47 protein-coding genes, 1 tRNA gene and 1 riboswitch (1 of these 49 running past the window's edge) are annotated in these 57671 nt (G+C 45.6%); of the genes, 27 read left to right on the top strand and 21 right to left on the bottom strand.

What is annotated here, in order from left to right; translation table 11 throughout:
• Positions 1-2857, top strand: a 2857-nt coding sequence (locus tag K9J17_13850) for a PKD domain-containing protein (protein ID MCF8277813.1), incomplete at its 5' end; no start/stop codon positions are given.
• 66 nt (positions 2858-2923) lie between these two features.
• On the opposite strand, the gene K9J17_13855 is transcribed toward K9J17_13850, so the two are convergent.
• Positions 2924-3691, bottom strand: coding sequence for a TIGR00266 family protein (locus K9J17_13855; GenBank protein MCF8277814.1), 768 nt, complete (start codon positions 3689-3691; stop codon positions 2924-2926).
• Between the two features lie 158 nt (positions 3692-3849).
• On the opposite strand from K9J17_13855, the gene K9J17_13860 reads away from it, so the two are divergent.
• A complete protein-coding gene (locus K9J17_13860) occupies positions 3850-4854 on the top strand; it encodes a glycosyltransferase family 9 protein (protein MCF8277815.1) in 1005 nt (334 codons plus the stop codon).
• Between the two features lie 24 nt (positions 4855-4878).
• Complete coding sequence (locus tag K9J17_13865; GenBank protein ID MCF8277816.1) at positions 4879-5283, top strand: DoxX family protein; 405 nt, start codon at positions 4879-4881, stop codon at positions 5281-5283.
• Here K9J17_13865 and K9J17_13870 read toward each other — a convergent pair.
• The 3 genes from K9J17_13870 to K9J17_13880 all read right to left on the bottom strand — a co-directional run bounded on the left by K9J17_13870 (position 5280) and on the right by K9J17_13880 (position 11801).
• Positions 5280-5798, bottom strand: a complete 519-nt coding sequence (locus K9J17_13870; GenBank protein MCF8277817.1) for an acyl-CoA thioesterase — start codon at positions 5796-5798, stop codon at positions 5280-5282. The two genes, K9J17_13865 and K9J17_13870, sit on opposite strands and share 4 nt — an antisense overlap.
• 87 nt (positions 5799-5885) lie before the next feature.
• The gene (locus K9J17_13875) at positions 5886-8939 is read right to left on the bottom strand and encodes a CocE/NonD family hydrolase (protein MCF8277818.1); all 3054 of its coding nucleotides are present in this window, start codon (positions 8937-8939) and stop codon (positions 5886-5888) included.
• Positions 8940-8951: 12 nt separating this feature from the next.
• A complete protein-coding gene (locus tag K9J17_13880; protein ID MCF8277819.1) occupies positions 8952-11801 on the bottom strand; it encodes a TonB-dependent receptor in 2850 nt (949 codons plus the stop codon).
• Between the two features lie 141 nt (positions 11802-11942).
• On the opposite strand from K9J17_13880, the gene K9J17_13885 reads away from it, so the two are divergent.
• From K9J17_13885 to K9J17_13910, 6 genes are all read left to right on the top strand, one after another.
• The gene (locus K9J17_13885) at positions 11943-12779 is read left to right on the top strand and encodes a mechanosensitive ion channel (GenBank protein ID MCF8277820.1); all 837 of its coding nucleotides are present in this window, start codon (positions 11943-11945) and stop codon (positions 12777-12779) included.
• A gap of 47 nt (positions 12780-12826) precedes the next feature.
• Positions 12827-13423, top strand: coding sequence for a hypothetical protein (locus K9J17_13890; protein MCF8277821.1), 597 nt, complete (start codon positions 12827-12829; stop codon positions 13421-13423).
• A gap of 74 nt (positions 13424-13497) precedes the next feature.
• Positions 13498-14376 (top strand): hypothetical protein, encoded by an 879-nt coding sequence (locus K9J17_13895; GenBank protein MCF8277822.1) that lies wholly within the window; start codon positions 13498-13500, stop codon positions 14374-14376.
• Positions 14370-14894, top strand: a complete 525-nt coding sequence (locus tag K9J17_13900; protein MCF8277823.1) for a DinB family protein — start codon at positions 14370-14372, stop codon at positions 14892-14894. The genes K9J17_13895 and K9J17_13900 overlap by 7 nt, the downstream gene beginning before the upstream one ends.
• Before the next feature lie 3 nt (positions 14895-14897).
• Complete coding sequence (locus K9J17_13905; protein MCF8277824.1) at positions 14898-15950, top strand: hypothetical protein; 1053 nt, start codon at positions 14898-14900, stop codon at positions 15948-15950.
• A gap of 17 nt (positions 15951-15967) precedes the next feature.
• On the top strand, positions 15968-16588 hold the full coding sequence (locus K9J17_13910; GenBank protein ID MCF8277825.1) for a CopD family protein: 621 nt from the start codon (positions 15968-15970) through the stop codon (positions 16586-16588).
• On the opposite strand, the gene K9J17_13915 is transcribed toward K9J17_13910, so the two are convergent.
• Entirely contained in the window at positions 16577-17647 is a 1071-nt protein-coding gene (locus K9J17_13915; GenBank protein MCF8277826.1) for an SPOR domain-containing protein, read from the bottom strand. The two genes, K9J17_13910 and K9J17_13915, sit on opposite strands and share 12 nt — an antisense overlap.
• Before the next feature lie 29 nt (positions 17648-17676).
• Positions 17677-18420 (bottom strand): 3-deoxy-manno-octulosonate cytidylyltransferase, encoded by a 744-nt coding sequence (kdsB, locus tag K9J17_13920; protein MCF8277827.1) that lies wholly within the window; start codon positions 18418-18420, stop codon positions 17677-17679.
• A 131-nt stretch (positions 18421-18551) separates the two neighbouring features.
• Between kdsB and K9J17_13925 the strand changes: the two genes are divergently transcribed.
• The 7 genes from K9J17_13925 (at position 18552) to K9J17_13955 (ending at position 22841) form a co-directional block, all read left to right on the top strand.
• On the top strand, positions 18552-19316 hold the full coding sequence (locus K9J17_13925; GenBank protein ID MCF8277828.1) for a TatD family hydrolase: 765 nt from the start codon (positions 18552-18554) through the stop codon (positions 19314-19316).
• The gene (locus K9J17_13930; protein ID MCF8277829.1) at positions 19316-20344 is read left to right on the top strand and encodes an asparaginase; all 1029 of its coding nucleotides are present in this window, start codon (positions 19316-19318) and stop codon (positions 20342-20344) included. The genes K9J17_13925 and K9J17_13930 overlap by 1 nt, the downstream gene beginning before the upstream one ends.
• A 58-nt stretch (positions 20345-20402) precedes the next feature.
• Positions 20403-20490, top strand: a tRNA-Ser gene (locus K9J17_13935).
• 75 nt (positions 20491-20565) lie between these two features.
• A complete protein-coding gene (locus K9J17_13940; GenBank protein ID MCF8277830.1) occupies positions 20566-21387 on the top strand; it encodes a MotA/TolQ/ExbB proton channel family protein in 822 nt (273 codons plus the stop codon).
• Between the two features lie 34 nt (positions 21388-21421).
• On the top strand, positions 21422-21742 hold the full coding sequence (locus tag K9J17_13945) for a hypothetical protein (GenBank protein MCF8277831.1): 321 nt from the start codon (positions 21422-21424) through the stop codon (positions 21740-21742).
• Entirely contained in the window at positions 21742-22365 is a 624-nt protein-coding gene (locus K9J17_13950; GenBank protein MCF8277832.1) for a biopolymer transporter ExbD, read from the top strand. Before K9J17_13945 ends, K9J17_13950 begins: the two co-directional genes overlap by 1 nt.
• The gene (locus tag K9J17_13955) at positions 22365-22841 is read left to right on the top strand and encodes a biopolymer transporter ExbD (protein MCF8277833.1); all 477 of its coding nucleotides are present in this window, start codon (positions 22365-22367) and stop codon (positions 22839-22841) included. The genes K9J17_13950 and K9J17_13955 overlap by 1 nt, the downstream gene beginning before the upstream one ends.
• Before the next feature lie 55 nt (positions 22842-22896).
• On the opposite strand, the gene K9J17_13960 is transcribed toward K9J17_13955, so the two are convergent.
• Positions 22897-23865, bottom strand: a complete 969-nt coding sequence (locus K9J17_13960; protein MCF8277834.1) for a CPBP family intramembrane metalloprotease — start codon at positions 23863-23865, stop codon at positions 22897-22899.
• Here K9J17_13960 and dusB point away from each other — a divergent pair.
• From dusB to K9J17_13980, 4 genes are all read left to right on the top strand, one after another.
• Positions 23865-24863: a tRNA dihydrouridine synthase DusB gene (dusB, locus tag K9J17_13965; protein MCF8277835.1), complete on the top strand. Its 999-nt coding sequence runs from the start codon at positions 23865-23867 to the stop codon at positions 24861-24863. The genes K9J17_13960 and dusB overlap by 1 nt on opposite strands.
• A 77-nt stretch (positions 24864-24940) precedes the next feature.
• Positions 24941-27877 (top strand): TonB-dependent receptor, encoded by a 2937-nt coding sequence (locus K9J17_13970; GenBank protein MCF8277836.1) that lies wholly within the window; start codon positions 24941-24943, stop codon positions 27875-27877.
• A gap of 46 nt (positions 27878-27923) precedes the next feature.
• On the top strand, positions 27924-29519 hold the full coding sequence (locus tag K9J17_13975; GenBank protein ID MCF8277837.1) for a T9SS type A sorting domain-containing protein: 1596 nt from the start codon (positions 27924-27926) through the stop codon (positions 29517-29519).
• Positions 29520-29647: 128 nt separating this feature from the next.
• Positions 29648-31252 carry a glycosyltransferase family 39 protein gene (locus tag K9J17_13980; GenBank protein ID MCF8277838.1) on the top strand — a complete coding sequence of 535 codons (1605 nt, stop codon included), beginning with the start codon at positions 29648-29650 and terminating at the stop codon, positions 31250-31252.
• On the opposite strand, the gene K9J17_13985 is transcribed toward K9J17_13980, so the two are convergent.
• Genes K9J17_13985 through K9J17_13995 form a run of 3 tightly spaced genes read right to left on the bottom strand, consistent with a single transcriptional unit; the run spans position 31246 to position 36234 of the window.
• Positions 31246-32433, bottom strand: coding sequence for an amidohydrolase (locus K9J17_13985; protein MCF8277839.1), 1188 nt, complete (start codon positions 32431-32433; stop codon positions 31246-31248). The two genes, K9J17_13980 and K9J17_13985, sit on opposite strands and share 7 nt — an antisense overlap.
• Positions 32433-32801, bottom strand: coding sequence for a sulfite exporter TauE/SafE family protein (locus K9J17_13990; GenBank protein ID MCF8277840.1), 369 nt, complete (start codon positions 32799-32801; stop codon positions 32433-32435). The genes K9J17_13985 and K9J17_13990 overlap by 1 nt, the downstream gene beginning before the upstream one ends.
• A 28-nt stretch (positions 32802-32829) precedes the next feature.
• Positions 32830-36234 carry a hypothetical protein gene (locus K9J17_13995; protein MCF8277841.1) on the bottom strand — a complete coding sequence of 1135 codons (3405 nt, stop codon included), beginning with the start codon at positions 36232-36234 and terminating at the stop codon, positions 32830-32832.
• 100 nt (positions 36235-36334) lie between these two features.
• On the opposite strand from K9J17_13995, the gene K9J17_14000 reads away from it, so the two are divergent.
• The 6 genes from K9J17_14000 (at position 36335) to metH (ending at position 43226) form a co-directional block, all read left to right on the top strand.
• A complete protein-coding gene (locus tag K9J17_14000) occupies positions 36335-36970 on the top strand; it encodes an MBL fold metallo-hydrolase (GenBank protein MCF8277842.1) in 636 nt (211 codons plus the stop codon).
• Positions 36967-37845, top strand: coding sequence for a sphingomyelin phosphodiesterase (locus tag K9J17_14005; protein ID MCF8277843.1), 879 nt, complete (start codon positions 36967-36969; stop codon positions 37843-37845). The genes K9J17_14000 and K9J17_14005 overlap by 4 nt, the downstream gene beginning before the upstream one ends.
• Before the next feature lie 24 nt (positions 37846-37869).
• On the top strand, positions 37870-38715 hold the full coding sequence (locus K9J17_14010; GenBank protein ID MCF8277844.1) for a DUF1571 domain-containing protein: 846 nt from the start codon (positions 37870-37872) through the stop codon (positions 38713-38715).
• Between the two features lie 94 nt (positions 38716-38809).
• Positions 38810-38912, top strand: a riboswitch (SAM riboswitch).
• Positions 38913-39031: 119 nt separating this feature from the next.
• The gene (locus K9J17_14015) at positions 39032-40063 is read left to right on the top strand and encodes a homocysteine S-methyltransferase family protein (protein MCF8277845.1); all 1032 of its coding nucleotides are present in this window, start codon (positions 39032-39034) and stop codon (positions 40061-40063) included.
• Positions 40064-40143: 80 nt separating this feature from the next.
• Complete coding sequence (locus K9J17_14020) at positions 40144-40506, top strand: four helix bundle protein (protein MCF8277846.1); 363 nt, start codon at positions 40144-40146, stop codon at positions 40504-40506.
• Between the two features lie 20 nt (positions 40507-40526).
• Positions 40527-43226 (top strand): methionine synthase, encoded by a 2700-nt coding sequence (metH, locus tag K9J17_14025; protein MCF8277847.1) that lies wholly within the window; start codon positions 40527-40529, stop codon positions 43224-43226.
• On the opposite strand, the gene K9J17_14030 is transcribed toward metH, so the two are convergent.
• The 9 genes from K9J17_14030 to K9J17_14070 form a co-directional block, all read right to left on the bottom strand.
• On the bottom strand, positions 43207-43755 hold the full coding sequence (locus K9J17_14030) for a hypothetical protein (GenBank protein ID MCF8277848.1): 549 nt from the start codon (positions 43753-43755) through the stop codon (positions 43207-43209). The genes metH and K9J17_14030 overlap by 20 nt on opposite strands.
• Positions 43756-44198: 443 nt before the next feature.
• Positions 44199-45992: a cbb3-type cytochrome c oxidase subunit I gene (locus K9J17_14035; GenBank protein ID MCF8277849.1), complete on the bottom strand. Its 1794-nt coding sequence runs from the start codon at positions 45990-45992 to the stop codon at positions 44199-44201.
• A gap of 25 nt (positions 45993-46017) precedes the next feature.
• A complete protein-coding gene (locus K9J17_14040; GenBank protein ID MCF8277850.1) occupies positions 46018-47106 on the bottom strand; it encodes a cytochrome c oxidase subunit II in 1089 nt (362 codons plus the stop codon).
• Positions 47107-47142: 36 nt separating this feature from the next.
• Positions 47143-48276 carry a quinol:cytochrome C oxidoreductase gene (locus tag K9J17_14045; GenBank protein ID MCF8277851.1) on the bottom strand — a complete coding sequence of 378 codons (1134 nt, stop codon included), beginning with the start codon at positions 48274-48276 and terminating at the stop codon, positions 47143-47145.
• Between the two features lie 86 nt (positions 48277-48362).
• Positions 48363-48965, bottom strand: coding sequence for a cytochrome c (locus tag K9J17_14050; protein ID MCF8277852.1), 603 nt, complete (start codon positions 48963-48965; stop codon positions 48363-48365).
• The gene (locus tag K9J17_14055) at positions 48962-49486 is read right to left on the bottom strand and encodes a DUF3341 domain-containing protein (protein ID MCF8277853.1); all 525 of its coding nucleotides are present in this window, start codon (positions 49484-49486) and stop codon (positions 48962-48964) included. Before K9J17_14055 ends, K9J17_14050 begins: the two co-directional genes overlap by 4 nt.
• 12 nt (positions 49487-49498) lie before the next feature.
• Positions 49499-50875 carry a polysulfide reductase NrfD gene (gene nrfD / locus K9J17_14060; protein MCF8277854.1) on the bottom strand — a complete coding sequence of 459 codons (1377 nt, stop codon included), beginning with the start codon at positions 50873-50875 and terminating at the stop codon, positions 49499-49501.
• Between the two features lie 20 nt (positions 50876-50895).
• Entirely contained in the window at positions 50896-54087 is a 3192-nt protein-coding gene (locus K9J17_14065) for a TAT-variant-translocated molybdopterin oxidoreductase (GenBank protein ID MCF8277855.1), read from the bottom strand.
• Between the two features lie 39 nt (positions 54088-54126).
• Positions 54127-55356: a c-type cytochrome gene (locus K9J17_14070; protein ID MCF8277856.1), complete on the bottom strand. Its 1230-nt coding sequence runs from the start codon at positions 55354-55356 to the stop codon at positions 54127-54129.
• A 222-nt stretch (positions 55357-55578) separates the two neighbouring features.
• Here K9J17_14070 and K9J17_14075 point away from each other — a divergent pair, with 222 nt between their 5' ends.
• A complete protein-coding gene (locus tag K9J17_14075; protein ID MCF8277857.1) occupies positions 55579-56079 on the top strand; it encodes an SPOR domain-containing protein in 501 nt (166 codons plus the stop codon).
• 4 nt (positions 56080-56083) lie between these two features.
• On the opposite strand, the gene K9J17_14080 is transcribed toward K9J17_14075, so the two are convergent.
• Positions 56084-57115, bottom strand: a complete 1032-nt coding sequence (locus tag K9J17_14080) for a hypothetical protein (GenBank protein ID MCF8277858.1) — start codon at positions 57113-57115, stop codon at positions 56084-56086.
• 294 nt (positions 57116-57409) lie between these two features.
• Positions 57410-57671, bottom strand: partial view of a hypothetical protein gene (locus tag K9J17_14085; GenBank protein ID MCF8277859.1) — the 3' end only. It continues 371 nt past the right edge of the window; only the last 262 of its 633 coding nucleotides appear in the window; the start codon falls outside the window, past its right edge; its stop codon occupies positions 57410-57412.

Here is a 57671-nt window from a genome sequence, read left to right on the forward strand (position 1 = left end):
GCCAACCATTTGTGGCGGACAGACCGAGACACTGACTGCGCCAGCAGGTGCGGCCACCTATTCTTGGACAGGACCTGGAATTGTGCCTCCGACTGGTAATCAGCAGATTGTGAGTGTAAATCAGCCAGGCGCTTATACCGTAACGATGACCACCTTCGGGAATCAACCTTGCACCTTCTCGCTCGACACGCTCATCGATCCAAATGCAAGCAATCCGGTAGCCAGTTTCGATTACTTACCTGTGTGTGAAGGCGATCCGATTCAGTTCAATGATCTTTCTACACCAACTGGGCAGATTCTGAACTGGGCTTGGGATTTTAATGCCGATGGTAATCCGGATGCGGTGACGCAAAACCCGACCCACACCTTTGCAACAGCTGGAACATATCCCGTTCGATTGGTGGTGGCTGCCAATCCGTGTTTAGATGATACAACCATCAATGTGGATGTTCTATCCACACCAACATCCACATTTACCGTTACGGGCCCTGTATGTGTGGGCGATAATTCTACCATTACATACACGGGAAATGCACCAGCGAACGCTACTTACAACTGGAATTTCGATGGCGGTACGGTTGTTTCAGGTTCAGGTCAAGGACCGTATCAGATAAGTTGGGTAACGGGTGGAACCAAGAATATCACATTGGATGTGAGCCTTGGTTCGTGCGCAGCGCCAACCACTACACATCAAGTGGTTGTGAACCCCATTCCTCTGGTTGACATGGGGCCTGATGTGGATATTTGCGATGGCGAAAGCGTTACACTTACAGCCACTGGAGCTACCACCTATGCTTGGTCGCCTGCCACAGGTTTGAGTGCAACAACAGGTGCTTCGGTAACGGCCAATCCGGTTACAACTACCACGTATACCGTTACAGGAACATCTAATGGATGTACATCCACTGGCACGATAACCGTGAACGTGAACCTGATTCCGAACGTGACCGTGAACCCGACCACCGCAACGGTTTGCGCTGGTGAGGTTACCACATTCACAGCAGCTGGAGCCACTACCTATGCTTGGTCGCCAGCAACTGGGTTGAGTGCCGTAACAGGCACATCGGTTGATGCAGCTCCGAATACGACCACGACATATACCGTGACAGGAACCACCAACGGTTGCAGCGCCTCTGCCACCTTCGATATCACGGTAAATATTTCTCCGAACCTTACGATAAGTCCTGATGTGGCTATTTGTGGAGGACAGACAACTACGCTGATTGCCAATGGTGCCGATACTTACGATTGGACTCCTGTTGCAGGATTGAGCGCAACAACTGGAAGCACGGTTGATGCCACTCCAGCCACCACGACCACTTATACCGTTACGGGAACTACTCAAGGTTGTACGGCCACCGAAACGGTTACAGTAACCGTGACGCCATACCCGAATGTGACGGTTACTCCGCCTGCAAGTTCTATCTGTGTTGGCGAATCGAAAGGATTCACCGCTGCGGGCGCCACAACTTACACATGGTCTCCAGCAACAGCGTTGAACACGACTACAGGCCCTACTGTTCTGGCCAATCCAATTGCCACCACCACGTATCAAGTGGTTGGGTCGGTAAATGGTTGCAACGATACGGCCACGGCTGTTCTCACCGTAAATCCAATTCCAGTGGTTACCCTTAGCCCAGATATTACCATTTGCAGTGGCGAAACCACTTCGTTGACAGCCGCTGGTGCTACAACCTATGCATGGTCGCCTGCCACTGCTTTAAGTGCTACGTCTGGCCCGACAGTAATTGCCAGTCCGCTGATCACAACGACTTACACAGTGATAGGAACAAGTTTGAGTTGTACGGCTTCGGCCATGGTGACCGTCACCGTAAATCAAACGCCAACGGTAAACGTGACGCCAGTGGCCACTGCTTTTTGCGATGGAAATTCTACAAACCTGACAGCCACAGGAGCCGATACTTACAGTTGGTCTCCGGCCACTGGCCTAAGTGCCACAACTGGAAATGTGGTGATTGCCAGCCCTATCGTCACCACAGTTTACACAGTTACTGGTTCAACGCTCGGTTGCGAGGATGATGCGATATCCACCATCACTGTTCATCCAAACCCTGTGGTCGATTTTGTAGCCGATGTGACCGAAGGTTGCGTTCCCGTGTGTGTGAATTTCGCGAACAACTCTACCATCGCATCCGGAAACATGACATACCAATGGACCTTTGGAGATGGCGCGAATGCAACAGGAACTGCTGCGTTGCATTGCTATCCCGATGTTGGCGTTTATTCCGTTGGCCTCACGGCCACATCCAATTTCAACTGTGTGACCAGCTACGAGCGAACAGATTATATCAATGTTCATCCAAATCCGGTGGCGCGATTCACAGCCGATCCGCGAAGCGCAAGCATCCTCAGCCCGAAATTTGATTTTACCGACAATTCGGATGGAGCTGAAGAGTGGTTTTGGGATTTTGGTGATGGCTCAACCACTCAGAATCTGATCAGCACACCAGCGCACACCTACCCTTCCACGATGGATAGCGGAACGTATACCGTAACGTTGCAGGTAGTGAACGAATTCGGATGCGTGGATGAAACGGAGTTGGATGTGTACATCACGCCTCACATCAGCATTTATATTCCGAATTCGTTTTCTCCGAATGCCGATGGAAAGAACGATTCGTTCAGGGCTTATGGCGAAAACATCGTTGATTTCACCATGCGGATCTTTACCCGTTGGGGACAGGAGATCTATTACTCGGCAGTGATGGAGGATGGATGGGATGGAACCTACTTGGGCCGACAGGTGGAAAACGATGTGTATGTGTATAAGATAACTTACAAAGGCTTGGACGGCACCGAAGGAAGACCTACAGGAAGCGTGACCTTATTTAGGTAAGCAACTTGTTTTGAAGATTCAATGGTAAGAGCCGCCAACATCTTGAATGTTGGCGGCTCTTCTTTTTTAGTCTCCGCTGATAATACTTCCGAGCAGTCCACCGCCCAAACCGGCAACACCTTTACGCTCACCTGTTGAACCACCGAAGCGGGCAGCCGCAGAGATTCGATCGGCCAAACGACTGAAAGGCAAAGTTTGCAGGTAAACGATTCCGGGCCCGGTAAGATTGGCCGTGAACAATCCTTCGCCACCAAAAAGCGAGTTGCGGAAACCGCCAATGAACTGGATGTCGTAATCGACCGTTGGGGCAAATGCCACCAGACAGCCTGTATCAACGCGTAGCGTTTCTCCGGCCACCAAGTTCTTCTTGATGATAGTGCCTCCTGCATGAACGAAGGCCAAACCATCGCCTTCCAAACGTTGAAGAATGAATCCCTCGCCCCCGAAAAGTCCAGCACCCATGCGCTTGGTAAACGCCACTTCTATTTCAATTCCCTGCGCGGCACACAGGAATCCGTCTTTTTGGCAAAGGAATTTCCCGCCCAATTCGCCCAAATGCAAGGGAATGATCTTGCCCGGATAAGGTGCTGCAAAGGCCACATGACTCTTGCCCTGCCCAGTGTGTAGGAAGGTGGTGATGAAAAAACTCTCGCCTGTTATCAGTCGTTTAAATCCTTTGAAGATGCCGCCTCCCGTGTTGGTCTGCATTTGAATGCCGCTTTCCATGTAAAGCATGGCTCCGGCCTCTGCCCTCACCGCTTCGTTCGGGTCGAGCTCAATTTCCACTGCCTGCATGTCATCGCCATAGATCTTGTAATCAATTTCGTGTGCCATTTCTATTGTATTTGGTTCGGGCCAAAGATCAAAACTCTTTTGTTTTCGTGCATTTAAAGAATGTTAATTCCTCTTCGTACTGCCAATTTGGTGCAGACCTACTTCATCTAATTTCAATGAAATTCAGCAGGTGAATCTGTTCGTTTACTTTTGCTTGCATGCAGCGCATCCTCATTATTCGGTTCAGCTCCATTGGCGACATCGTTCTGACCTCTCCGGTGCTGCGCGTGCTTCGGGCAGCATATCCCGATGCGGACATCCGATTTGTGACCAAGCAGCAATATGTCGAAGTGGTCACTTTCAACCCGTATTTGACGGGCGTTTTCCTACTGAAAGATGGCCTGAATGAGTTGGCCCGTCAACTTCGGGCTTTCAATCCTGATCTGGTCGTAGACCTCCACCACAATTTGAGAACACGCATACTGCGCACGTTGGTTGGCGGCAAATGGCTATCGTTCCAAAAACTGAACGTAGAGAAATGGCTGAAGGTGAATTTGAAAGTGGACCGATTGCCCGATGTGCACATCGTGGACCGCTACCTCGAAACGCTCAAACCATTGGGAATTGAAGGAGACGGAAAAGGCCTCGATTTCTTCTTTGATCCCTCTGCCTCCGGCATCTCCCCAAAGGGAAGAGAATCAGCGCTTCCAACGGGCTTCGGTCATTCTTATGTGGCCTTAGTGATCGGAGCAAAATTCAAAACCAAGCAACTTCCCGTAGCCAAGCTAATGGAGTTGTGCAATGGGCTAAAGCGTCCCATTGTTCTTATTGGCGGGAAAGAAGATGCGGCTGTTGCCCGCGAAGTGACTGAAAAATCAAGCGCTACTATTTACAATGCCTGCGGAACACATTCGTTATCAGAATCGGCTTGGCTGCTACAGCAGGCGGGGCTTGTGATTACGCACGATACGGGCATGATGCACATTGCAGCGGCATTCAACAAAAAGATCATCTCCGTTTGGGGAAACACCATTCCGCAATTTGGCATGTATCCTTATCTGCCCCAAGGCGGTGACTCCTTTTTATCGGAAGTTAGCGGACTGAACTGCCGACCGTGCAGCAAGATCGGGTTCGATGCCTGCCCGAAAGGGCATTTTCACTGTATGCAAAAACAAAATGTGAGTGCCATCGTGAAAACGACAAACGCCTACTTTGAACCTTAAACCTCAAACGTTGAACTTTCTACCATGAAAAAACTACTCTTCTCCAACAAACCAATTCAGATCGACCTCGGATTACTCTTGCTCCGTCTTGCTTCTGGCGGATTTATGGCCTACAGCCACGGCTGGGGCAAACTTCAAGGCATGCTGGAGGGCGACTTCAGTTTTGCCGACCCTATCGGTATCGGAGAAACGCCTTCATTGATACTTACCGTATTTGCCGAGTTTGTCTGTGGTATTCTCGTAGCGCTCGGACTCTTCACACGGGCAGCCCTCATTCCGCTTATCATCACCATGGTTGTAGCGGTTTTCATCATTCATGCCGAAGACCCCTTCAGCAAACAGGAGTTCGGATTGCTGTTCCTCGTTCCTTACCTCACGCTGTTCCTTGCCGGACCGGGTAAGTTTTCGTTGGATAAGCAGTTGGGTTAAGCCTCAAACAGCGCCTTCAGCTCTGTAGCATCGCTTGGTTTCATCTTCCCAGCCAAAATGAGGCTGAGTTGGCGTCTGCGCAGCGCACCCTCAAAGCGGGCTTTTTCTTCTTTCGTTTCGGGGCTTACCTGCGGCACATGGATGGGGTTTCCCAATTGATCAACGGCCACAAAGGTGTAGATGGCCTCGTTCACTTTTAGCTGTTCAGAGGTGCTGCGGTCTTCCACATACACATCAATGAAAATCTCCATGCTGCTGCTAAAGGTGCGCGAAACCTTGGAACGCAGCGTAACGATATCGCCCAGTTTGATCGGTTGCGGAAACGTGACATTATTGACTGCTGCGGTTACACACACCCGCTTGCAAAGGCGATGGGCCGATATGGCCGCAATCACGTCCATCCAATGCAAGAGCTTCCCTCCCATCAGGTTTCCGAGTGTGTTGGTATCGTTAGGCAACACAATTTCGGTGTTGATGGCCAAGGTGGATTCGGGTGTTCGGACGCTGTCTCTCATTGCTGCAATTTTGCGCAAAGATAAAGCCCCGTCCTCCAAATGGAGAACGGGGCTTTATCAGTAGTCGCGTTGCTGCGAATAGTGCAATTACATCTTGGTCAGTTTTTGCACGAACCGCTCGTTTGTTTCCGTGTCTGTAAGCTCCACGAAATAGATTCCTTGGCTCAGGTCGCTCACGTCAAGATTAATGTTGTCGCTAAACGCACCCATCTTCTTAACCAGCGAACCATCAATGTTTAACACATTCAGGTTGTAATCACCAGCTTTTCCCATATATACCGTTACAAAATCAGATGCTGGGTTAGGAAAAAGCAGCATGTCTGGACCAGTGGCCTCCACTGCAATATCCTCTATGCCAGTATATTCCTTGGTGTAGACCGGTAGCGAAATCTGAGTTGGATGCTCTTCAGAGAAATGAACACGTTGAATGGCAATTCGCGGGGCATACTCTTCGCCTTCAAAAATATAGGTCTTTCCATCGCCAGGCTTTCTACGGAAGAATTCGTTCGGCATGATAGGCACATTTGGATTAACCTGGTAGCGGTTATAGTTACTGCTGCTTATCAGAATCTTCACCTTGTGTCCATCACCAAAGGTGTAGGCAATAGGAAGCGTTTGAAATACATACTCGTAGGTCTGACCAATTTCGATGTTCGTGAAAGGAATATCATCGCCAGGAAAAGGAATGGTGTAATCTTTCCAAGGCTCTTCAACCAACATTCTCACGTAATCACGAGCACGGGCATTCACTGTGCCGCACTGCACGAAATACTCACGACCGTCAGGGTAAACATCTACAATTCTCACCATGAAATCCGTGTCCGTTGGGCCTTCATTTAAACCACCGATGTTGCTTTTTGCGTAGAGCTTCACACTTGGAAAACCAACAATGCAGAGCGAATCTTTAACTGGTGCGCTTTCGAAGCTGATAACACCCGGACGGTTCATGGTATAATGCTCATAGCGTGGGTCTTTCAAATTGAACTGTCCTTGCGCATCGCGCTCACCGTCAGGTGTTTTCACGATCATGTTGGCCCCACCGACTGTTCTGATCGGGTCGTCTGGATCGTGTACATACATTTTCCAACCTTCGTCTGTGGTTGGCGCTACATTGTCCAATACACCATTCTGGTGCATGTAAAACACTTCGCGCTGAACAGCATCCCACGGACGGCCTTCTGGCAACGGGAACGTATCTGCAGGCAGCCAATAGTTAGACAGGCCAACATTCTGTGGTTCGGTATCGTCATTGGGTCCTATCACATACAATCGAACGTTGGCAATCTCGTTCGGGTCTGCAAAATCGCGATACGGAATTGGATTGATCGTCTCAGCACTCAGGCCAGGAATCACGTTATCCAATGGAATATCTGGAAGGTCAATCGGAATACTTCCAGTGCCAAGAAGTGGCGAATCGTACACGATCTCAGCCTTCAATCCGCTCAATGCACGTGCTCCAGTAAGAACTCCGATAAGTTGATCATAAGGTAGTCTTACTTCCTCCACGGGAACTCGGATAGAGAGCGTGCCAAGCAGGCCAAGGTCAGCTAATGGATATAGGTTATCTGATTCTGGGAGGATAAACTTTGGCTCTCCAATAAATTCATTAGGATGGTAGTTCAAATTGTAACGGAACCAACCGATGACCTCAGAATTAAGGGCTTTGTCAATAGGGATATTGGTTTCGCTGAAATCATCGAAGTTGATACCCAACAGGTCGTTCACATTTTCAGGATAGGTTCTGTCTCCCGTAGTGGTTGAACCAATGGTCTGGTGAGCCCAAGGTCCTAGAACAAGCTTCTGTAACTCTCGATTCGTTACACCTGGTCGGTTGAACTTGTTGTTGCTCAGGTGGCGTCTCATATTCGCCCAACTTTCGGTTTGAGAGTCAACGAAAATGTCCCACCAACCGCAGAGGTGGTAACCCGGAACCTCCATGTTTCGGAAGCGGCTGTACTGTCCATCTAACTGTCCTTCACCGAATTCGTCTGTTACCGCACGGCTGACATCAATTTCAGGTCGGCCAGAAGCATTCGGATAATATCCACAGGTTGGAATTCCAGTGATCGGGTCGGGATACTGAACTGAAGCAAAGTGGTCAATAGCCAAATTGGCTGCATCAAACTTATTCTGCTGAAAGGTTTTCTCCACTCCATTTACCACAATGGTCTGAGGCAATTTATAGTCAGCAGAACTGTGAATATTGTTCTGCATGTCATTGTCAATAGGAATGAGGTCATCATCTGTTCCAGAGAAGATCTGTCCTTTCAACCATCCGGTAACCAAACGATCACGAAGCACACCATTCGGATAACCTACTCCTTTGTAGAAATCGGCTGGCGCTACGATAGGCATGATGCATTTCAGACCAGGTTCGTTCTCATCGATCATGTGCGCTGCCGCTGCCTGATATTGATTATAACCCAAGGCTGATGCCCCAAACATCGCATATCGTCCTGTGTAAAGCAGATCTGTTGTATCTGTAATGCCGTCTCCGTCCAAATCGTAATCGCGCATCAAACGGTGTTTGATGTATTCTTTTGTATCGTATCCATCTTCATGGTGATTGCCATTCTTTGGGTCATTCTCATCTGTGGCATCCAACACGTGCTGAAATCCTGGATGATAGACACCCTTGTCCCATCCATCGCTGGTAAGTGGAAGGTAAACACCTTCAGAAGCATACCTTCCTCGTTGATCCTGCTTTGCAAATGCGTATCCCAAAAGGTTCATGATGGGCGCTTCTCCTGCATTAAGATCTCCCTTGTCGTAGGGAGTTCTCGTTAGCACCATTGGCAATTTGTAAGGGTTCGGATTTGGCTGACCATTCAGCGAATCATAGATCACATACTGGGTTCCTCTCGGAATCAGCTCCAGATTGTACTCGATTGGCGCACTGCCGAAAATACCCTGAAGCTGAGCCGGAAGCTCAATGCTAATAGGAACCATCAAGCAATCGCGCATCACCGGCAGGTAGATGTCGGTCATTAATTTAACGCTGTCGTGCATCACGAACTCTTCCGTATAAGGAGTACTGAATTCGAGAAGGTTGTCAATCTTTCCGTTAAGAATGACATCCTGAGAACTGGCTGAATTGATCAGCGAGCCAATAAGAACGAGTGAAAGGAGAACTCTTTTCATGATCGAGGGTTTTTAGAGTTTTTTAATGTCAAATACAATGGAACCATACACCATGGCTCCGATCTTTGGAGCGCCAAATGCTTCCTGACGTTGGAAGTTATAAACATTAGACGCACCAAGGCGTAATGTGGAATACCATTTAGGGATTTCGTAGCTGAGTTGAAGGTCAAGAAATGAGTAAGAAGGTACTTTTCCTGTTCCAAAAGTGCTCTGCCACAAATAGGAGTCAACCCATTGGAAATTGGCCGCAAAACCAAGGCCTTTCCACACGTTTCGGCCCTTGACACCAACATTCAATTTATGCTCTGGTGTGTTGAAACCCGGAATGATCGGATCATCAAGGTCCTTGTCTACCAGCTTCGCCCAATTGTAATTCATCGATGCGGAATACTTGTCGTTTATATAGTAGACCAATCCGATGGTAGCACCCATTGACCGTACCTGCTGTTTTGCATTTACAGGAATTTGATAACGAATGTATGATTCGTTGCTTGGTGAGTAAGACAGCAACTGATCGACACCACTTTGATCATCCACACTTGCATTTTTAGGTTGAACTACTCGAATCTCTCCAATGAAATCGGTGTACCAGTTGTAATAGAAGTTTGCATCAACATACAATTTCTTGAACAGAACACCTCGGTAACCGACCTCTACCGTTTTCACTTGCTCTGGTCTCAATTTTCTTGCGTTGAAGGTTTTCAACTTTTTCGCAGCATCGTCATATACAGAATCGTACCATACGCCTTGAGTTTGAACGCTGTCGATAAAATCCTCAAAAAGCCCAACCGATTCTAATGTATAGAGGTTGTCCCAACCATTGAGGTTACCAGCAATGGTAAGCGGGCCAATGTCGAGGTTGATGTACTGATTCTGTAGCGTTGGAATCCGGAAAGCGCTTTGTCCAGATACTCGGAAAACATGGCCTTTCAAGTTATACATCAGCGATGCTCGTGGCGAGAACTGAACAGGGAAATTCTTGTTCTTATCTGCTCTCACAGATGCCATCACTTTAAACTTATCGTTAAAGAACTTCTTGCTTAACTGAAGGAAGCCTCCAACCTCCCACAGCGAAAGATCCACGAATTGTGCATTCAGATCTGCTGAGCCATTAGCCAGTGTATCTCCTCTATTAACTAACGTGTCCGAAAAAATGGTACCGAAAGATTGTGGATCGTAACGCCTGAAATTGGCACCTACGAGTACATCAAGCCATGGCCAATCGAAATTGTACTGACCTTCTACGTGCTGCAAATTAGATCTGTCTGTGAATTTCGAACCCGTTTGAAGATCCGCATTGTTAACAATCGCGTTTCGTAGGGAATCAAATTTCGGAGAACCTGCTGCAATCCAACCATTTTGATCGGCTTGAGCACGGGCATAATCCTTAGCTATCTGTACCTCTTCATTGGTGGCATCATCATCAAAGTCATCTGTCATTATTTTCAGCGTATCGAAATACGCGCCCAGATACTCGCCAACATAATCGGCAATTCCTTCTTTGGAGATGTTGATCCCTGTGAATACCACATCGTACGATTTCCCAGCATCTTCAAACGTAGAATAACCTTTGATGCTCCAGTTTCTGCCTGTCACTTCTCCCTTCACCTGCTGGAAAAGTATGTTATTGATGCTATAGCGATTGGATGCCTGATACACTGCAGTTCCCAATCCGAATTTATACGTAAGTGAAGCCTCAATTCCCTGCTTAAATCTGTAGTGCAATTCGGCAGATGCTTTAGCGCTGAATGTGTTGTTGTTTGCCAATTGATGTTCCGTATATCCTGGAGCGCGTACATTGATCGTACCTGGATATGCATTTGGTGAAACAAGTCCCAACCAGTTGTTCAGGGCTATGAAATCATCTCGTTCTTCCTGCGTGTTATCGGGGTCATCTTGTGCCTGCTCTACGATGGCCGATAGGTCAACGTCTGTTTCAATGTCGCCATACCGGTTTGGAGCAACGCTGTCTGATGGATTTCCATAAAGTGGCTGATAAGTGGTGTCATTCGCAATCCAATCGTTAGCCCGTTTGTATTGTCCAGTAAGTTTTAACGCCCATCGTTTCTCCTTTCCATAAACACCTGCGTAACGCGCTTGTACATCCACATAATCGCGCGTGCCTCCTTGCAGTTTCACAGAAAGGCCTTGATAATCGTACGGATTCTTGGTCTTCATACTGACCACACCTTGGAAAGCATTCGGACCATACAATGCAGATGCAGGACCGCTGATAACCTCCACACTCTCAAGATCCAGATCGTTGGCACCAACCATGTTGCCAACAGGGAAATTCAAACCTGGCGCCTGATTGTCCATTCCGTCAACAAATTGAACCACCCGAACAGGAGCAGTGGTGTTGAAACCACGCATGTTGATGACCTGAAAGCCCATACTTGAAGTGGTAACATCCACTCCCTGTAACGTGCTGAGACCAGCATAGAAATCGCCAGAAGCAATTTCATTGATCTCCTTAGTATTCATCTTATGAATGGAAGCAGTAGATTCTAAAATCGTCTCAGAAACTCTTGACCCCGACACAACCACTTCCTGACCAACCATGTTGATGGTTTCCATTTCAATGGTCAGTTTGGTATTCGATTTATCAACCGGAACTTCGAATGTCTGATACCCAAGATATGAGATTTCGAGCGTCTTAGGTTCCGTCAGATCCAATTCAATCGAGAACTTTCCGTTAACGTCAGTTTGCACACCTGTTGTTGTACCTTTAATAATTACAGATGCTGAAATAAGGGTTTCACCTCTCTTCTTGTCTTTAACAACACCAGTTACCGTGGTATTCTGTGCAAAACCATGAATAGAAAAAAGGATAAAAGCGAGTAGGGTAAAGACTCTTCTCATACGCTAGGGGTTGATTAATTTTTGGTTAAGGTTTCCCAAGAATACGAAGTTTTTGAAACTTGTCAATCAAGAGACAAAAAAATCTAATGGTCCAAAGCTAAATGCAAGCCTTAGATTTGCATTTTAATTTCAGAATCTCGAATGAAAGAATTTCTTCAGCGCGAATTGATCACAGTGGGAGCATACCATTTAACAATGCTTCAGATCGTTGTGGTCCTTTTGATCCTGACTTTCACTTGGATTGCCACGTGGGCCATAAAAGCAGTTGTTGTTAAACGGAAGAACATCTCCGAACTTGAACTAGGAAGAAGACTTTCCGTGTACAAACTGATACAATATGTGGTATGGATCGTTGCCATTCTACTAAGCTTAGAATCGGCAGGTTTTCACCTAACGGTGCTAATGGCTGGTTCAGCCGCCCTTTTGGTTGGTATCGGCCTAGGATTACAAGAGGTTTTCAAGGATTTTGTGAGCGGCATCATCCTCCTTTTCGATGGAACGATCCGCGTGTCCGACATCATTGAAGTGGAAGGAAAAGTTGGCCGAGTGCGCGAAATCCGACTTCGTGCTTCGGAAATGGAAACGCGCGAAGGAATTATCATGATCGTGCCTAATTCCAGATTCATCACCGGAAATGTGGTGAATTGGACCCACAACCATAAACTCACTCGGTTTTCGGTGGTGGTTGGTGTGGCCTATGGTTCAGATGTGGAAAAAGTGCGTGACGTGCTAATCGAATGCGCCAGACAGAACGAAGATGTGGTGAAGAATCCCGAACCGTTCGTGTTTTTCTCAGACTTTGCCGATTCGCAGCTCACTTTCACGTTGCAGTTTTTTTCTAGGTCGGTGTTTAGAATAGAATTCGTGAAAAGCGACATCCGTTTTGCCATTGACAAGGCATTCCGTGAAAATGGGATCAGTATTCCTTTCCCTCAGCGAGATGTGCATATCCGCACAGGGCAGAAAGACATTGGGTAACAATTGCCCACACTTTTCGTTAGAAGGTTCGACCAAAAACCTAAATCGTGAATCGATTCATCGTATTACTGGCTGTGCTAATCTTGCCTAGCATCGGGTTTGCTCAGAAAAAATCCGCCCTCAAGGATCGTTGGAGGAACTCGATCGGAGCTTCGGCCCATCTGCTTTTGATAAAGAAAAACGTAAGCCCTGCTTTTGGGGTTTATTACAATCCGCAGGTCAATATCATCAACAGGTATGCTGACTTTTCGTTGGCGGCAACCATGCCTATGACACTTGGCGTTCACATCAAAGACTCATGGATTGAAAAGACTTACTTCTACGGTCATATTCCAGCTGTGGTTGAAGCAAACATCGGACACTATTCTACGCGCGATTTCCGTTCGGATATTGGAATGGGCCTAGGCGTGGGTTATGCTGCGCAGATAAATGGTGCAGACATTTCATCTGGATTTGTGGCAACTCTTGCTGCAAGAACATGGTTTTTCCGTGGAAGTCTGACCATCAGATACATTCTTCATCTGAACATCGTAGGAATTGGAGGCTACAACACGCATGGCATTGCACTAGCCGTAAACATGGGCAACTACTTTAACAAGTTGACCCACATGAACAAGATGAGCAAGTTCCAAAATTTTAAATAGACCCTATTTTGTCGGGGCGAAAGCAAACGCTACAAATGCGTTGGTTACATTTGCTCAAGTTGTAAACTACAGGTATGACAAGAATCGTTACACTATTACTTCTGCTTTTCACGTTGACGCAAGCTGCAATGGCCGGTGGTCCGTGGCCTCGAAAAAAGAACAGTGGTTATGCTCAATTAGGCTTCACCTATGTTGGCTACAACAAGTTCTTTAATCACGAAGGAAAAGTGACCGATCTGAGAAGAAACGTCACTGATTTCACAACTCAGCTTTACCTTGACTTCGGAATCACAGACCGATTGACGATGACCGCCAATTTGCCGTTCAAATATGTGGCATCAAGTCAGCAGATTGTAAATTCAGATACCACGTATTTCAGAGATACGGTACCTGCAGGCAATCTCTTTGGATTGAATAACGTGATGCTTGGATTCAAGTACAACATCATCAACAAAAAGGTTCTTTTTTCTGCTGGTTTAAATGCAGAGGCAAATGTTTCCAAGTACGATTCGCTTACTACACTCAGAACTGGACCAAGTGCGTGGGTTTTTCATCCATACTTGAGTGTTGGCTCATCCTTTGTACAAGGAAAACTTTACACAATGCTTGATGCTGGCTATCGTCTCCGATTGAACAACTACAGCGACCAGATTGATTTCAATTGGGAACTTGGCTATTCGTGGAACTACAAAACCTACTTTATTTTAACCGTTGCTGGTAGATATGCCATTAAAGAAGGCAGCAACGACAATAACGTAACGCCATTAAATCCGAATGGTAGAGACCTTCACACTACGCTTTATCCAAACAACCAACAATATGTTGGTTACGGAATCAAATTCATTCAGAAGATCAAAAAGAAAGTGCATCTGAATGCCGGAGTGTATTTCGGCATGGGAAACATGGTGGCTGCAACTCCCAGCTATAACCTTGGTGTTGCCTACGAATGGTAACGCAGACCAACATTTCCATTTTGAAGCAACTTAACTGCAACACGTTGCTTAGCCTGCGTTCCGTTTTAGAACGAATGGAACAGAAAATGTACACACACGTGAATCCGAAAGGGCGCGCTTCTGTTGGACAACATGTGCGGCACACGCTCGAATTCTATCAGTGTCTGTTCGAAGCCACAGATTCGGTGAATTACGATCTGCGTAAGCGTGACATTCTTCTTGAATCGAGCCCTGATCATGCGATGATTTGCATTGATGAACTGATTGAAAAACTGAATTCGGTTTCATTAGATCGATCGCTGAAACTATTGGCCGAAATGTCTGGTGCCGAAGACAATCTTCTTTCTGTCAGCTCATCCATGTCTCGCGAACTGCTTTACGTTCTTGAACATGCCATTCACCATATGGCTTTGATGCGCGTGCTTATAAAAGATGGCAACACCGAATTTGACCTGCACGATTCCTTCGGAGTAGCCTATTCTACCTTGGCTTACCGAAGCCACGAAGCCAAGGGCTAAACCATGAATCCTGTACCATTTTCAGTTCGTCTGCACATTTGGTTGCAGCGCCTTGTCCGTTGGGAATTCTGGCCTTGGCGAATTGTCTACGTTCCAGTAGCTGTGTATTGGTTTTTTCTGGCGATAAAGGCGCGTGGCTGGGTGTTTTTCAGTGCTGCTAACCCGTGCATGCGTTTCGGTGGTTTGGTGGCATACTCAAAAACCGATGTCACCAAACTCGTTCCTGAAGACTATTTGCCAAAAACGGTTTTTGTTGAATTGAATGATTCTCCGTCACAAGTTCTTACCACAGTGAAAGAGAAGGAAATGTCATATCCGTTGATCATCAAACCGGATATGGGAGAACGCGGAAAAGGCGTGAAAATCCTCCGAACTGAGAAGGAATTGCTTTTGGCTTTGGATTCCGTTCATGAACGGATGTTGCTACAGGTTTACGAAGACCTTCCAATGGAATTGGGCGTGATGTATAGCCGAAATCGTGATGAACAAAACGGAAAAATCACTTCCATTGTCATCAAAGATTTTCCTGCTGTGATCGGAGATGGCAAACGAACGCTGTTGGAATTGATTCTAGCCAATCAACGAACACGTTTCAGTTATAAAATCCACGTAAAACGTTTTGCCGACCGGTTGAAGGAAGTGATTCCTGAAGGTGAGAAGTTGAGAATTGTGAACATCGGCAACCACATGTTGGGAACCACATTTCTGAACGGCAATCACCTTATCTCACCTGAATTGGAGCACGTATTTGATGATCTGGCCAAACAGATCAAAGGATTCCACATTGGTCGATTTGATGTACGGACTGCTTCATTGGATGCCTTGGTAAAAGGCCAGTTCAAAGTAATTGAGGTAAATGGCGTGAACTCCGAACCGTGTCACATTTTTCATCCTGGCCGATCCATTTTTCTTGCTTGGCGCGATCTATTCAAGCATTGGAAACGCATTGCTGATATCAGCATTGCCAATCACGAATGTGGTGTTCCGTACGCTTCCTATTTGGAGATTCAACGCGAAATTCGAAAACATAACCGCGAAGGAGCGAAGCACGATTGAATCTTATTTTTGCGACTATGGAATTTCTATCGAACCTCGAATTCAATATCCTTTATATCAAGGCGCTGCACATCATTTTCGTCACCACATGGTTTGCAGGGTTGTTCTACATCGTCCGATTATTCATCTATCACGCTGAGGCCAGAGGAATAGAAGAACCTGCGAGAAGCATTCTGCAAAAGCAATATAAATTGATGGAGTGGCGATTGTGGTACATCATCACGTGGCCATCAGGCATTCTTACTGTAATTTTTGGAAGTTGGTTGATTTACGGTTTAGGATACTGGAGAGTCTGGCAGATTTCAAGTTGGGAAAACCTAATCTGGTTGGCGGTAAAGTTGGCATTGGTGGCTGGGTTGTTCCTCTATCAGTTTGCATGCCATCGGATTTTCCAGAAATTTCAGAACGATGAGGAAACTTGGGGTTCATTCAAACTCAGAATCTGGAACGAGGTAGCAACGCTATTCCTATTTGCAATTGTATTTGTTGTCGTGCTTAAGGATTCATTGACCTGGATTTGGGGCTTGGTAGGATTGGTGGCGTTAAGTCTTGTGATCATGCTAGCCATCAAACTGTACGGAAAGGCAAGAGGGAAAAAAGAAGAGTTGGGAGGAAATAAGGACGAATCAGTTTCCTGAAACGATACGCGCTTCTTTGTTTGAAAGACTCACAGATGTGAGCATTTTCTGCGCATCTTCAATAGAACTGTACGTTCCGTAAGCAACCAGATGCCGTTTGTTTTCAATGCCAGCATATTCGGCACTGAAACCGCGCTTGATCATTTTAGCTACGTAATCTGCTGCTTCAGCTCTGGAAGCAAACGTAGCTGCAATCACTTTAAAGGTTGAAGCTGTTTCATTAAACGCAGCAACCGGAACTTCCTCATCTAAACTCAATTCAGTGGAAGGAATTGCATCTGTTTTCACAACGATCGGCTTCAGCGAATTTCCAGTAAGATGGAGTGAAAGATATTGCTGTGAGTATTTCTCTGAAAGAACGTCTTCTCGCTCAAAACCCTTGTTTATCCAATTCTCATCAAACTGACGTGCTGAATACGAAGCCTCGTTGGTCAACGCAAACGGATTCAACTGATGAGCCAGCATCTTTCCATTGTTCAACGCGCCATTCTGAATCGGCATCCACATCATGAACCCAACAGCAACGGCTGCAGCAGCATACGTGGCAATGCGCTTGATGGGCAATGTTCGAACCGTTGTTGCAAATGGTCCATCAGCCGCAACCAGTTGGCGAACCTTATCAACATTATCTTTTTCAACCTTACTAAGCGAAACAGGCTTCAGTCCAAAGAATTCGTCCTGAATTTCAGGAAGTGCAACAGCTTCAAACTCAATGGTTCCTTCAACCGATCTTTTCAATCGTCCAAGCCCTTCCCACATAATGGTTTCGCCATTATTCAATCGAAAACGCAATTCAGAAATCGCATCTGTCAGCAATCTGTCAGCATCCGAATAAGAAACCTCATTCTCCAATGCAAATGCTGAAATCAGCAAACCATCGTTGTGAGCCAATCTCGCATTGAAAATCACTGAATTTTTAGGCGGATGAATACGATTTCGTAATTCATCCAATTCAGAACCCAAACGGTCTTTTACGAAACCGCCAAAGCCAGGCAACACAACCAAAGGTTGATCACAAAGCTGCGTGGCAATAATATGTCCGAGTTGATTAGATAACATGTGATTGGAACGCGCCAAAGTACGGCAAATTATAGGTTTCTAGCGCGCAAAAGTCTCGCAAGATCTTCGGGTGTATCTACCGAATTGCTTTCGTGTTCTGTTTCAGCGAGTTGTATTTGAAAACCGTTTTCCAACCAGCGCAATTGCTCCAGACTTTCCTTCTTTTCAAGATCGGACTGCGGCAGTTTCGATACCGTTTTCAACGTTTCTGCCCGATAAGCGTAGATGCCGATGTGTTTATAAAACGCAGTTTCATTCAACCATTGCGTTCTTTCAACTCCTTTTAAATATGGAATGGCTGTTCTACTGAAGTAAATAGCGTTGTTCTTTGGTGTTTTCACCACCTTGATCACCGTATCACTTATAAGGTCTTCTTCGTTTTCAATTCGCTTGATGAGCGTGGCAATCTGCGTTTCATCTGCGCTAAAAAGCATTGCCAACTGATCAATTTGTTCTGGTTCGATAAATGGTTCATCGCCCTGAATATTGATAACCACATCAACGTCTTTTAATCTCGAAAGCACTTCTGCACAACGGTCAGTTCCAGATTGATGCTCAGATGATGTCATCATCACCTTTCCTCCAAAACTTTGAACATGGTCGAAAATGCGTTGATCATCTGTGGCAACAATCACTTCATCCAACAACTTCGCTTTCGAAGCCTGCTCATATACGCGTTCAATCATGCTCTTTCCAGCAATATCCACAAGCGGTTTACCAGGAAACCGAGTGCTCGCATAGCGCGAAGGAATGATGCCAACGATTTTCGTCATGCCACAAAAGTAGCCAACACTCTTTCTTATAATGAGTGAGTTCCCGAATCAGTCTACTAGAGCATTTCTCAATCTTGCACGTTCAGTTGATAAGAAGAGAGCCTGAGGATGCTAATTTTGGCCACATGCAATTGGTAGATACTCACGCACATTTATATTCCAAACAGTTTGATGGCGAACTTAGCGATGTGATGATTCGCGCTAAGGAAAAAGGCGTAACGCGAATGCTTTTACCCAACGTTGATAGCAGTAGCACTCCGCGTCTTTGGGACGTGGTAAATGCTTATCCGCAAAATTGTTTCCCCATGATGGGACTTCACCCATGTTCGGTCAACGAAACGGTTTCTGAAGAATTGAAGCATGTAGAAACTGAACTTTCCTCTGGGAAATACATTGCCGTTGGCGAAATCGGAATTGACCTTTATTGGGACAAGACCTATATAAAGGAGCAGATCCACGCATTTGAGCTACAAATGGAATGGGCCAAAAAATTGGATCTTCCAGTCGCCATCCATTGCAGAAATTCATTTGACGAGATATTTGATTCGCTGTCTAAAGTGCAAGACGGGCGGCTTCGAGGAGTTTTACACTGCTTTACGGGAAATGCAGAGCAGGCGAAACGAACCATCGAACTTGGACTTTCCATTGGGGTTGGCGGGGTGCTTACCTTTAAAAACAGTGGACTGGACTTGGCACTAAAAGAAGTTCCATTGGAAAAGCTCTTGCTGGAAACAGATGCTCCTTACCTCGCTCCCACTCCGTATCGAGGAAAACGTAACGAAAGTTCATACACAAGTCTGGTGGCCGAAAAACTTGCAGAAGTGAAAGGCATTTCCATCGAAGAACTTGCAGCAATTACCACGTTAAATGCAGAAACGCTCTTTAAACTTCCGTAATGCGAGAACCTAAAGTCCTCATTATATATACAGGTGGAACCATCGGAATGATCCACGATGAGAAAACCGGAACTTTAAAGCCATTTCATCTGGAAGGCGTTTTCAAATCCATTCCATCTATATTAAAGTTAGGCATCGAAATCCACGCGCTGGAACTGGACGAGATCATCGATTCATCGAACGTCACTCCTGCTGTTTGGATTCGTTTGGCTGAGATTATCCGTGATTATTATGCTGAGTTTGACGGATTTGTGATCCTTCACGGTTCAGACACAATGGCTTTCAGTGCTTCGGCTTTGAGTTTTCTACTCGAGAACCTTGCAAAACCCGTGATTTTCACTGGCAGTCAGCTACCGATCGGATTGCCGCGAACTGATGCGCGCGAGAACCTGATAACTGCATTGACCATTGCTGGTCTGCGTAAGGCTGATGGCCGGTCGATGATTCCTGAAGTATGCATCTATTTTGAAGACAAACTTTATCGTGGAAATCGAACACACAAATTCAATTCAGAGAATTTTGACGCGTTCGTTTCGCGCAACTATCCAATTTTAGGCGAAGCTGGTGTTCGCATCCGAATATTTGAAGAGCGATTGCTTGAACAATCTTCTGCTAATCTTATCGTTCATACGGCCATGGACACCAATGTGGCAGTGCTGAAGTTATTTCCTGGTTTTGACATTACACCTTACGTGAAGATGTTCTCTGATGCTGGCATAAAGGCGCTCATCATAGAGAGCTACGGTTCGGGAAATGGCCCAACAGAGAAAGGCTTTCTTAATTCAATCGGAGCTATTATCGATGCTGGAACTATTGTGTTGAATATTACGCAGTGCCGCGAAGGAAAGGTGGAAATGGGCAAGTATGAAACCAGCGAACGCCTTTTACAACTAGGAGTTCTGAGCGGAACTGACCTTACTGTGGAGGCGGCCATCACCAAAACGATGTTCGTGCTAGGTTCCGTTTCAGGTTTTAACGAGAGAAAAGCACTATTGCAACAATCTCTTAGAGGTGAAATGTCGCTTTAATTTATTGTTCAGATGACGAATCACATTTTTTGTAATTTGCGCGCCAAATTGGGGAAGAGGAGAGATGGCCGAGTGGCTGAAGGCGCACGCTTGGAAAGCGTGTAAACCCCAAAAGGGTTTCGAGGGTTCGAATCCCTCTCTCTCCGCATTGAAGGAAAAGTATAGATTTGCAATTGTTAACCATTAAATAAATAGTTGAAGAACTAACCACTGTTAAAATCATGAAAAAGTTTTTTGCCCTAATAACCTTCGCTGCAGTTTTGAACTTCAGCTATGTGCCAACAATCAAGGCTCAGGATGAACCAGCTGCGACTGAAGTTGCAACTGAAGAAGTGACCACTGAGGCAGATGCAGCACCAGTTGCTGAAAGTGCCGATGAGTCTTCTTCATTGTCAGTCGATGAGCCTGAAGAACTTGGATTTCATCAAACGTTGAAGAAAAAATTCATTGAAGGTGGTGCCGGATTCATGGGCGTTGTACTTCTTGTACTTATTCTTGGTCTTGCTCTTTGTATCGAAAGAATCATTTACCTAAGCCTTGCTACTGGCAACTCAGAAAAACTTTTGGGCGAAGTAGAAAGCAGCTTGAAATCAGGTGGTGTTGAAGCAGCTAAAGAAGTTTGCCGAAACACAAAAGGACCTGTTGCCAGCATCTTCTACCAAGGTCTTAGCAGAAAAGATGAAGGATTGGACATGGTTGAGAAGTCAATCGTTTCTTATGGATCTGTTCAAATGGGTCTTTTGGAGAAAGGAATTTCTTGGATTTCACTTTGCATCGCTCTTGCTCCAATGCTTGGTTTCATGGGGACTGTAATTGGTATGATCGGTGCATTCGATGCTATCGAGGCTGCTGGAGATATCTCTCCATCATTGGTTGCTGGAGGTATCAAGGTTGCACTTTTGACCACTGTATTCGGTCTTATCGTTGCAATGATTCTTCAAGTGTTTTACAACTATATCATCGCTAAAGTGGATAGCCTTGTAAACGACATGGAAGATTCTTCTATTACATTCATGGATATCCTTGTAAAAAACAGCAAGTAATATCCGTTACAATTAACCGTTAAACCAGATAATTATGGCGGATTTTATGACAAACTATGGCATCATCATCTGCTACATCCTTTTGGCGGTAGCAGTATTGGCCGCGGTTATTTTCCCGATCATACAACTTGCAAAGAATCCTAAGGGCGCTAAAGGTGCACTTATCGGAATCGGAGCATTGGTAGTTGTTCTCGGAGTTTCATACGCGCTTTCTTCGGATGTAAATCCAAGCAAAATTGAGATCACTGCTGAAGGAGCAAAACAAGTTGATACTGGACTTTTTGCATTTTACATTTTGGCCGCAGTTGCCATTGTGTCATTGGTATATGCAGAGGTTTCAAAACTGTTTAAATAATGGCTAGGTCGAAAAGAGAGATTCAAGAAATCAATGCTGGCTCAATGGCCGACATTGCCTTCCTGTTGCTTATTTTCTTTTTGGTTACCACTACCATGGATATCGACACAGGTTTGATGCGTGTGCTTCCTCCACCAATTTTGGAAGATGTTCCACCACCGCCACCTGTTAATAAGCGAAATGTCTTTGTGGTGTTGGCCAATGCGCAAGACAACCTTCTTGTAGAGAATGAGTACATGCAAGTTGAAGAATTGAAAGATGCTGCAAAGGAGTTCATTTTGGGAAAACCAAATGATCCTTCAGATGAGCGCTTTCCTGAATTCAAGATTGCTACTGACCCGACCATCGTGAAGTACTATGGGCCAAACAAGAAGATATCTAAACAGATTGTTTCGTTGCAAAACGACCGTGGAACTTCTTACGAGCTGTATATAGCAATTCAGGATCAACTGGCCTGCGCATATAGCGAAGTTCGTGACGAAGAGGCTAGAACCAAGTTCGGCAAAACCTATAACGAACTGAAAGACAGTAAGAGTAAGGTTGACAATGAGAAAGCCAAGGCAATCAGGATGTTGATTCCACAAAGGATTTCTGAAGCAGAACCTAAAGAAATTGGTAAGTAATGCAGATAAGAAAGAAAGGTAAAAAGGAGGTTCCTCCAGTTTCTACCGCATCCCTTCCGGATATTGTATTCATGCTTTTGTTCTTTTTCATGGTAACAACCGTGATGAGAGAAACATCGCTGAAAGTTATGCACGTCATTCCTAAAGCTAGAGAAGTAGCGAAGTTGGAGCGCAAATCATTGGTGGCGTATATTCACATTGGACCACCATTGAAGCAATTGCAAGGAATTTACGGTACTGAACCACGAATTCAACTGGATGACGCTTTTGCAACTCCTGCTGAAATTCCAACATTCGTTGAGTTAGTGAAAGCAAGTACAGCTGAACCTGAAATCCCGCTACTTACCTATTCGCTGAAGGTTGACTCAAAAACGAAAATGGGTATTGTAGTAGATGTGAAGCAGGAGCTGAGAAAGGCAAACGCGCTGAAGATCAATTATTCTACGGGTAAAATCCTTGACAAAACAACTTTCTAAAGGAAGTTTCAATCTAAAAATTTAACGGAGCCAATTGGCTCCGTTTTTTTTTCATTCAATCCAATTCTCCTTTTGAAACTGCAAATACGGTTTGCTGATGCTGCCTAAAGAGATACAACAGCATCATGCAGAAGATGAGTGAAAAAGTAGCTATCGATAGGTTTCCAATTCCGATATTTTCTAGGCTTCCATCAACGCTACCATGCTGCATTCCGTATGCTAGAATTACCGCAACCGCGTTATTGGTGAAATGCGCAATGATCGGATACCACAGATTATTACTCCAATAATAAAGATATCCCATCGCCACGCCCATCAACAGACGCGGAACGAAACCCAAGAATTGAAAGTGAAATGCGCTGAAAAGTATTGCGGCAAACCAGATTCCGGCATGAACATTTGCCCATTGCTTAATAATGCCGCGTTGAACAATCCCTCGGAATATCAACTCTTCACCTACTGCTGGCACCAACGCAATCATAAATAGATTGAACAGAAGAACTCCAACGTGAGGCATGTTCAGCAACAGTTTGGTCATTTCTCCGGCTTGTTCCTCCTTATCGTGCATCCAATCTCCAACAAACGTGGGGAGAACCAAATTTGCGTTCCAATCTGCTATGTAGTTGATAAACGGGAATGCCACTAAAAAGAATGCGATGCTGATTAGAACCGATTGTCTGATTGGTGAAAGGAACATCTGTCTGAACTCAGCAACGGATGAAGACAACCATAGATAGACCAGCGCGGGCAACAAAAGCGTACCTAAACCCAGCGCCAGTTGCATTAAGCGTGCCGCTGGTAGAAGTTCAGGACTCGCTAGTTTATCTACAAGTGTCGGGTCAGTTAGTAACGGAATTCCCAAAAACAGTTCAGAAATCACAAATCCAAAAAAGCTGAAAACCGCCATTCCTGTAAAAACCAACAACAATAGGAACAACACTCCATTAAGTGGAGATCCCTTTACGTACACTCTAAGAGAATCGATCAAACTGATATTAAGTAATTTTGAGTCTGAATTAGACAATGGCAAAGATAGGAGATATTGATGTTGGGGATTTCCCGTTGCTGCTTGCTCCGATGGAAGATGTGAGCGATCCACCTTTCAGGGCCGTTTGTAAGGCGAATGGAGCTGATGTGATGTTCACGGAGTTCATTTCATCTGAAGGTCTTATCCGCGATGCGGCAAAAAGCGTACAGAAACTTGATATTTTCGAATACGAACGTCCAATTGGCATTCAAATTTTTGGGGGAGATATTGAGGCGATGAAAGAATCAGCTGAAATAGCGACTGGCGCCAATCCGGACATCATCGACATCAATTATGGCTGCCCTGTGAAGAAAGTAACTTGTAAGGGTGCTGGAGCAGGTATCTTGCGGGACATACCGAAAATGGTTGCAATGACAGCTGAAATCGTCAAAAGCACACATCTTCCGGTTACTGTGAAAACTAGATTAGGTTGGGACACAGAAACGATGTATGTAGAAGAAGTTGCAGAACGGCTACAAGACGTGGGTGTGAAGGCCTTGAGCATTCACGGAAGAACCCGAGTTCAGATGTATAAAGGAGAAGCAGATTGGACCTTGATCGGAAACATCAAGAACAATCCTCGCATTCACATTCCCATTTTTGGGAACGGTGATGTAGATAGCCCGGAAAAAGCCAAGTTGATGAAAGACCGATATGGCGTTGATGGCATTATGATCGGTCGAGCAAGCATTGGTTATCCTTGGATCTTTAATGAAATCAAGCTCTTCCTAAATACAGGACAACATCTTCCATTGCCAACAACAGATGAACGTGTTGACACTTGCCTCAAACATTTTGAGTTCTCGCTTCAATGGAAGGGAGAAAAACTAGGGAACGTAGAAATGAGAAGGCATTACGCCAATTATTTCAGAGACTTTCCTGGATTTAAACAGTACAGAACGCTTCTAGTTTCTTCTTCAGAAAACGATGAAATACGCGAGATTCTGGAAAATGCGAGGAATCATTACAATCAAATTGAACCCTCCGCGGCATAGTCCTCTTTGAGCATTTGATGTTTGTTCAACTACACTTTACTTAGGTATATTTGCTTTCCTTGAAAAAAGATGTTCGAATGCAAAAACTGACACTATTGAAGTTCCACTTAGTTTTCTCGTTGATATTCCTTGTAGGAATTCAAAATGTACTGATTGCCCAAGAGATTAGTGGAACTATTACTGACTCAGAAAGCGGTGAACCTCTTTTTGGCGCTAGTGTGGTCGTTACAGGGACAGCTGTAGGAGCTACTACGGATTTTGATGGGAAATTCAAATTCAATGCAGGCAAACAGCCTCCATTCCAAGTTACGGTTTCTTACATCGGTTACCTGAAGCAGGAAATTGACGTAACATCATTGGCAACTCCGCTACAAGTAAAGTTGGGTACGGATGCGGTAATGCTTCAAGGCGTTACTGTAACTGATGTTCGTGTTTCAGAAAAACAAAAGGAATCGGCACTGACGGTGGAGACGATGGACATCATCGCCATAAAAGAAACACCTGCAGCCAACTTCTATGATGGACTTGGGAACTTGAAAGGCGTAGACCTTACTGCCGCAAGTATTGGATTCAAAGTCATCAACACCCGCGGTTTCAATAGTACATCTCCTGTGCGCTCGCTTCAAGTAATTGATGGTGTTGATAATCAATCTCCTGGACTGAATTTCAGTTTGGGAAACTTCCTCGGTTCATCTGAATTGGATGTGATGAAGGTTGATATCGTGCAAGGCGCCAGCTCCGCTTTTTATGGACCAAATGCATTTAACGGGGTGATTGACATGCGAACGAAAAGCCCGTTCATTAAACCAGGGCTTGAGGCACAGATAAAAGTTGGAGAGCGAAACCTGGGAGAGGCAGCGATTCGTTGGGCACAAGTGTTCAAGAATAAAGACGGAGAAGATAAATTCGCCTATAAAGTGAACCTGTATTATCTCCAAGCGTATGACTGGGTGGCGGACAACCTTGACCCAATCTACGACCTTGGAGTTTCAGCCTCTAATCCGGGAGGTTACGATGCCGTAAACCGCTATGGAGATGAAGACCTCGCTGGTGGAAACGATTATTCACAACAGATAGCCAACTATCCAGGACTAGGTACTTTCTTCCGCAGAGGTTACATGGAGAAGGATCTGGTTGATTACAACACCAGGAATTTCAAGGCTAATTTGGCCATGCACTACAGGATTAAACCCGATGTGGAATTGATTTATTCTTTCAATTTTGGTTCTGGAACAACGGTATACCAAGGTCAGAATAGGTTCTCTCTTAAAGACATGCTTTTCTTTCAAAACCGATTGGAGATCGGAAAAAGAGATAAGTGGTTTGTAAGAGCGTATTCCACAAACGAAGATGCTGGGAATTCGTATGATGCAGTTGTCACTGCCTTCAAATTATTGAATAATCAGCGAACCTTAGAAAAATACAACACGGCATATGCAAATTATTGGGTCACAAACATCCGACCAGAAGTTCGGGCACTGCTCGCTGACAACGGAGTGACATTCGGTGGTGCAGGCGTAGGTTGGGATACTGAGGCGATCCAAGCTGTATTGGCACAGCACCCGGAAGAGCTGGCGGCTTGGCACCAACAAACCACCAATGCCTTAGAAGCCGACCCAATTCAAGGATACCCGGCTCCAGGTAGTCAAACCTTCAACGACCTTTTCAATGAAATAAGGTCTACAGTTTATACGGACAATAAATTAGATGGTGGAGGGTCACGATTCTATGATAAATCTGCCCTCTATCACGTACATGGCGAATACAAACTGGACGCTTCCATCAAAGGAGTAGAACTTGGTCAGTTTACATTCGGTGCGAACGGACGTCTGTATGCTCCTAACTCCAGAGGAACGATATTCGATGAGATGCGCATCAGTAAACGAAGCGTTACGATTGATACCATTGCGGGAATCCCTGTAGACTCCGCGATATTCGACACTTCATTTAAAAAAATATTCAATTGGGAGTTTGGTGTTTATGTGGGGTGGGAACGTAAGTTCTTTAATGATAAGCTAAAAATCAGTGCAGCTCTTCGAATGGATAAAAATCAAAACTTCCCATTCGTTTTCTCGCCAGCTGCATCATTGGTCTATCTTCCATCCAAGGACCATACTATAAGGGCCGGATTCTCTTCTGCTATCCGTAATCCAACGTTGGCAGACCAGTATCTCTATTACGATGTAGGGCGGGCTATTCTAATTGGAAACATCAATGGCTTCAATGATCTCATTGATGTCGATTCCTTTGTCGATTACTTAAACAATCCTGGCGCATCTAACGACACTGTACTTCAATATTTCGATGTAGCTCCCATCGTTCCAGAAAAAGTGAAGACCGTAGAACTGGGTTATCGTGGCTTCTTCTTCGGTCATATGTATGTAGACGCATCCTACTACCTGAGTTTCTATGACGATTTCATTGGTTACCAGTTGGGCGTTCAGTCAGACTTCGACACGATAATCGGACTCCCGTCAAACACGCAGGTCTATCGCGTGTCTGCAAATAGCCGCAATCAAGTTATCACTCAAGGAGCCTCTATTGGTCTGAGTTATTTCTTTAAGAATAAATACACCGTAACAGGTAATTATTCTTGGAACAAACTCCAGAAAACTGACCCTAACGACCCAATTATTCCAGCGTTCAATACACCGGAACATAAATTCAATCTCGGTTTTTCAGCACGTGATCTTGGCAAGGCTAAACTTGGCCACTTTGGATTAAGTATGAACTACAAATGGATCCAAGGATTTATTTTCGAAGGCTCTCCTCAGTTCACCGGTCTTGTTCCTACCTATGATATGTTTGATGCCCAGGTCAGTTATCGTATTCCGAGTGACTATATCACATTTAAATTGGGTGTTTCAAACTTGTTTGGAATCAAACCATTCTTCAATGATGGAACTGTAGGAGAACGGTTTGAAAACGCTTTCAACAATCAGAATATTCAGGTCTATGGTGGACCAAAGGTCGGACGTATGGCCTACCTGTCTATTTTGTTTGAGTGGAATTGATCTTTTGCTACCTTTAAACTTTAAACCTTTGTAAACTAAAATTACCATGAAAAAACTATTACTCGCATTATTGGTGACAGGGCTTAGTTCCAGTCTTGCCACAGCACAATGGAACAGGTATCTAGATGAAGTTTTCACCGATGTTGACGTAACCACGGATGTCCAGTTCGGAACGAACTGGAATTTCCTGTTGGGTTCGCCTACTCCTAACTTTACTCTAAACACGGACATCTACTCACCAGCTGGAGATAGTGAAACTGGCCGTGCTGCTGTTATCGTACTACATACAGGAAATTTCCTTCCAAAGTATCTTAACCAAAGTGCTACAGGAAATAACCGTGACAGTTCAGTAGTTGTTTCTGCCGAGCTTTTCGCAAAGAGAGGCTATGTTGCTTTTGCTCCTGCATACAGATTAGGCTGGAATGCTACAACTACGGATCCGGTAACTGGTGCCGATGTTCGAAGAGGAACATTGATCACTGCAGTTTATCGCGCTATCAATGACGTGAAGTCCCTCGTTCGATACATTAAAAAGTCGGTTGCAGAAGATGGAAACCCATACGGAATTGACCCTGACAAGATCATTGTTTATGGTCACGGTTCTGGAGGTTATATTTCGTTGGCCTACGGTTCTTTGGACAGACTTGAAGAATTGGAAAACGAAGCTTCAGGTAAATGGTTGAGCACTGTTGATGTTGCTCAGTACGGTTATGTTGCAAATGAGCTTTACCTAAACACAGCTGCAGTTGGCGGAATTGAAGGTTTTGGTGGTATTTACAATGACTCGAATCACTACGGATACACAAATGATGTAATGGCCTGCGTTAACGTTGGTGGTGCATTGGGTGATTCTGCATGGATGGAAGTTGGTGAGCCGCCTATTATCTCTTTCCATTGCCCTGATGATGGTTTCGCTCCATTCACTGAGGGAATCGTAATCGTTCCGACAACACAGGAAACCGTTGTTGACGTTGTAGGTAGCCGTTGGGCTATTGGACGTGCAAACGACCTAGGAAATAACGATGCGCTGTACCACGGAAAAGTGTTCAATGACCCGTACACGCTAGCTGCAGAGGCAGCACTTGCTTCAAGCCATCCGGATTTAGGACTGGACCCTGCAAACTACAAAGGTCTGTTCCCATTCCTTCGCCCAACAATAGCTTGGCCATTCCAAGAATCATCACCATGGGATTGGTGGGATGAGGCAACTGTTGTGGCTTCTGCAAGCCCATTGGTCGGTGCTACGGCCGCTCAAGCGATTCATGATAATGGTATTGGCGGAAGCCCAACGATGTCTGCAATGCAAGGAAAAGCATACTTGGATTCTATTCAAGGATACCTTGCTCCTCGACTTCGTGAACTTATGATGCAAGATGTAAGTGTTGAGGAAACTGATTTCGTGAATAGCAACATGTTTGTTTACCCGAACCCAGCTAACGATTATTTGGTTGTTAAAACAAACGAAGGAATTCGTATCACTGATGTTGAGATCTATGACGTCACTGGTAAAATCGTAAGAACTGAGAACGGTCTGAACAAATTGAGCCATCAGATCAATGTGAATGAATTCACTTCTGGATTATACTTGGTAAAAGTGACTACCGACCAAGGTATGATCACTCGAAAAGTATTTGTTGACTAATAATTAGTTAGATATTTTGAAGCCCCGTTCCGATATCGGAACGGGGTTTTTTATTTGCGGATATTTCAATGCTGGTTTAACGTTAACGAGCTACCTCAACCCGTGGTTATTCTACATTTGCCATTAGCATGAAACTTCCTTATTACATCGAAAAATGGCTTCCGTACGCAGCAATTGCTTTGGTGTATGCGCTTGGTGCCAACTTAGATATCATGGAAGTAGATGCAGCCCAATACGCCAGCATTTCATTAGAGATGCTGAAGTCTGGCCACTTCCTACAAGTATTTGACCGCTTCGAAGATTACTTAGATAAACCTCCACTGCTGTTTTGGCTATCAGCGGTAAGTTTTAAAATATTCGGAATTGGAAGTTGGCAGTATAAATTGCCCTCCATTCTGTTCAGTTTACTGGGAATTTTCAGTACTTATAAGCTTGGGAAACGGCTGTATTCCGAAGCGATTGGAAGACATGCGTCATGGATCCTTGGCGGTTCCTTCGCCATGGTTATGATCAACAACGACATTAAGACCGATACGATTCTCGTTTCATCCATCGTCTTCTCCATTTGGATGCTTGTGAGCTATTTAGAAACCAAGCAATTGAAATACCTGCTCGGTTCTTCACTCGGAATTGCAGCAGCCATGCTCACAAAAGGCCCTATAGGACTGATGATGCCAGCCCTTGCTGTAGGAGGACATATCATCCTCAAACGACAGTGGCATTTGCTCTTTGATCCAAAGTGGTTTGTTCTACTCATTTTTGTAGGGATTCTTCTTGTTCCAATGTGCATCGGTCTTTATGAGCAATACGGTACGGAAGGACTGAAATTCTATTTCTGGACCCAGAGTTTTGGAAGAATAACGGGTGAGAACGAATGGCGGAACGATACCACGCCACTATTTTTCACGCATGTTTTCCTGTGGTCATTTCTTCCGTGGACATTGCTTGGAGTTGCCGGAATATTCCGTGAGCTGAAGTTTGTGAAAAAAGCCTGCTTGGATAATGGATCTGAGCTTTACTTAATCAGCGGAATCGTATTGGTATGGGCAGCTTTTTCTTTCTCCAAATTCAAACTTCCCCACTACATTTTTGTGGTCTACCCACTCATTGCCATACTGGCCGCTAAGTTTGTCCATTCGCTGCAGCACTTCAGCATTTGGGCATGGATTCAATTGATCTTGAGTTCTTTGTCCAGCATTGTTTTAGCCTTGATCCTTATTTACTGCTTTCCTGCTGCCGGATGGTGGCTACCGATTCTCTTGGTCCTTTTTGTGGCTGCTGCAACTCTTTACTTTTTCAATTCTTATAGAACCAAGCAGGTTATTGTGCCTTCCTTTCTTATAAGCATCGCCATTGGCCTCGGTTTGAACCTCCATTTCTATCCTCAACTTTTACCATTTCAGGCGAATGCGGTGGTTGGAAAATGGTTCATCAAACAAAACATACCTGAAGGTAAGCTGATCGGTTTTGCAACTGGAGGAAGAGCATTGGACTTTTACGCACATCACATAGTTCCATGGATGGATACAGCAGAAGAAGCAATTGAAGCGATTGAACCAGGAACAGTGGTTTACGCCACAGAAGAGCGCTACGAAGACCTTAAGCGGTACGGAGCAATTCCAAAAAGTGAAATGGTATTGCCAAATTTTTCGGTACAGAAACTCAGCGTCAAATTCTTAGATCCTGAAACGCGGGAAAGTGCAATCACAAATAACTACTTGCTGTTTTATTGAACCACCAACTGCTTGTATGCAAGGTAGGCCATTAGCCCAGTTCCAACTTCCAAGCACTTTTCATCCACATTGAAAGTAGGCGTATGAAGCCCAGACGTGAGTCCTTCTGAGCGGTTCTCAACTCCCAAGCGGTAGAAACAACCCGGCATATGTTGAGTATAAAAACTGAAATCTTCGCCCGTCATTCGCATATCCAGCTCAACCACATTCTCTTCTCCTAGATATTCTTTCGCTGCAGCTTGGGCAAACTGAGTAAGCGACTCATCATTGTAAACAAATGGATAACCCACATCAACACGAAAATCGCACGTAGCGCCCATTGAACTGGCCATTTCCTCGGCCATTTTCTTCATGATGATGTGCGCTTCTTTGCGCCATTCCTCATCCATCGTGCGAAACGTACCTTGTACTTGAACTTCGTTTGGAATCACGTTGGTGGCGCCATTGGCGTGAACGCTCCCAAACGAAAGGACACAGGGCACGCCAGGCTTACATCTTCTGCTTACCAATTGCTGCAATCCAACAATGATATGGGACGTGATCAGAACAGGGTCAATTAGCAAGTGCTGCAAAGCTGCGTGACCGCCCTTTCCAGTGACTGTGAAATAAACCTCATCGGCAGATGCCATGTACATTCCTGCACGAAAACCGACCTTTCCCACTTCGAGCCCAGGTAAGACGTGCTGCCCGAGAATGGAGCTTGGTTTCGGGTTTTCCAAAGCACCTTCCTTTATCATCAACGAAGCACCTCCAGGCAATCTTTCTTCGCCTGGTTGGAAGATGATCTTCACAGTTCCTTCAAACTCATCGCGCAGCGAATGAAGCGTTTTTGCCACACCCAGTACGCACGCTGTATGCACGTCATGTCCACAGGCATGCATCACGCCTTCATTTACCGATCGGTACGGCACATCATTGGCTTCCAATATCGGAAGCGCATCCATGTCACCTCTCAGCGCAATCACTTTTGACGTGGGATTTCTGCCTTCAATCAGCGCAACAATACCAGTTTTTACAAAACCATCTTGGTAAGGAATGTTCCATTTATCCAACGTGGCAGCTACAAACTTGCTAGTTTCATATTCCTCGAACGAAAGTTCGGGATGCGCATGTAAATGCCTTCGGATCTGAATGATCGCATCCGCATTTTCGGCCACAAGTTGTTTGATCCTTTCTTTCATTATTTGCTAAAAAGCAGCTTGGCAGCAGCCACCATCATCACAGCTCCGAAAATTTTCTTCACCACACGCTGATCCATCGAAATGGAGATCTTACTACCGAAATAAGCACCAAAGAAAAAAGCCACGGCAATGACCAATGCAGCATACACATTCGTGTTACCGGATTTGTAATAATTGTAAAAACCAAGAATTCCGATCGGAGGCAACATCATGGCCAAACTTGTTCCTTGCGCCATGTGTTGGGTATAGCCCAAAAAGAAAACCAATGCTGGAACAATGATGATTCCTCCTCCAACTCCTACAAAACCACTGGCGAAACCTGCAGCAACGCCAATTAACAACAGTACTAGAACAGCCGTCACACTCATTTTTGGTTTATTTAAATCGGTCATCGTATCAGAAATCCATACTTAGAGAGATGTACCAGAAGCCATCGTTGATCTTACGATTCTCTACACCCCAAGCATAATCTACACGTACAAAATAGCCCAAGAACTTGGTTCTGGCTCCTAGCCCAAAACCACCAACAATCGGTTCTCTCCTGTTCTTAACCGTAATCAGAACTGACCCTTGCTGGATTTCTTCTCTGTTCAATGAATTCTCATCCGAGAACGGCTGAATTCCGGTCCATGCTGTTCCGATATCTCCAAAACCTACAATTTGGAAATTGTAAAGGAAGTTTGATTTGATCGGTCTGTTGACCAAATACCTGAATATCGGCCATCGGAGTTCGCTGTTGATCACGGCAAAACTGTTTCCATTACGGATATTTTGAGGCTGACCGCGCATGTTGGTGGCCAACGCCTGAAACGCATAGTTCTGACTGAAATCAACAGGAATATCATAGTTATACGTTGGCGCAATCCACTGGTCTACGCCACCAAGGAAATAGGCCACTTTCTGTTTTCCAAACGAAGTACTGGCAGCCAATCTATTGGCCCAAATAAGCTCGCGATGGATCTTGATGTAATTACGAACGTCCAATCCAACCACAAACAGGTTTTTCGCCTCCTTGTCAATTTCCTGATAGTATTCGCCAAAGATCTTAAGCCGCGTTCCGCGATAGAGATTCAACCCTAGCGAAAGCGTATTATCGAACACATATTCCAGTTTCAACCCACCGGTCCACTGCATGTCATCCGGGCGCTCTAGATTCCTGTCAGAAGTACTCTTAAACACCGTTCGGTCATTTCTTCCGAGCACGTTTCCGCGCAGCGCAGAAAAATCACTGAAAGGATAGTTCATTTTGTAGGTAAGCGTGTAGGTAAACACTTGAGCAAGTGTGGATGCAGACACCAAAGATTCGATGGACTGGCGCTGAAAAACCAATTGTTTATCTAACCTGCGTTTGAAATCCTGAGCTGAAATGAAGACTTCGTTCGTATTCAGATTTCCTGTGATCCGGAATCCGCCAACCACTTTATAATCGTCCAAAATGTCGGTTATCCCCGTTTTGAAAAAACCATTGAGCCCTGGGTTATTGAATGATCCGCCTCCGGTAAATTTCTGGTAGATGCCGTTTACAAAAGCATTATCTAGCTGAGTTACCACGTACTCGCTTTTGAAAGCAACATCATAGTTGCGCTGTGGTGGAAGCTCAAAGTCTTGCGGAATGCCTTGAATAGCCTCCAGTGCAGCATGCAAACTATCGATGCGTGCCATCACTTTATCGCGCTTCCGGTCTCTTTTTGTTCGAGGCTCATCTGAAAGCAACATCGGTGATTCTTTTGCTGGTTGCGTCTCATCCTTCGGTTTGTCCTGTTTCGGATAACCATCTTCCGTCACATCAAAATTGTAATTGTAGATGTCAATCTCCCCAGGTTTTCCAGGCTGTTGATTCTGTGGCTGAACCGGTTGTACAACTACAGGTGCAGGCTTGTCTTCCACCAGAATTGAGGTCCGTTTTTTCTTCTTCTGGGGAACTTCATTCGCTTTACTCTTGAATCCGGAATGTCCTACTTCAGCCAGAATTTCTGCCTTTTCTGCTTCGCGATCTTTCAGCGTTAATCGGTAATTGCCTTTGGCAAAAATGACCTCAGCAATCTTTCCATGCACGGTATCCACATCGTAGGTACTGATGCTGCGCGGATATTGGCTCAGCGGACGCGACCGTGTGAAATACGTGTAGTGAATGCTTGTATCGATGTAAGCAATGCTGCTGTCCAACTCGGCCATGTAACGGTTGAGCGTTCCTTTTTCATCACTCAAATAAGCAAGGCTTTTGCCATCATATTCCATCGGAGCCATCTCATTGGCTTCTGGCGTATCCGTTATTCGCCTCAATACTTGCGCTTTCGAATCGCGATCGTAAATGAAAATATCGTGATTCAAATTCTGTGGAAGCAGCTTGATATCGAACTGCTTGATGGTGTCGTTATTCCTATCTGAACTGAAAATGACTTTCCTCGAATGGTCAATAAAACGGGCATCTACATCTGTAAAGATGTCGTCCGTTAGTTTTTGGTACACGTTAGAAACGATGTTGTAGATATACACATCCGACCTTCCCATTTGCACTGCCGTGAACACGAATTCGCGGCCATCATCAGAATAATCTACAGAAAGAATCTTTTCAAAATTGAAAAGTTCTCTGCTGGTTCGCTTTTTGGTTTCGAGGTTGTAAAGGATGAGTTTTATCTTGCCTTTGTGTTCCGTAATGATGGAAATGAGCTTGTTGCTCGGATGCCAGGCCAGTATAGGATAACTGTCATCGAGTTTGGTGTAAGACCGATAACCTTGTCGGTAAATGGTCTTCTGTTTCTTAGATGAAAGATCGCGCAACTTGACCTTGATCTTTCCCATATCGTTCCAAACGTAGGTCAATTTGTTTCCATCAGGACTTAGCCTTGGCTCATCAATTACACAAAAAGGTTGTGCACGTTTACGCACACGATTCAAAGGCTTGCCTTCTGGCAAATTGAGCTTTGATTCCTGCTTGTAATACATGTTGTCGTAATAGTGCAGCCATTCTGCAGCCAGATTCTTGAGCGAAACACCAAGCACGAAAAGGAATCCGTTGTCGGCATTTCGGCTTATCCGAGTCATGTAAAGTATGTTGCTGATCACCGATTCGCCATAGCTTTCCACCACGTATTTCCAGATGGAATGTCCTCCGTAACGTGCATCTTTTCCAGTAAGCTGACCGAATTTCTCCCATCGCCCAGACATCACTGCATCTTTCACTTCATTGTTCACTTCCGTGTTCCAATCGGTAGATAGGTAAGACACCAATCCTTCCACGTACCACTCGGGCAAATTGAGAAGCGTGTTGTTGCGGATCACATCTTTGAAGCTTCCGCCATACATCATTTGGTCGAGCATCACGCGCGCCAATCCGGCCCGAAGCTGCTCTTCGTAATTCTTGTAATCTCCATCGAAGTACAGAATCAACTTAGTTCCAACGATGGTGGTAATACCGCCCACGTTGTACTGCTGATCGGTAACCAATCCGATATTGCTCTGTTTCTGTTCAGAAAGCTTGTTGTAAATGATGATCTGAATTCGCTTATCAAGCGTGTAGTCGAAGGTCTTTTCGAGGTCGCGTAATGCACGATCGCTGGCACGCATGGTGTATTCGGCCAACTCGTTGCCTCCCAAATAGAAATACACGTCAAAGCGATCGAAGCGATAGAAGAACCAATCTATTTTCTCGTACTGAACGCGGTTCTTGCCAAAGTCCATCTGCGAACCATTGTAGAACTGCGCCAACGATGCATTGGGCACCAAAAACAAGAAAATCGCCCAAACGGTTATAAACCTGGCGAATCTTATACTTGAACAGACGTTGTAAACGTGCCTCATTTTTGAAGGGACGTAAAGATACGTTTTATAGTTCCTGCGGAACTTGATGTAAGAACAGCCCCGAGGTTGAAATAGTATTTTTGCGACCATTAAAACAGCCATGAACGTAAAAAAGTTTGTTTTCAACCCATTTCAAGAGAACACGTACCTTATTTGGGACGAAGAAAAGAGCTGCGCCATCATCGATCCGGGTTGTTCGGATGAATATGAACGCAATGAGTTGGTGGCATTTATTGAGTCCAATGGACTGAAACCCGTCAAACTACTGAACACGCACTGCCACATTGACCATGTGTTGGGCAACAAGTTCCTTTCGGAGAAATACAAGCTGGGTTTGGAAATGCACAAATTGGACCTTCCAGTGCTCAATGCTGTTCCAAACTACGGTGCCAACTTCGGTTTTGAAACAGGGCCGATGGTACAACCTTCGGTTTTCTTGGAAGCGGGCGAAACCCTAAGCGTTGGTGCTATTGACCTGGAAATTCTTTTCGTTCCTGGTCATTCTCCGGGTAGCATCTGCTTTTATCATGTACCTAGCAAACAGATCATTGTGGGCGATGCGCTTTTCTACGGAAGCATTGGCAGAACCGACCTTCCGGGAGGAAACCATGATCAACTGATAAACTCGATCAAGACACAATTGCTCACGCTTCCTGCTGATGTGCAGGTGCATTCTGGTCACGGACCAAGCACTAATATCGGGTTCGAGAAAGCAAATAATCCATTTCTGCGATGAGATTTTTGTTCATCGCGGCTTTATCGCTGCTTTCATTTTCCACCTCATTTGCACAGCCAAAACCGATCCATGTCCTGACATGGAATATTTACATGCGCCCTCACGCCATACTTTACGATGGCCAATTCAGGCGTGCCAAGAGGATCGGTGAATTACTTAAAACAGAGAATTACGACATCATTCTATTTCAAGAAGCCTTTGGTAAAGTGAGCCGAAAGAAGCTTAGAAAAGCCTTGGGCGATATTTATCCTTTCGAAATTGAACCGAAGAATAACAAGAAGACCGTGAACAGCGGACTTTGGATATTGAGCAAGCACGAAATCAAAGAATCAGACATCATCTTTTTTGATGATTGTCTGGTAAGCGATTGCGCATCGGCAAAAGGTGCGGTTCTGTTTGAGGTAGTTATTCACGGACAGACCTATCAATTCGTCAGTACGCATGTGCAAGCAGAGGATGGCAAGGAATTTGCAAACGTGCGAAGCAATCAGTTCAAGATGATCGATCAACTTTTAGAGCAACACCAAAAACCCAATATTCCGCAGTTCATTCTGGGCGACCTGAACACACCACGCGATTCTGTTGCGGAATACAACAACATGATTTCGGTATTAAACGCCACGGATGGCGTGCCTTCCATTATCGGTGATACAAAACTGAGCGTTGATCAACCTAATACTTGGGGCTGCGCCAATAATGACCTTATCAAGAAAAAATGGAAAGGGAATGTGGCGCTTTTGGACTACGCATTGCAACGCAACACCAACTATCCTTTCAAACTCAGACGCGAACTGAAAACCTACACGAAACAATGGTCGAAAAAACATGAACATCTGTCCGATCATTACGCCATATCCCTCACCATACTTCCTTAGTTTTAACGCTCATTTAAAAAAACCATGACACGAATATTCGCAGCACTTTTTACCATCCTAATTTTCGCTTCCAACGTTTCCGCTCAGGAAATTGACAAGCATGAAATGTTCAAGAAGATGATGACCACCATTGATGGCATCAAAACGCTAAGCTTCCGATTGGATAAGACTGAAAGGATCCACGGAAAAATGATGCCCGGTGCGCAAGACGTCAAGTTGAACGTAACGCCCCACCAATGTTATCTGTTGATTCATGTTCCGAACAAAGGCGCAGAAGTGCTTTATCGCGAAGGCGAGAACAAAGGAAATTGCAAGGTAAACCCGAACGCATTTCCTTACGTGACCTTGAACTTGGATCCAGATGGAGATATTCTTCGAAAAGATCAGCACCACAGCGTAAAACAACTTGGTTTCAAATACACTGGCGATCTTCTCAACTTTGTATACAATAAGTACAAAAGCAAGATCAACGACTACGTGACCATCAATGGCGAGGTGATGTATGACGGACGAAAATGCTGGAACGTGACGCTTACCAATAAGGAGTACAAGATTGAATCGTACACGGTTCTGGCAGGAGAGGACATTATGAAAATTGCCAGAAAACTAAGGCTTGATGAGTACTCTCTTTTGGAGCTGAACGGCATCAAGAATTTTGATGATGTGAAGGCTGGTCAGACCATTAAGGTGCCAAACTCCATGTGCAAGCAGATTGAAATGTACATCGATAAGGAAACCTATTTGCCATTATACCAGAAGTTGTTTGATGAAAAAGGTTTGATGGCAACTTACGAATACACGAAGCTGAAGATCAACCCGACATTCAAACCAGAGGAATTCACCGAGGATTACAGCGGGTATAAATTCTAAAGCCCCTCTGCCTTCAGCATCTCCCCAAAGGAGAGAATTGGAATGGTGATCTTTGGCTTTTCCTCTTTACATTTGTAGCTCGTTCTTTAATTTATTCTTATCAAGAAAGACAGAGGGATAAGGCCCTACGAAGTCTTGGCAACCCCTGAAAAGGAAGGTGCCAAATCCTATCCCGAAGTATCGGGAAGAGATAAGCAGAATGTGAGAACATTTTAAAACTGAACACACTGGGCCTTCAACGAGCAATCGTTGGAGGCTTTTTTATTTAAATCAGTCCATGGTCAATGGATCATCGACCATGGACTAACTATTTGAAATGAACCGAACACAACTATTAGAACAGGCCATCAAGGAACGCATCCTGGTTTTGGATGGCGCGATGGGCACCATGATCCAGCGACATACCTTGGAGGAAGAAGACTTCCGAGGCGAGTATTTCAAGGATGCTAAGAAGCCACTAAAAGGAAACAACGACCTGCTTTCCATCACACGTCCAGAAATCATCAAAGACATCCATCGCCAGTATTACGAAGCAGGTGCAGACATTGCCGAAACCAACACATTCAGTGGAACCACCATCGCGCAAGCGGATTATGGATTGGAAGCAGCTGTGTACGACATCAACTATCAATCGGCCAAGATTGCCCGCGAAGTGGCAGACGAATTCACAGCCAAAGAACCAAACAAACCGCGTTTCGTGGCCGGTTCCATCGGACCTACAAACAGAACGGCATCACTGTCACCAGATGTCAACGACCCTGGTTTCAGAGGAGTAACCTTCGACCAACTCCGCATTGCGTATCGCGAGCAGGCACAAGCGTTGATCGATGGTGGTGTGGACATTCTTTTGGTTGAAACTGTTTTCGATACCCTTAACGCCAAGGCTGCGCTTTTCGCCATTGATGAACTGTTCGAAGAACTCGGCTATCGATTGCCGATCATGGTTTCTGGAACCATCACCGATGCAAGTGGCCGAACCTTATCTGGTCAGACTGCCGAGGCGTTTCTGATCTCTGTTTCGCACATTCCATTATTATCAATCGGCTTCAACTGCGCATTGGGCGCTTCGCAACTGAGACCGCACCTTCAAGTTTTGGCAAAAAATTCACGCTTCGCAGTTAGTGCACACCCTAATGCTGGTTTGCCGAACGAATTTGGAGAATATGACGAAACCCCAAAAATGATGGCAGCACAGATTGAAGAGTTCCTCAAAGAGAACTTGGTAAATGTGATAGGCGGGTGCTGTGGCACGACTCCTCCGCACATTAAGGCGATTGCTGAAGTGGCAGCGAAATATAGTCCACGGTCGATAGACAACAGTCGACAGTCCATGGTCGATAGTCAATAGATACATGGCTAATAAGCTCAAATACAATCCAGTCATTAACTTCTTCATGGTCTGTCGACTATGGACTGAAAGCTGCATACATGGCCTTCAAATTTGAAACCCTGAATGTTTGGCAGAAATCATTGGATTATTCTGCTGCCATACATGAACTCACTTTGACTTTTCCAAAGGACGAATTGTATATTCTTTCATCGCAAATAAAACGTGCGGCAGATAGTATCAATTTGAACATTGCCGAAGGTTCCACAGGACAGTCAGATGCCGAATTCAGCAAGTTCCTTGGTTACGCCATTCGTTCAGCAATTGAAGTTGTCTCGTGTCTTTATCTCGGAAGGAAGCGAGGACTGATTGCTGAGGCAGACTTTCAACGACTTTACAAAGAGGCTGAAGAACTTATTCGAATGACTCAGGCGTTACGTAATTCCATCAAACCAAAGAAATAACCATCCGTGGACTATCGACCATGGACCATCGACTAAATATGTCTACTAAAATTCCCCCATTACAACTCTCCGGCCTCGAACCGCTGACCATATTTCCCGGTTCCAACTTCATCAACGTTGGAGAAAGGACGAATGTCACGGGTTCGCGGATGTTCCTTCGCTTAATCAAAGACAACAAATTTGATGAGGCTTTGGCCGTTGCCCGCGACCAAGTGGAAGGTGGAGCGCAAGTGCTTGATGTGAACATGGATGAAGGCATGATCGATGGCAAGGAGGCCATGGTCAAGTTCCTCAATCTGCTGGCCGCAGAACCCGATATTTCGCGCATTCCGATCATGATCGATAGCTCGAAATGGGAGATAATCGAAGCGGGATTGCAATGCGTTCAGGGTAAATCGGTGGTCAATTCCATCAGCTTGAAAGAAGGCGAAGCGCAGTTCATTGACCACGCTAAGAAGATTAAGCGCTATGGTGCGGCAACGGTTGTCATGGCCTTTGATGAGGACGGACAAGCGGACAGCTACGAGCGCAGGATTGAGATCTGTAAACGCTCCTATGATGTGCTGGTGAACAAGGTCGGTTTCCCGACACAGGACATCATTTTCGACCCGAATATCTTTCCTGTGGCAACTGGGATGGAGGAGCACAACAATAATGCGCTCGATTTCTTCAATGCCACCAAATGGATAAAGGAAAACCTGCCAGGAGCAAAGGTTTCTGGGGGTGTGAGCAACGTATCGTTCTCATTCCGTGGTAATGACCCTGTGCGCGAAGCCATGCATTCGGCCTTCTTGTATCATGCCATTCAGCATGGAATGGACATGGGAATTGTAAACCCGACCATGTTGGAGGTGTATGATGAAATCCCCAAAGAGCTGTTGACGAAAGTGGAAGATGTGCTTCTCAATCGAAATGAGAATGCAACGGAAGCACTGCTCGAATTCGCACAGACCTTCGTTGGAACCACCAAAGAACGAATAGAAGACCTTGCCTGGCGAGAAGCACCTGTCGAAGAACGCTTGTCTCACGCCTTGGTCAAAGGTTTAACGGATTACATCGAAGTGGATGTGGAAGAGGCGCGCCTGAAAGCTGAAAAACCGCTTCACGTGATTGAAGGCCCACTTATGGCTGGAATGAACATCGTGGGCGACCTTTTCGGTGCTGGGAAGATGTTCTTGCCGCAAGTGGTGAAAAGTGCGAGGGTGATGAAGAAAGCCGTTGCTTACCTCCTGCCCTATATGGAACAGGATGCGGACGGTTCGGCATCTAAGTCTGGAAAAGTCTTGTTGGCTACTGTGAAAGGCGATGTGCACGACATCGGCAAGAACATCGTTGGCGTTGTTCTCGCTTGCAACAATTACGAAGTGATCGATCTGGGCGTGATGGTTCCTGCGGAGAAGATTCTTCGCGAAGCAAAAGCTCAGAACGTGGATGTTATCGGCCTCAGCGGATTGATCACACCTTCGTTGGACGAAATGGTTCATCTCGCGAAAGAGATGGAACATGATGGCTTTGATATTCCGCTGTTGATCGGTGGAGCAACCACTTCGCGCGTACACACAGCCGTGAAGATTGAGGAGAAATACAAGCGCGGACAGGCCGTTCACGTGTTGGATGCATCAAGAGCTGTGACCGTGGTCGAGAGTCTCTTAGGAAGTCGAAAAGAAGCCTTCGTAGCCAATATCAAAGAGGAGTACGCCAACATGCGTGAGATGCATGCACGGAAACGTGCCGATAAGGAAGTGGTGACACTCGCGGAAGCACAGGCGAATAAGTTCAAAATTGAATGGAAAGCCGAAGATCTGGCGAAACCGAACAAGCTTGGCATCACCGAATTCAAAGATTTCCCACTGAGCGAATTGATCGACTACATCGACTGGACGCCTTTCTTCCAAACTTGGGAATTGGCCGGTCGTTATCCCAAGATATTGGAAGATGTAGTGGTGGGCGAAGCGGCCACGAAAGTGTTTGCTGATGCCCAATCCATGCTGAAGAAGATCGTCTCCGAGAAATGGCTCACTGCAAGCGGAGTGGTCGGCATTTGGCCCGCAAATGCAGTTGGCGATGACGTTGAACTCTACACGGACGAAAGCCGAAAGGAAGTGCTTTCAACGGTTCATTCATTGCGTCAGCAATCTAAGAAAGCGGCCAACGTAGCGAACCTCGCCTTGGCCGATTTTGTGGCACCAAAGGAAACAGGGCTGCAAGATTTTATGGGTGGATTTGCTGTTACTTCTGGTCTTGGCATTGAAAGCAAGTTGGAGGAATTCGCTAAAGACCATGACGATTACAGCAGCATTATGCTCAAAGCCTTGGCCGATCGTTTGGCGGAAGCATTTGCCGAAAAACTTCATTCCATTGTCCGGAAAGAAACTTGGGGATACGAACCGAATGAGACGCTTTCGAATGAAGACCTCATCCGCGAAAAGTACCGCGGCATCCGGCCAGCTCCTGGCTATCCTGCCTGTCCAGACCACACAGAAAAACCTGAGTTATTCAAGCTATTGAATGCCACTTCCATCACTGGAATCACCTTGACCGAAAGCTTGGCCATGATGCCCACTGCTGCCGTAAGTGGCTGGTATTTCGCCCATCCGCAAAGCAAGTACTTCGGTTTAGGAAAAATTGAAAAAGACCAGGTGGAAGATTACGCTGCGCGAAAAGGAATGGAAGTTCGCGAGGTTGAAAGATGGTTAAGCCCTAATCTGAACTACGATTAGCCTTAGCCTTTTTTTTCTTCTTCAAGCCTCTGAAAATCTCCGAGAAAGCAATATTGAATCGGAACTGATAGTAAGGGGAATTGAAATTCTCCCTCACCTTCTTATTGTTCTTCAGCATTACCCGGTAACCAAGCCCTACTCCAAAGCCCATCCATTTGGTGAATAGATAGTCAACAGCAATTCCTGCTTCCATCGGAACGACCAGCGCATTCCCGAAACGATTCGAATTCTCACTTCGGTAAAAGGTCTCGCCTACTCCAATCTGCACGGGAACGGATAAGGTCCAATCATCTTCTTCATAGAAACTGTAATCGACATATCCGATCACATAACGCATCTTGGGGCAGGCGGTGAGGTCGGTCTGTCCGAAGTCTGATGGCTTGTAGAACCTAGATTCGAGGTTGGTAAGCATCCAGTAATAGCCTATTCCGCAGCGTACAGGGAATTTAAACTCGAAGCCAGCTCTCACGCCCAGAAAGGAGGCGTAGTGCGTCTGAACGAACGAATTCCGCGTCTCTACCTTCGCCATGAACTTCACCTTCGCATTCTCACGCTGCTGCTTCTCCTGCGCAGAAGAGAGAAAAGGAAAAAAGAGAAGGGAGAAAAGGAAAAAGGCTGGTATCACGCAAAGACGCAAAGGCGCAAAGGAAAATAAAATGGGGGCTAAGAAATTAGAGAAAAAGCCCAGCGTCTGCCTGAGGCGAACATATCCACTTTTCAGAGACTGACCCCCTCCCTCCGCCTGAGGCGGAGTACTCCCTACTTCGACAAGCTCAGTACAGGCTCTTTTCAGGGGGAGAGTGGGCACGTTGATCCGAGACTTGCTCGAAGCACAACTCCTCCCCTGAAAAGGGGAGGTGTCGAGGAACGAGACGGAGGGGTTCATTGAGCTAGATATATTAAGACGAAACGTCAAAGCAAAAAAAATGTCCTTAATTGCTTAAGGACATTTCAGGTTTAAATAGTGTATGATCAATGAATATCCTCTTCACCATCCTTAAGAGGAGTGGTCTGTGGGATAAAGTCATCATCAGCTCCTGGCTTGCTGTAATCGTAAGCCCAACGATAAACAGTTGGAATTGGACCTTCCCAGTTTCCATGTCCAGGATTGATCTCGGTTGTCCACTCAAGTGCGTTTGATCTCCAAGGATTCTTGCTTGACTTGCTTCCCCTAAAGATGCTGTAGAAGAAGTTGAACGCGAAGATACACTGAGCCAAACCACCCAAGAACGCGAACATACTGATGCTCACATTGATGTCTTGTAGCGAGTCGAACAATGGGAATGCCTCGTTAGAGTAATACCTTCTTGGAACACCGGCCAAGCCGATGAAGTGCATTGGAAAGAACACACCATAAACAGAAATGATGGTCAACCAGAAGTGAGCATAGCCCAATTTCTTGTTCATAAGTCTTCCATACATTTTAGGGAACCAGTGATAAACACCCGCGAACATCCCGAAGATGGCCGAAGCACCCATTACAATGTGGAAGTGAGCTACTACGAAGTAAGTATCATGAACATTGATGTCCAAGGCAGAGTCTCCAAGGATAATTCCAGTCAAACCACCCGTTACAAACGTTGATACCAGACCAATGGCAAACATCATTGCCGGTGTGTAAACGATATTTCCTTTCCAAAGTGTAGTGAGGTAGTTGAACACTTTAACGGCAGATGGAATAGCAACCAAAAGCGTAGTGAACGTAAACACGGAACCCAAGAATGGATTCATACCCGTTACGAACATATGGTGACCCCATACGATGAACGAAAGGAATGCAATAGCAAGCATTGACCCAACCATCGCTTTGTAACCAAAGATCGGTTTACGTGAGTTGGTTGAAATGATCTCTGAAGAGATACCCAACGCTGGCAACAGGATGATGTATACCTCAGGGTGACCCAAGAACCAGAAAAGATGCTCGTAAAGAATTGGGCTACCACCTGTGTGCTCCAATGCTTCTCCTCCGATGAAAATGTCTGATAGGTAGAAGCTAGTTCCGAAACTTCTATCGAAGATCAACAACAAGGCAGCTGAAAGAAGTACAGGGAAAGAAAGAAGACCAAGGATAGCGGTGATCAAGATCGCCCACATGGTCAATGGCATACGGCCCATTGACATTCCTTTCGTTCTCAAGTTAACAATCGTAACGATGTAGTTGATACCACCAAGCAACGAAGACACAACGAACAAGGCAATACTCACCAACCACATGGTCATACCAAGTCCTGATCCAGGAATAGCCTGAGGCAGTGCACTCAATGGAGGATAAACGGTCCATCCTGCAGACGCTGGTCCTGTCTCAATGAACAATGACGCAACCATCACGACAGAAGAGGCCAAGAAGAACCAGTACGACAACATGTTCAAGAATCCTGAAGCCATATCCCGTGCTCCAACTTGAAGTGGAATAAGTAGGTTGGCGAAAGTTCCGGTCAAACCACCAGTAAGTACCATGAACACAATGATGGTTCCGTGGATGGTAACAAGAGCCAAATACATGTTAGGGTCCAATACGCCACCTTTACCCCAATCGCCAAGAAGCAATTCAAATACTTTGAAAGACTCTCCTGGCCATCCTAGTTGTAAACGGAAAAGCATGGACATGCCCATTCCCAAAAACCCCATGATGATGGCGGTGATCAGGAACTGCTTAGAAATCATCTTATGATCCTGACTGAACACATAGTGCGTCCAAAAATCAGGCTTACCATGATGGTGATGTGCGTGCTCTGCGTGCTCTGCGTGTGCTGCGTGATCTGACATCTCTATTCTTTATAAATACAATTGATCAGCTATGCGCTGCGTTGTTTCCTTCTACTGTTTGCTCTTCAGGAGTTCCTTCTACGCCTCCATCAATTACTTCTTCCACCACTTCTGTTACTTCAACAACAGGAGTTGCTGCGCTTCCCAAGCTTTCTGCCATGGTTTTCTTGTCAGCCAACCAAGCAGCGTAATCTTCTTCAGACTCGACAATAATGGCCATTTGCATATTGTAGTGAGCTCCTCCGCAGATCTTGTTGCATAGTAGAAGGTAATCGAACGCTTCGTTACCTGTTTCCTTCCGCATCTCTGCAGTAGTAGTCTTCGGTACCATGTGGAACTGAGTGGTCATACCCGGTACGCAGTTCATCTGTAATCGGAAGTGAGGCATGTAAGCACTGTGCAACACATCGCGAGAATGGAATTTGAAGATAACAGGCTTACCAACTGGCAAATGAAGTTCTCCTCTTACGATCTTATCATCCGCAGAAGCGGCATCAGCCATGCTAACCCCAAGTGGATTATCGCTGGTGATCAATCGGTAACCTGATTTACCAAGAAGATTATCTGCTCCTGAATAGCGAGCAGTCCAGTCGAATTGCTTTGCATAAAGTTCAATTTCAATAGCGTCATCTGGACCAGGTCCGGTCATGCCGTTCCAAATACTAAGTCCATAAACGATCAACGATGTAAGGACGATTGTAGGAACCGTTGTCCAGATCATCTCCAGTTTAGTGCTATGGGCGAAGAACGTAGCTGTTCTATCTTTTCGGTGGTAGTACTTGTATCCGAAAAACAGTAGAAGCAAATGGGTAATGAAAAACATTGGTCCAATGATCATCCACGTAAGGGACATCAATTGATCCGTTTCATCACCATGAACAGATGCAGAAGGAGGAAGAGTTAATTTACCCCAAACTACAGCGGCATAGACAACAAAGGCCAACCAAAATAGTCCGAATACCACGAACAGTGTTGCCTGAGTTTTATTGTCGCTGGCCGTTACTTCAGCAGGGTTCTCACCTTTCAGATCAGTACTGAGCTCAAAAACCCGTACCACTTTCGCCAACACAAGGATGGCGAGGATAATAACTATTGCAATAAGCAGATTAATCATTTCTCAGTTCTCTTTTGCCGAATCGTAATTGCCAGATTATACGTGGTGGTGGTTTGCCTCGTCCAAGTATGGGTGGTTCTTAGCTACCAAAGGTGCTTTAGCCAATGCGCTGTGTACCACGAACAGGAACAAGCCTATGAACCCGAGGAACATACCAACTTCCAATACTCCAATGCCCCAATCTGCTACCACAGCACCAGGCATTACCATCTGAAACACATCTAACCAGTGACCACAGATGATAATTACACCCGCAATGGTCATAATGTTGAAGCTACGCTTAGCATCTTTATCCATCAACAGCAACATTGGAAGTGCCAAGTTCATGATAGGAAGTGCTCCCCACACAAATGGATAGTTGTTCCATCTATCTTGGAAATAAGTTACCTCTTCTGGAATGTTCGCATACCAGATCAACATGAATTGTGAGAACCACAGGTAACCCCAGAATACGGATGCTCCGAACATGAACTTACCAAGATCCTGAATGTGTTCTTGATTGATGTGCTCCAAATAACCATTTCGCTTAAGGGTAATGGTGATCAAAGCGAACATGGTAATTCCGCTCACAAACATCGTTGAGAAGTTATACCAACCGAAAAGTGTGCTGAACCAATGCGTATCGATAGACATCATCCAATCCCAAGAAGAAGTAGATGAAGTAACTCCGTAGAACACAAGGAATGCCGCAGCATAGCCGTAATTTCTTTTGTGGATAGCCACGCCTCCTTCAGCATCCTCTTTCAAAGAGGCTTTACGGAAATAAGATGTGAAAGCGATCCAGATTCCCAAATAAGCGATAGCTCTAAGGAAGAAGAACGGCTCGTTCAAATAAGCTGACTTTCCAGCAATGATAGAATCATAATGACTGCTTTCTGGATTCATCACCTCTGGATCCATCCAATGATAGATGTGGTGGAATCCTAAAGAGTGGCTTCCTGCTACCAATACAAGCAACAGAATCGGTCCACCTACAAAGAGGAATTGCGAAACCGCTTCTGGCACACGCTTGAAACCTGAAGACCATCCTGCTTCAGACACATACTGGATGGCCATCCACAGCGTTCCCATAAGACCGATACCTACAAAGAAGTAGGAATTGACCAAAAGATTGGCCCAAATACGCTGTCCTGGAACGTGCGTAAGAACCGCGTACACTATTGCTAGCACACCTAAGCCTACAAGGCCAAGTGTCAGTCGTTTAGTGCTTGATTTGAATGTATAATCCATTTCTGGCTACTGTTTCTCTAATTCAATTAAAGCTTTTGAAGCTCTTGGATGTACTGAATGACCTTCCAACGATCTTCTTTGGTAAGCTGCGATGCATGCGAACCCATCAACCCTTTTCCGTACGTAATGGTATGGAACATTTTTCCTTCTGGCAGATCCTTAAGCGCTCCACCGTTGTAAGCTGGTGGAGGTGGGAATTTCCCGGTTCCGATCAATTGACCGTCTCCTTCACCTTTAGGACCATGGCAATGCATGCACATTTTCTCGAAGATGACTTTTCCTTGAGCAGCAGTTTCTGCAGAAGCAGGAAGCGGACTTTTCAATTCAGCACCAGCAGCTTCATATCCTTCCAAGGTGTTTGGGTAAGCATAAGGAAGTGCGTTGATCAAGCTTCCACTTGCGGGCCATTCGCCACGAGACATCGTCCCGGCCACTGGCTTCTGAGCAGTCATGCTGTCTGGAAGCAATGGATTTTCACTGTATGTTTCGTAAGACGGAGAACGGTACATGTCTGGCATATACTCAACTCCCGGACTATTCGGATCTGTGGTACAAGAGCTCATTAGCACTACAATGCAGACCAGTGCACTCGCTACCAGCGAAATATTGTATTTCAATGCCTTGTTCATTTTTGAGTTATTTCCTCTGCTCCGGTTTCCTTCAAAATTCCTTCAATCACTTCTGCACTTACGCTGTTCTCTCCAAGATCGATCTGGATCAAGAATTTATCGTCAGTGGTTCTAAGGTCTGGATTCCAGTTTTTCTTTCCAGGATAGATGGTGTTTCTTAGGAAGTAAGTTACTGCCATTCCATGCGCTGCACAGAAAACGGTCATCTCAAACGTTACTGGAATAAAAGCTGGTAAATTCTCCAAAAGCGAGAAGTTAGGCTTACCTCCGATGTTCATCGGCCAATCCATGATCAAGGTAAACCAGAACATGAACAAGGCCAGCGACAATCCGCATAGACCATAAATGAAACCTGCAATATGCAATCGTGTTGGTGGCACACCGATAATTGGATCGATGCCGTGTATCGGGAATGGAGAGAATACGTCTTTCACATGCACGCCTTTGGCAACAAGTGCCTTGGCAGATGCTTTCAACACCTCCTCATCTCCAAACAGACCGTGTATTTCTTTAGCGCTCATTATCAGTCTGAATTATTTCTTGTACTGAGATCCAGTTGATTTCAAAATAGACTTCACTTCCGCAATCGGTAGCACAGGGAATGTTCTGGCATACAATAGGAAGAAGGTGAAGAAGATTCCAAGCGTTCCAACGAAGATGCCTATATCAACCCAGCTTGGGTAGAACATGCTCCAGCTAGATGGAAGGTAATCTCGGTGCAATGAGGTTACAATGATCACAAATCGCTCAAACCACATACCGATGTTCACGATGATGGAAAGAATGAATGTGAAGGTGATGTTTCTTCTCAATTTCTTAGACCAGAACAACTGTGGGCTGATCACGTTGCAGCTCATCATTGCCCAGTAAGCCCACCAGTATGGTCCAGAAGCTCTGTTCAAGAATGCGTATTGCTCATATTCAACACCTGAGTACCACGACATGAAAAGCTCAGTGATGTAAGCCACACCTACAATAGAACCCGTAAGCATGATGATCTTATTCATCAACTCGATGTGATTGATGGTGATATACTCTTCCAAGTTCACCACTTTTCGCATCACCAACATCAAGGTCAATACCATCGCAAATCCAGAGAAGATCGCTCCAGCAACGAAGTATGGAGGGAAGATGGTCGTGTGCCATCCAGGGATCACCGATGTGGCGAAGTCCATAGATACGATGGTGTGTACAGAAAGTACAAGTGGTGTAGCCAATCCGGCCAAAACCAAAGAGATCTCTTCAAATCGGTGCCAAGCACGTGCGTTACCGCTCCATCCGAATGACATGATCGAATAAACCGTGTGAGAAATCGGTCGTGCAGCACGAGCCATTCTATCTCTAATGGTTGCGAAATCAGGAATAAGTCCGATGTACCAGAACACCAACGATACGCTGAAGTAAGTAGAGATCGCGAAAACGTCCCAAAGCAGCGGTGAGTTGAAGTTTACCCAAAGTGATCCGAACTGGTTTGGCAATGGAAGAACCCAGTAAGCCATCCAAATACGTCCCATGTGAATACCAGGGAACAAGGCCGCACAGACAACCGCGAAGATGGTCATCGCCTCTGCAGAACGGTTGATCGCCATCCGCCATTTCTGACGGAAAAGGAGAAGTACCGCAGAGATCAACGTTCCAGCGTGACCGATACCGACCCACCAAACGAAGTTGGTAATATCCCAAGCCCAACCAACGGTCTTGTTCAATCCCCATGTTCCGATACCTACACCAATGGTGTACAGGATACAGCCTACGCCCCAAAGCATGGCTATTAATGAAATAGTGAATACGATCCACCATTGCTTGTTTGCCTTACCTTCTATTGGTCTGGCAATGTCATTGGAAATGTCGTGATAGGTTTTATCACCTAAAACGAGTGGCTCCCTTATCCAAGCTTCTTGACTCGACATCTATCTTGCTTTAGTCTTAATTAAGCTTCGTTAACTTCTACGTTTCTCACCTTAGTCATGTAGAATACGTTTGGCTGAACACCAACTTCTTCCAATAGGTGATAACTTCTTTCATCCTTAGAGATTCCTGCTACCCAACTTCCTTTGTCGTTCAAATCTCCGAACACAATGGCGTTTGTTGGACAAGCTTCAGCACAGGCACTTTGTACTTCTTCGTCAGCTATTTTTCTTCCAGCTTTCTTAGCCTTCAGTTTCGCTGCTTGAATTCCTTGAACACAGAAGCTACATTTCTCCATAACTCCTCGATCTCTAACCACAACATCTGGGTTCAAGACCATTCGTCCTAGATCATCGTTTGCAGGGTTCGTACTGAAATCCTGGCTTCCGTTGTGATATTGGAACCAATTGAATCTTCTGACCTTGTAAGGGCAGTTGTTAGCGCAGTAACGTGTTCCGATGCAACGGTTGTAGGTCATCATGTTCAGACCTTCGTTGCTATGCGTGGTAGCTGCCACTGGGCAAACTGTTTCGCATGGAGCATGATTACAATGCTGACACATGATAGGTTGGTAAGCAACCGTTGGTTGATCGGCAGCAGCTTCCATTTGACGGAACTTGTCAATAGGGCTTACACCTTCTTCCTCAGCTACTTCTTCCGTCATATCAGAAGAATAGTAACGGTCAATACGCAACCAGTGCATATCGCGTCCTCTTCTTACTTCTGTTTTTCCTACTACAGGAACGTTATTCTCCGATCCGCAAGCGGTAACGCATGCACCGCAACCGATACACTTGTTAAGATCGATCGTCATACCCCAACGGTGTCCGTTAGCAATTGGCTGATCGTTCCAAAGATTCACTTGACTTGGTGGCAAGAACGGATTTGCATGCGATTCTTCTGCGTGAGCAGCTTCTTCATGTCCGTGTCCTTCAGCACCATGAGCATCGCCATGTGCATCGCCTCCATGAGCAGCACTTCCAGCACTGGCTACAAAAAGCTTAGCATCTGGGTTTCCTGACTTAGGATCGTGTTTGTATTCTTCTAACGTGGTCTCCTTAACAATAGCAGACCGACCCATCAAGGTGTTCTGAGATTGAAGTTGAGCAATCTCGTATGTTTCGCCTGTGGCAGTAACAGTTACGTCACCTACGCTGAATGAACCAGCAGACAGTGGGAATGCATTGGCACCAACACCATCACCGCATTTTCCAGCAGCAGTTCTTCCGTATCCAACAGCAATACCGATTGTTCCGTGTTTCTGTCCAGGTGCTGGATAAACAGGAAGTTTAACCGTAACGCCATTCGCAGTTACCTCAGCCACATTGGCCATGAAATCACCACGCTCCAAACGGCTTAGTCCCATTTCGCTCATTTGAGCTGGAGACATGGTAATGTAGTTATCCCAACAAACACGAGAAATTGGATCTGGAAGCTCTTGCAACCATGGGTTGTTCGCTTGCGAACCATCTCCCAGACCTGCTTTCACATACAGTTCCAACTCAAATGCTCCTGCTGGTACTTTCTTAATAGAAGCAGCAGCCGCAGAAACGTCTCCAGCAAATGCAGGAGTTTCTCCTTTTACGCCAGATTCAAATACACCATTGAAAAGGGCTGTATTGAAGAAGTCGCTGAATAGAAGACTTGCATTCGAACTGGCAGTATGAATACCAGACCAATTTGATTTGATGAATGAGTAATAATCAGCATCGTTTCCTGCCCATTTCAACAACGACTCTTGGAATTGTCGTGTTTTGAACAACGGCTGAATAGTAGGTTGCGTCAAGCTGTAGCTTCCTGCCTTTGGCTCAGAATCGTTCCAGCTTTCCAAGTAATGGTTGTCTGGGGTCAGGTAAGTAACACCAGCAGCAGTTTCGTCCACTCTATCAGCAAATGATACGGTCAAACCAACCTTGGCCAATCCTGCATTGAAAGCATCAGCCTTCTTGTAAGAGTAGCTTGGATTCACACCGTGGATAAGCAATGCGCCTACCTTACCGGCATTCATATCAGCAACCAATTGATCCATTTCTGAATCAACACCACCTTTCAAATAAAGTGGGTTGGCAATATCCAATGTAGAGCCGTAGTTGCCCAACAGGTTATTGATGGCATTTACAAGGGTTTGAACACCTGCATCGTTCGAATTCGAAACCACGATGCCTTTTCCTTTTGCATCAACCAATTCCTTGGCTGCTTTAGCAATCGTAGCATCATATTCAGATGTTCCTCCGCTTACGATGTTTCCATCCATTGCAGAGGCAACCTTATTATAAAGACTGATAACAGCAGTTGCACTTTCAGATGGCTTCAACGCCACACGTACGTCTGCATTACTACCTGTCAAAGACATGTTTGTCTCGAACTGGTAATGACGCGACATCTTTCCGCCTTTCGGATCGCGCATCTTACCGTATCCAACTGCATTGGCAGGTCCGTTAGGGAATCCGGCCAAGAAATCGGCACCGAAGCTTACCACAACTTCAGCTTTCGCAAAGTCGTAAGCAGGCAATGCTTTTACACCAAAACAGGCAAGGTTAGCCTCCAACGCACCCGATGCAGAAATGGCATCGTAGGTTACATGCTTAACGCCTGCTCCGTACTTAGCAGCAAATGCAGCCACCGCCTTTTTGGTCGATGGGCTGATGATGGTCTCTGTAAGAATGACAATAGAACCTCCGGCCTCGCCCAATTTAGCCAATGCAGCGCCTATCTCAGCATCCACAGTTGCCCAATCAGATGCTTCTCCACCCTTCAACGGTCCACCAACGCGGGCCGAATCATACAATGAAAGCACCGAAGAGTTCACGCGAGAATTCAAGGCTCCTCCCGTTAGGGTCGATTGCTTGTTTCCCACAACCTTGATCGGACGACCTTCTCTGGTCTTCACAAGAATACTAGCGTAATCTGTTCCATCATAGAACGTAGACGCATAGTAGTTCGGAACTCCAGGAGTGATCTCCTCAGGTTTGTTCAAATAAGGAATAGACTTGGTTACCGGAGTTTCGCAAGCAGCCAGTGTGGCAGCGCCAACACTGAAACCTAGAAACTTCAAGAAGTCTCTACGCTTGGTCTTTCCTTCATCCAAATCCTCGCTTTCCAATAGATGTTCAGCGGTTGTTTCGGGCGCAAATTCATTCGCAGCACGCTCCTGAAACTCAGGTGTGTTGTGAAGCTCGTCCAGCCCTTTCCAGTATATTTTGGTTTTGCTCATGTTAGAGGCTTTTCCAAAAATCTTTGTGATCGTTAATTCTTAATAATGACACTTCGCACACTCCAGACCACCGATCTTCTCAACAGTAACCGGGTTACCATCGTGCCATCCGGGCATTCTTTCGTGCATGTCTTCGTAATATCCGTTGTCGGCAACTTGCACCTGCGTTTCGCGGTGACAGTTGACACACCATCCCATGGTCAATGGAGAGAATTGCTCTGCAACGCCCATCTCTTGAACTTCACCATGACATTGCTGACACTCGATCTTACCTACCACCACGTGTTGTGAGTGATTGAAGTAAGCCAGATCAGGTAGGTTGTGTACACGTACCCATTTTACTGGAGTAGGGTTATCTCCGTAGGTCTTGGTTACTGGGTCGAAATCCAAGGCAGCATAGATCTTCGCGATCTCAGTAGTTCCAGTTGGTCCTTTATCAACATATGTATGGCAATTCATACACACGTTCAATGATGGAATACCAGCAGTCTTTCCTTTCTCTGCACTGGTGTGGCAGTAAACGCAATTGATACCGTTCTGTCCAGCATGGATCTTATGTGAGAAAGCGATCGGCTGCTCTGGTTTGTATCCTTGGTAGATACCTACGTTATCCATCAGATAAATAGTTCCCCAGCGAAGGAATGCCAAGGTCAATACCAAGAAGAATACACCTGTCCAACCACGGTGAGTGTTCAACCAATGTGTGATGCTGCCCCAAGTGCCACGCTCAATCGGTGCCTCAACACCTTCTTTATTACTTACAAGTAGTGTCAGTGATTTGCGAACGCTGCTCAAGATCATGATCAACACCAACAACAGACCGGCAACACCGATAAGCACATTGCGAAGCATGCCTTCATCCAATGTACCACTACCACCACCGCCACCAGTTTCTGGGCCCGTAGATCCAGTTGGACCTTCAACAACAGGCTCTTTATAATCAACCACATAACCGATAATGGCTTTGATCTCGTCATCACTCAGATAACCGAAATCGGTCATCATGGTCGGAGAGAAATCCTTTACAGAATTAGCATACGCATCGCCACTGGCGATCATCGCTGCTGGACTCTTCACCCACTTAACGATCCAATCTTCAGACGGTGCTCTATCTGTAATGCCCTTCAGTCCAGGACCAACAACGGGCTTATCCGTTGGAAGGTGGCACGTAGCACAATTCTGTTTGAAAAGCTTTTCTCCATCCTGGGCAAAGACACCCAATGAGGACAGAAGAATGAGCGAAGAAAATAGGAATGAAGCGAGTCTCATTGAGCTACTTCTATTAATTATCTTTTCGTGTACCAACGCCTTGATTTTGTTGACTTTTTCAGCCTAAAAGAGCTGTTTTTTGGCTGACGCAAAAATAGTACTCAATCAATTGGTGGTATGAAATTTTGTTAAAATGGTTCAATTTAGAAACAGTCTAAATAATAGACCGCCAACAAGCGCGTAAGCTTCTTGTAAAAGCTATTTTTCCGTTCTTTGCCGCGCATGTTTTCCATTCCGAAATTCCCATACATCTTTCTTGCCTTCATGGCCTTGTCGCTGAACAGTTTAGCGCAGCGTTCCTTCCATGATCTGGTCAGTCCAACAGTCGTTATTGATAGAGATGTAAGGCTCGATTCCTTGGTGATGCGCCACACGCGTGTGAATAAACTGAGTGATGGCTTTGAAGGCTACCGTGTGCAACTCTTCTCTGGTTCGGGCACCGAAGCGCGCCAACAGGCCAACAATCTCAGGGCCGAATTCATGAATCAGAACCCGGATATTCCTGCTTACCTCATCTATCAGGCGCCTAACTTCAAGGTACGCGTGGGCGATTTCCGCACCGAACTGGAAGCCATTCATCTCCAACGCGAGATATCGTACCAATATCCAGGTGGCTTTGTGGCCCGAGACCTCATCAAGTTCCCAAAACTCACCATTGAGAAGGAACGAGAGGCCAACGAAGACCTCGACACCAACTTAGAAGAGGGATTACCAGATCGCTGATCGCTCACTCCTCTCCAAAATTGTTGAGGAAATCAATGCGATCATCATCAAAACCAAGGCACTTATAATTCAAGCGCTGATAGTAGTCGGCCTTTTCCTTATCCAGTATCTGTGTGTAATACGCCCAAAGGTTCCGATACACCACACGCATCGATTTATTCAGTGCCTCGCCAGATAGCTCCACTGCTCTGAGCAGATAAGGAACTGCTTCTTCCCACCCATTGGAAAGCTCCAAAGAAAGCACCGCCATATTATTGAGTGCATTGGCATAAGAAGGCTCAATGTCCAAACACTTGGTGTACCATTTCATGGCACGATAAGGGTCATCCAGATGCTGATAACAGAAACCTGCCCCATAAGCATATAATGGTTCTGGACGATGACAGGTCTCATAGGCCTTGATGCATGCTTGGCAGGCCTGCTCGTAATGCTCGCCATCCAAATGGCATTTGGCAATACCGAAGTAGGCAGAACTGGGATAGCAGTCTAATTGAGCCGATGCTTCGTAAGCTTCAAGGGCCTCATGGATGCGCCCCATTTCCAATAGCACATCTCCTTTCAATTCAAGGCCAATGTGATCCATACCCTCTATACATGCCATACTTTCTGCCCAATGCAGTGCCTTTTCAAGGTCCTTTCGTTCCATATACATGCGCACCAGATTCTCATATGTCTGTTGGTACTCGTTGCTGATACTGTGCACCTCAATGAACAGGGCCTCGGCCTCTTCCAAGTTCCTGCGTTCCTCAAACAAGATGGTGGCTCTGTTCAGCAGCGCCTCTGCCCGATCATCCTTATCATCCGATAGCTGAAGCACCCTTTCAACCACCTCTAGGCATCTATCATATTTGGCCGGCACCAAGCCCGTGTAGGTCATCAGTGCACGTAATATCTTCAGTTCATCTTCGGGATGTTCGGGTAGCGCTTTCTCAAGTGCATCCACATATTTGGTCCATGTCGCATTCATTGGCACCTGCACGTAGGGAATCCCATTTATACTTATCGTTCCTTGCATGGCATTATGTTTATGATCCATCTGCTTGTGCTTTTTTCGAAAAAAGCAGATTGAATTTACAGAATTTCCTAAACACCTCAAAAACGGCAACCCGACACTTCCATTGATCTGCGGAATGCGCTTGTGTCCTAGTAGGGCATTCCGACCCTATTCCGATTGTCATGCTAAGGCACGAAGCATCGCTTAGATTCCCCGTTCCTCGGAACAACAGAAACAGCTATCGCGCGGAGGCGCAGAGACGCAAAGAGGAAAGGCTGAAGTAAGCACGAGCACCAGTTCTTGTAACCCTGACGTAGGAAGGGTCTCACTCAATACTCACCCCTCCTTCCCAGCCTTAAAGGAAAGCGTGTCGATCTTGGAGCCGAGGTCAAGGACCATATTTATCAGAATGCCCTCCAATTCAGTGATGTACTTCGGGTCGGAATTGAATATCTCTGGATAGCGTTCCAGCACTTCGTTGTTCAGAAGTTCCAGCACTTGGTCTTTAAAGGCGATGTTGCGGATGGCAGAACTGCGCATGGCGGGCATGCCCTCTTCCATCGATGCTACTTTGGCGCTCATCTTCTTGGCGCCTTCA

This window comes from Flavobacteriales bacterium, from assembly GCA_021739695.1.
Classification (GTDB): domain Bacteria; phylum Bacteroidota; class Bacteroidia; order UBA10329; family UBA10329; genus UBA10329.

Bases quoted from the DNA above. Each gene is read 5' to 3' on its own strand.
- K9J17_14015 (MCF8277845.1), top strand. From the start codon at position 39,032: ATGAACCGAACACAACTATTAGAACAGGCCATCAAGGAACGCATCCTG.
- K9J17_13985 (MCF8277839.1), bottom strand. From the start codon at position 32,433: ATGAAAGAAAGGATCAAACAACTTGTGGCCGAAAATGCGGATGCGATC.
- K9J17_13980 (MCF8277838.1), top strand. From the start codon at position 29,648: ATGAAACTTCCTTATTACATCGAAAAATGGCTTCCGTACGCAGCAATT.
- K9J17_13995 (MCF8277841.1), bottom strand. From the start codon at position 36,234: ATGAGGCACGTTTACAACGTCTGTTCAAGTATAAGATTCGCCAGGTTT.
- K9J17_13855 (MCF8277814.1), bottom strand. From the start codon at position 3,691: ATGGCACACGAAATTGATTACAAGATCTATGGCGATGACATGCAGGCA.
- metH (MCF8277847.1), top strand. From the start codon at position 40,527: ATGGACCATCGACTAAATATGTCTACTAAAATTCCCCCATTACAACTC.
- K9J17_13905 (MCF8277824.1), top strand. From the start codon at position 14,898: ATGAATCCTGTACCATTTTCAGTTCGTCTGCACATTTGGTTGCAGCGC.
- K9J17_13950 (MCF8277832.1), top strand. From the start codon at position 21,742: ATGGCTAGGTCGAAAAGAGAGATTCAAGAAATCAATGCTGGCTCAATG.
- K9J17_13910 (MCF8277825.1), top strand. From the start codon at position 15,968: ATGGAATTTCTATCGAACCTCGAATTCAATATCCTTTATATCAAGGCG.
- K9J17_13870 (MCF8277817.1), bottom strand. From the start codon at position 5,798: ATGAGAGACAGCGTCCGAACACCCGAATCCACCTTGGCCATCAACACC.
- K9J17_13865 (MCF8277816.1), top strand. From the start codon at position 4,879: ATGAAAAAACTACTCTTCTCCAACAAACCAATTCAGATCGACCTCGGA.
- K9J17_14050 (MCF8277852.1), bottom strand. From the start codon at position 48,965: ATGAACAAGGCATTGAAATACAATATTTCGCTGGTAGCGAGTGCACTG.
- K9J17_14065 (MCF8277855.1), bottom strand. From the start codon at position 54,087: ATGAGCAAAACCAAAATATACTGGAAAGGGCTGGACGAGCTTCACAAC.
- K9J17_14035 (MCF8277849.1), bottom strand. From the start codon at position 45,992: ATGTCAGATCACGCAGCACACGCAGAGCACGCAGAGCACGCACATCAC.
- K9J17_14030 (MCF8277848.1), bottom strand. From the start codon at position 43,755: ATGGCGAAGGTAGAGACGCGGAATTCGTTCGTTCAGACGCACTACGCC.
- K9J17_13885 (MCF8277820.1), top strand. From the start codon at position 11,943: ATGAAAGAATTTCTTCAGCGCGAATTGATCACAGTGGGAGCATACCAT.
- K9J17_13860 (MCF8277815.1), top strand. From the start codon at position 3,850: ATGCAGCGCATCCTCATTATTCGGTTCAGCTCCATTGGCGACATCGTT.
- K9J17_14040 (MCF8277850.1), bottom strand. From the start codon at position 47,106: ATGATTAATCTGCTTATTGCAATAGTTATTATCCTCGCCATCCTTGTG.
- K9J17_14010 (MCF8277844.1), top strand. From the start codon at position 37,870: ATGACACGAATATTCGCAGCACTTTTTACCATCCTAATTTTCGCTTCC.
- K9J17_13880 (MCF8277819.1), bottom strand. From the start codon at position 11,801: ATGAGAAGAGTCTTTACCCTACTCGCTTTTATCCTTTTTTCTATTCAT.
- K9J17_13875 (MCF8277818.1), bottom strand. From the start codon at position 8,939: ATGAAAAGAGTTCTCCTTTCACTCGTTCTTATTGGCTCGCTGATCAAT.
- K9J17_14080 (MCF8277858.1), bottom strand. From the start codon at position 57,115: ATGGATCATAAACATAATGCCATGCAAGGAACGATAAGTATAAATGGG.
- K9J17_13900 (MCF8277823.1), top strand. From the start codon at position 14,370: ATGGTAACGCAGACCAACATTTCCATTTTGAAGCAACTTAACTGCAAC.
- K9J17_13945 (MCF8277831.1), top strand. From the start codon at position 21,422: ATGGCGGATTTTATGACAAACTATGGCATCATCATCTGCTACATCCTT.
- K9J17_13955 (MCF8277833.1), top strand. From the start codon at position 22,365: ATGCAGATAAGAAAGAAAGGTAAAAAGGAGGTTCCTCCAGTTTCTACC.
- K9J17_14005 (MCF8277843.1), top strand. From the start codon at position 36,967: ATGAGATTTTTGTTCATCGCGGCTTTATCGCTGCTTTCATTTTCCACC.
- K9J17_14000 (MCF8277842.1), top strand. From the start codon at position 36,335: ATGAACGTAAAAAAGTTTGTTTTCAACCCATTTCAAGAGAACACGTAC.
- K9J17_14055 (MCF8277853.1), bottom strand. From the start codon at position 49,486: ATGAGCGCTAAAGAAATACACGGTCTGTTTGGAGATGAGGAGGTGTTG.
- K9J17_14020 (MCF8277846.1), top strand. From the start codon at position 40,144: ATGGCCTTCAAATTTGAAACCCTGAATGTTTGGCAGAAATCATTGGAT.
- dusB (MCF8277835.1), top strand. From the start codon at position 23,865: ATGGCAAAGATAGGAGATATTGATGTTGGGGATTTCCCGTTGCTGCTT.
- K9J17_13990 (MCF8277840.1), bottom strand. From the start codon at position 32,801: ATGAGTGTGACGGCTGTTCTAGTACTGTTGTTAATTGGCGTTGCTGCA.
- K9J17_14070 (MCF8277856.1), bottom strand. From the start codon at position 55,356: ATGAGACTCGCTTCATTCCTATTTTCTTCGCTCATTCTTCTGTCCTCA.
- K9J17_13895 (MCF8277822.1), top strand. From the start codon at position 13,498: ATGACAAGAATCGTTACACTATTACTTCTGCTTTTCACGTTGACGCAA.
- K9J17_13930 (MCF8277829.1), top strand. From the start codon at position 19,316: ATGCGAGAACCTAAAGTCCTCATTATATATACAGGTGGAACCATCGGA.
- K9J17_13915 (MCF8277826.1), bottom strand. From the start codon at position 17,647: ATGTTATCTAATCAACTCGGACATATTATTGCCACGCAGCTTTGTGAT.
- K9J17_13975 (MCF8277837.1), top strand. From the start codon at position 27,924: ATGAAAAAACTATTACTCGCATTATTGGTGACAGGGCTTAGTTCCAGT.
- K9J17_13970 (MCF8277836.1), top strand. From the start codon at position 24,941: ATGCAAAAACTGACACTATTGAAGTTCCACTTAGTTTTCTCGTTGATA.
- K9J17_14075 (MCF8277857.1), top strand. From the start codon at position 55,579: ATGTTTTCCATTCCGAAATTCCCATACATCTTTCTTGCCTTCATGGCC.
- kdsB (MCF8277827.1), bottom strand. From the start codon at position 18,420: ATGACGAAAATCGTTGGCATCATTCCTTCGCGCTATGCGAGCACTCGG.
- nrfD (MCF8277854.1), bottom strand. From the start codon at position 50,875: ATGTCGAGTCAAGAAGCTTGGATAAGGGAGCCACTCGTTTTAGGTGAT.
- K9J17_13940 (MCF8277830.1), top strand. From the start codon at position 20,566: ATGAAAAAGTTTTTTGCCCTAATAACCTTCGCTGCAGTTTTGAACTTC.